Origin of the sequence: Ruegeria conchae, assembly GCF_000192475.1 — a bacterium.
GTDB classification, from domain to species: domain Bacteria; phylum Pseudomonadota; class Alphaproteobacteria; order Rhodobacterales; family Rhodobacteraceae; genus Ruegeria; species Ruegeria conchae.
Genome location: NZ_AEYW01000006.1, coordinates 226,160 through 283,163, shown reverse-complemented (window position 1 = coordinate 283,163; position 57,004 = coordinate 226,160). Strand labels below are relative to the sequence as shown.

Here is a 57,004-nt window from a genome sequence, read left to right as displayed (position 1 = left end):
CGAGCGGTTTCAGGCCTTTTTTGCCCTGAACCCGCATCCCGCCTTCACTCAGATTGAGGGCGTAACCGAGCCCTTCCCGCCCGAGCGTCCATCGCCGATCCATCCGGTGGAAATAAGTCTGGATGATCTCGAAGCCATTTTGGCCTTTGTCGCCGCCATCAGCGCCGCCGATCTGGGCGCACCGCTGCAACTTCAGTGATCCTTACGCTTTGAAAAATAATCGTCCGTTGTCACGACACGGGGTCTGGGAGATGATTGGAAAGGATTATCAGCGCTGTGAAACTGAGCATTTACCCTACAATCATCACACATCTGAATCAGCCTTGCCTGATCCGAAGTTGCAAACATCGGATGTGTTCCCGACAGTTTGTCCATTATGCGCTCGATCGTCGACCTGACGCCAAAGGCCGCACCACATTCGATGCATTCGAACGGCTCTTCCTCGTTAAGAACCTGCTGCGACAGGGCCTTGTCGCTGAGGTCAAGCTGCGGCACCAGATTAATGGCTTGCTCAGGACAGATCGTGCGACAGATACCGCATTGCAGGCAGGCATCCTGCTGAAAGTTCAACTGCGGCTTGTCTGGATTGTCGATCAGCGCACCTGAGGGGCACAAAGATACACAACTGAGACACAAGGTGCAGGTGCCAGTGTTTACTACGACGGCGCCATATGACGCGCCATCGGGCAATGCCAACGGTGATTCGGTCTTGGCATTCAGCGCTTGTGCCGCCAGTCGGGTGATCTGTCGCCGGTTCCCCAATGGAAGAACCGGATCGGTCAATGGTAGCGGCACCTCTTGCGCGTAAAGCAGATCAGCAAACGCATCCGGGTCAACCTCGTCAATCAGGCTCAGGGCACCCTGCCCCGCGATGGCCTGCGCCAAAACCAGTTCCCGATCCAGCGCGTCCCGTTCGACTTTGGGCCCCAACAGGACGTCGACGCGGGCGAAGCCATGTGCCAACCCGGCCAGCATCTCGGCATGACCAAAGCCTGAAACCACGTTCAATTCTAGTGGAATGACATCCGCTGGAAGACCTCGGCCAAACCGGGCAACCATTCGGATCATCTGCGCCCCGTGGGCATCGTGCACCAGCAAACGCGGCGCTGTACCCCCTGCCCGACGAAAAGTTCGCGCCAGTATGTGCATCCTAGAGAGAATGGCAGATACCGGCGGATCCTCGTAAGTAATGGCTGTAGACGGGCATAGGGCAGAACACTCACCACACCCGGCGCAAATCATGGGGTCGATTGCCACATGATCTGTCGCTGATGTGATGGCACCGGTCGGGCATATGTCCAAACAGTTCGAACACCCGGTCTGTCCTGCGCGCGAATGGGCACAAAGCGCTTCATCCAGTCGCACATAAAGCGGCTTTTCAAAGGTACCGACCAGTTGCACCGCATCGAAGGCTAGACGCGCAACCGCAACCGCATCACGAGGATCGGCGCGCAGGTAGCCTTCGCGCTTATCCGGGGCTGCAACCAAAGCCGTACCTCCGGTCAAATCAACAACAATATCACTGCGCGATTTGGCCCGATCCCTCGGCGCGCTCCACGCGAAATCACCACGCCCGCCGGGTTCTAACTGTTGCACTTGATCCAGATGCCACGTGAACCCACCCAGTGCGCCCGACAAGTTCCGCACCTTGGCACGAATAACATCAAAAGCACGGCTCAGCGGTTGAACCTCATCTGTGACCAAAACCGTTACGGCCAAGCTGTCCGATAATTGTTCAGCCAGATCATAAGCGATCTCGCCCGACCCGATGATACAACAAGTGCCTTCGCTGATCACATCAACTGCAGAAGTGATCGGCTGCGGCAACATCGCTTCAGCTGCCAACGCTGCCATTTTAGGCGCTGCATTTTGGCCCTGATCCGACCAGCCAGCACGGTCTCTGAGGTCAACGCATCCCGGCTGATCCACACCCAGATCATCTGCAAGGTCAGAAAACACGACAGTCTCTTGCCCGCAGGCAATCACCACCTGATCGTCGGTCTGAAGCATTTCAGCCACCACGCCAAGTTCTCGGGTACAAAGCGCAGTATGTACCTTTGAACAGCTCAGTTCACAGGCCGAAGATATGCGATCTGCGTCAATTGATTGCGTCCCCTCGCAATCACACAACAAAAGCTTGCTGGTCATGTCTTCTCCCGGACTGTTTGCTGCCCCAATTCACACTAGACCTAATCCGCACCGTGGCAATGCGGTACCGGGCAGAATGGCAGATTTGTGCACTATTTTTCATCGACCCCCAAGCCATCCACGAGCCATTGAGGTCAATAACGAATAAATTATCGAAGAAAACGACCTGATCAATGCAAGTGGACTTGGCACAGCGCCAATTTATGTACCATAGTACATCATAGGGAAGGCAGGGGAGAGCCTTCCGGGGAGGAGCCAGTGGCCAAGGCCGCAAGCCAGATTAAAATGCCGGTTGGCGTCATCGTGCGCAAAACACCCGGGGTCACTCGTTGGGCCCGCTGGAGCTGGCGCGCAGTCGCTTTGTTGCCTGGTGCCGGACCTGCGGATTGGCAAGAGCTGCGCCGCGAAGGTGAAACCGTCGAATATCACGCTGCCACACTGCCTCTATCACTCTGGGCTGACGAGACAGAGGCCTATATGGTGAACCTGTCGGACGGACAGCCCTCGCTTTACCTGGTGCTTCGGGATGAGTTGAAAGGTGAAACTCCCTTGAATGCAGTGCTGATCACGGCCTCTCCGTTTGAAGGTCAGGACTACGCTGATACCGGCGAGGAGATTGTCGAGAAGATCCCGATGACAGAAGGTCTAATCGCTTGGGTGCGCGATTTCACGCTGCAGCATCATCGGGACGAAGTGTTCGTAAAGCGCCGTCGGGATAAGAAGCGCATAGATTTGGTTGAGGACGGAAAAGGCGACGCTCGCATCCGTCAGGACACAGATGTCTACCGCGCACCGCGTCGGGTGCTGCAATGACCCAAGCGCGCGATTTCTGGTCCCGCCGCAAGGCCGCCGTTCAGGCCGAGACCGAAGCAGAAGCTTTGGCCGCAAAGGAACAGATCATCACAACGCGGCAAGCTGAGCTGGAAGAAAAAAGCGACGCCGAAATTCTGTCCGAGTTTGATCTGCCCGATCCCGATACGCTGCAAGCAGGTGATGATGTCTCGGGCTTCATGGCCAAAGCCGTGCCTGACCGCCTGCGCCGCCGCGCCTTGCGGCGCCTATGGCGGCTGAACCCTGTTCTGGCCAATGTCGACGGGCTGGTCGACTACGGCGAGGACTACACCGACGCAGCCTGCGTGCTTGAGAACCTTCAGACCGCGTATCAGGTAGGCAAGGGCATGTTGGCTCATGTCGAAGCGCTCGCTGCCGAGGCTGAAGAGCAAGAATGCGATCCAGAGACAGATACGCTTGATGTGATCGAGGCGCGTGAAGAACCGGCCAAGGCAGAAGAACCTGCGCCGGAACCCATGATCGTGGCTAATGTGGAAGAACCAGAGGAGCTTGAAGTCCCCCCTGCTCCGCGCCGCATGAAATTTGAATTCGAAGGATAACTCTATGACCGCAGACAACGCGCAAACCATTGATATCTCGGCCGAGGATCGTCTGCGCGCGGATTTCTACAATTTTCTGGGTTTGCTTCTGGCTGGTCCGCCCGATCAGTTGCTGCTGGACCAGATGGCAGGGCTGAGCGGTGACGCCTCTGATCTGGGTCAGGCCATAGAGGCGATGGCGCGCGTGGCAAAGGTCACTAAGCCCGCCGCTGCCGAGCGTGAGTTCAATGCGCTTTTCATCGGATTGGGGCGTGGTGAATTGTTGCCGTATGCCAGCTTTTATCTGACCGGTTTTCTGAACGAAAAACCGCTGGCCCAGCTTCGCAATGATATGGCAGCACGCGGTATCACGAGGGCGCAAAATGTTTACGAACCCGAAGACAACATTGCCTCTCTGATGGAGATGATGGCGGGCATGATCGTCGGGCGTTTCGGCGCGCCTGCCTCGCTGGAAGACCAGAAGGCGTTCTGGAGTAAACACATCGGCCCCTGGGCCACACATTTCTATTCAGATTTGGAAGGCGCTGAGAACTCGGTTCTCTATGCCTCGGCCGGCACCGCCGGTCGGGTGTTCATGGAGATCGAGCGCGAAGCCTTCCGAATGACGGCGGATTAATCCGCCACTCGCCGGTGCTTTGCAGCGCCAAACCGCAATTGGGACAGGAGGAGCCCATGAGCAAGACAAAGGAAGAAGGCGCAACCCGCCGCGACTTCCTGAAACTGGCCGGAACCGCAGCCCCTGCTGCTGTTGCCGCAGCCAGCCTGACCGGACAGGCCGAAGCAGCCGAGCTGCCAACGGACGACACCCGGATGCAGGATACCGCGCATACGCGCGCATACATCGAAAGCACCCGGTTCTAGGACTGGACGTTTTCATACCTGACAGACGGTTGCGATTGGCCCTGACGTCAGGATCAGCAGTACCAAGCCAGCCGTGGCTTACACGGCGCGCAAGGGAGGAAAGAAATGCTTAGGAAAAAGACCAACGGGGTTGCGAGACGCCCCCAGCGGACAAGTATCCTGTCCCAGGTCGGCGAGAAAACCGTCGATCGCCGCGCATTCCTGCGTGGCTCGGGCCTGACGATCGGCGGCCTTGCCGCAATCAGCGCCACGGGTGGAACCGTGACGCCTGCCAGCGCCCAGACAGCGGCAAACACCGCCGTTGAGAATATCAAATCCGTCTGCACTCACTGCTCGGTGGGCTGCACGGTCGTAGCCGAGGTACAGAACGGCGTCTGGATCGGGCAGGAACCCGGCTGGGACAGCCCGTTCAATCTGGGTGCACACTGCGCCAAGGGGGCCTCGGTCCGCGAGCACGCCCATGGCGAGCGCCGCCTCAAGTATCCGATGAAAAAGGAAGGCGGCGAGTGGAAGCGCATCAGCTGGGAAGAGGCGATCAATGAGATCGGCGACGGCATGATGAGCATCCGCGAGGAATCCGGGCCAGACAGCGTGTATTGGCTGGGTTCTGCGAAGCATAACAACGAACAGGCCTATCTGTTCCGCAAGTTCGCTGCCTACTGGGGCACGAACAACGTGGATCACCAAGCCCGTATCTGCCACTCAACCACTGTTGCGGGTGTTGCGAATACATGGGGCTATGGCGCCATGACCAATTCGTACAATGACATGCACAACAGCAAGGCGATCTTCATCATCGGCGGCAACCCGGCCGAGGCACACCCTGTCTCGCTGCTGCATATTCTGCGCGCGAAAGAGCAGAATAACGCCCCTCTGATCGTTTGCGATCCGCGCTTTACGCGCACGGCAGCGCATGCGGATGAGTATGTCCGCTTCCGCCCCGGCACAGACGTGGCGCTGATCTGGGGTATCCTGTGGCACATCTTCGACAACGGTTGGGAAGACAAAGAGTTCATCCGCACCCGTGTCTGGGGCATGGACCAGATCCGCGAAGAGGTTGCTAATTGGAACCCGGATGAGGTTGAACGCGTTACTGGAACTCCGGGATCGCAATTGAAGCGCGTTGCTCGCACAATGGCGAACAACCGTCCAGGTACGGTCGTCTGGTGCATGGGTGGTACTCAGCACACCAACGGCAACAACAACACCCGCGCCTACTGTGTGCTTCAGCTGGCACTTGGAAACATGGGCACGACGGGTGGTGGCACCAACATCTTCCGTGGCCATGACAACGTGCAAGGCGCGACGGACCTTGGTGTTCTGTCCCACACCCTGCCCGGCTACTATGGTCTGTCGAAAGGCGCATGGGGTCACTGGGCGCGCGTTTGGGGTGAAGAGCCCGAATGGCTGGCTGGTCAGTTCGCCACGATCAAAGACAAGGAAGGCAAGGATAAGCCGCTCCAGAATGAGCGCGGAATCCCCGTCTCTCGTTGGATCGACGGTGTTCTGGAAGACCCGGCCAACATGGACCAGGACAACAATGTCCGCGCCATGGTTCTGTGGGGCCACGCGCCCAACTCGCAGACCCGGATGACGGAAATGAAGACGGCGATGGAGAAGCTGGACATGCTGGTCGTGATCGATCCGTATCCAACAGTTTCGGCCGTTCTGCATGACCGTACCGACGGCGTTTACCTGTTGCCTGCTTGTACGCAGTTCGAAACCCGTGGCTCGGTCACAGCATCGAACCGGTCGTTGCAGTGGCGCGACAAGGTGGTTGATCCGTTGTTCGAAAGCCTGCCGGACGAGGTCATCATGGCCAAGTTCGCCAATAAGTTTGGCTGGGCGGATCGGTTCTTCCGCAATATCGAGATGGAAGATCCCGAAACCCCGAATGTTGAAAGCATCACGCGTGAGTTCAACAGCGGCCTTTGGACAATTGGCTATACCGGTCAGTCGCCGGAACGTCTGAAAAGCCATATGACCAACCAGCATACGTTCGACAGGACCACGCTGCAAGCCATTGGTGGACCAAACGACGGCGAGTATTACGGTCTACCGTGGCCCTGCTGGGGAACCGCCGAGATGGGTCATACGGGGACACCAAACCTCTATGACATGTCCAAACCGGTGGCCGAAGGTGGCCTGACCTTCCGCGCCAGATTCGGCGTGGAACGTGACGGCGACAACCTGCTGGCCGAAGGGGTCTATAGCGTTGGATCGGAAATTCAGGATGGCTATCCCGAATTTACGATGCAGATGCTGATGGACCTTGGCTGGGACGGCGATCTGACCGCAGAAGAACGCGCGGCCATCGACGCAGTTGCTGGCGAGAAAACCAACTGGAAGACCGACCTTAGCGGCGGTATCCAGCGGGTTGCAATCGCCCATGGCTGTGCGCCCTTCGGGAATGCCAAAGCCCGCGCGGTTGTCTGGACCTTCCCGGATCCGATCCCACTGCATCGCGAGCCGCTTTACACGCCACGTCGCGATCTGGTGGCGGATTATCCGACCTACGAGGACCGGCATGCATATCGGCTGCCCACCCTTTATGCTTCGATCCAAAAGAACGACTTTTCAAAGGATTATCCGATAATCCTAACGTCAGGTCGTCTGGTCGAGTATGAAGGCGGCGGGGATGAGACGCGGTCGAACCCGTGGCTGGCCGAGCTTCAGCAGGATATGTTCGTCGAGATCAATCCTCGCGATGCCAACAACCTTGGCATTCGTGACGGATCGCAGGTCTGGGTCGAAGGTCCTGAGGGTGGCAAGGTCAAGGTGATGGCGATGCTGACCAACAGGGTTGGTGCCGGTGTCGCCTTCATGCCCTTCCACTTTGGCGGCCATTTCCAGGGCGAAGACCAGCGGCACAAATATCCCGCCGGTGCAGACCCCTATGTGCTGGGTGAAAGTACCAACACCGCCCAAACCTATGGCTATGATTCAGTGACCCAGATGCAAGAGACCAAGTGTACTCTCTGCAAAATCTGGGCAGCGTAAGGAGGACGATAATGGCTAGAGCAAAGTTTCTCTGCGACGCTGAACGCTGCATCGAGTGCAACGCTTGCGTAACCGCGTGTAAGAACGAGCACGAAGTGCCATGGGGCATCAACCGCCGCAGGGTGGTAACGATCAATGATGGCAACCCTGGCGAACGCTCGATCTCGGTGGCCTGTATGCATTGTTCGGATGCGCCTTGCATGGCGGTGTGCCCGGTCGACTGCTTCTATCAGAACGAAGAAGGCGTCGTCCTGCACTCCAAGGACCTGTGCATTGGTTGCGGCTATTGCTTCTACGCGTGCCCCTTCGGCGCGCCGCAATATCCGCAGGCGGGCAACTTCGGATCGCGCGGCAAGATGGACAAATGTACCTTCTGTGCTGGCGGCCCCGAGGAAACGCACTCGACCGCGGAGTTCGCCAAATACGGTCGCAACCGGATCGCCGAAGGCAAACTGCCGATCTGCGCCGAAATGTGTTCCACCAAAGCCCTGCTTGCCGGTGACGGCGACGTGGTGTCTGCTGTTTACCGCGAACGCGTAGTGGCGCGCGGCTTCGGCTCGGGCGCTTGGGGTTGGGGTACAGCCTACGACCAGAAAGACGGATAACTCCGCTTTCATGAACCAAACAGGCGACCCGCATCCGTGGGTCGCCTGATCAGGGATTTTGACCGAGGTTCAGATGTTCCGCTTACTCTTCGCATTGCTGTTCACCATCGGGCTGGTCCACGCTTCCGTTGCCCAAACCAACGACGCTGAGGCACCCGCAACCACGAATGAACGCGCTTCGACCGGCGGAGCGACAACGCTTGAGGACATTCTGGCCCGTCAGCGCGGTGAGAAGGTCGATAACAGCTATCGGTCGGAAAATACCGGACAGGGCAATGTGGAAGGCCTGCTCGGGCAAATCGGCACGCGCGGCGTCGCCTCAGACAGCGATGTCTATCGCGCGCTGCGCTATGGATCGGCAGATGTCACCGTTTCATCCCATGGACCAGCAGACAGTGTTTTGATTCAAGATGGCGGTATGTGGTGGCTGAATTTCCGTACCGGGCCACTGCGCGAATACGGTACGTACATCATCGCGGGAATGCTTGCGGTCATCGTTCTATTCTTCCTGATCCGCGGAAAAATCCGCATTGATGGCGAAAAGACCGGGCGCAAGGTCCTGCGGTTCAATAGTTTCGAACGGTTCGGACATTGGTTATTTGCCGGTTCATTCCTGATCCTTGGCATCACCGGCCTGCTGGCGCTTTATGGCCGTGACTTCCTGATCCCGATCTTCGGCAAGGAAAGGTTCGCAACCATCGCTCAGGGGGGTAAATGGCTACATAACAACCTCGCCTGGGCCTTCATGCTTGGTCTGATCATCGTCACCGTGAACTGGATTTCACACAACATACCCAACAAGACCGACCTGAAGTGGCTCGCAGCCGGAGGTGGTTTGTTCACCAAGAACAGCCACCCGCCCGCAAAGAAGTTCAACGCAGGTCAAAAGGTGATTTTCTGGGCCTGCATACTACTCGGCGCCTCGATCAGCTTGTCGGGCCTTTCGTTGCTGTTCCCGTTTGAGCTGCCGATGTTCGCAAAGACATTCCAAATCGCCAACGCAACCGGCATTCCACAGATGCTGGGCCTGAACCTACCCGTGCAGATGTCGCCACAAGAAGAGATGCAATATGCTCAGGTTTGGCACGTCATGGTGGCCTATGTGTTCATTGCAATCATCATAGCCCATATCTACCTCGGCTCAGTCGGCATGGAAGGTGCTTTTGACGCCATGGGCACTGGTGAAGTCGAAGAACAATGGGCCCGCGAGCATCACTCGCTGTGGCTGGAAGAGGTGCAGGAAAAAGAGGCCAGCAAAGCGGCGGCCTCACCCGCTGAATAAATGCGCTGGCTGGTTCTGACGCTTGGCTTGATCCCCCTGCCCGCTTGGTCCGAGTTCTTCACGCTCAAAGGCCATGGCGGGCCGATCATGGGGATCGCAATCGCACAAGACGGGCGCATCGCAACGGCGAGTTTCGACAATTCGGTTGGCCTGTGGACCGGACAGACCCCGGAATGGCTGGAAGGCCATGAAGCTGCCGTCAACACTGTCGTGTTCAACGGCACCGCAATCTATTCTGCTGGTGATGATTTCACGCTACGCCGTTGGCCCGGAGGCGAAATCGTTGGACAACACAAAGGAAAGATCGTCGGGCTCGCTGCATCAAAAACTCATGTCGCCACGGCAAGCTGGGACGGAATGATCGGGCTTTGGCCGGTCGATGGGTCAGAACCTATGTTGCTCGGGCCAACGGGCAGCGGGGTAAACGCCGTGGAATTCACTGCTGATGGATCACAGCTTTATTCGGCGGGTGTCGATGGTTCGGTCCGCCTCTGGGATGTCGCGAGCGGTCAGGAGGTGGATCGCCTTATCGAGCACGGGTTCGGCGTGAACAGGTTGGTCTTGAATTCTATCGACAACTGGATCGCCTACGGTGCCGTCGATGGCGTCACCCGCATCCTTGACCTGGCAACTGGCGACGAACGCGATTTCACCCTGGACCGAAGGCCGATACTGGCGCTTGCCCTCAGCCCTGATCGAAGCCTTCTCGCCGTCGGTGATGGTGAAGGTTTTATCATGGTCATCGACACCCTGAACTGGCGTATCTCGCAAGATTTCAGGGCTACGCTACGCGGGCCTGTCTGGGCTCTGGCTTTTTCGAACGATGGGCAAAATATTCATGCTGGCGGAATTGACGAAGCGATGTATAGCTGGCCGATCGCGGCCTCGGAAGACCGCGAGCAGATGGCGGCGGCCGAACCCAGTTTCCTGAAGAACCCGAACGAGATGGGAAATGGGGAACGCCAATTTGCCCGCAAATGCTCAATCTGTCATAGCCTTTCACCGGATGACCAGCGGCGCGCGGGTCCAACCCTGTATGGGGTGTTTGGACGCAAAGCAGGGACAGTACCGGACTATCTTTATTCAGATACACTGCAAACTTCTGATATCATTTGGGATGAAGAGACAATAAACGCTCTTTTCGACAAGGGCCCGGATCATTACATTCCGGGATCAAATATGCCAATGCAGCGGATTAGCGGATCGCAAGACCGCATTGATCTGGTCACCTTTTTACGACACGCCACGGCACCCGAAAACTGAGCCGGAGGAAATAATGAAAGCCTTCCTTTCCGCCGTCGCTGCGATGGTCGTCATTACCGCTGCCGCGCCGATCGTTCTGGACAAGATCGGATTCAGCGCTGCAGCGTCGGGTTCCGGCTCTTCGGTGCGTCTAGACTGAATGTCGCAATACCTGACAACACGCGAATTGGCGGATCTGCTGCGCATTGGTGAGCGGAAAGCCTATGATCTGGCGTCCTCTGGTGAAATCCCTTGCGTGCGGGCAATGGGAAAACTGCTGTTCCCGAAGGCAGAGATCATCGCATGGCTCAATGCCTCGCGCTCTGGTCCGCAGGTGGCTGAACCGCCCCTGCCCCCCATTGTCGCCGGCAGCCATGATCCGCTGCTGGATTGGGCGCTGAGGGAAAGTGGCTCGGGGCTGGCCACCTATTATGACGGTTCATTCGACGGGCTGAACCGCCTATCTGACCGCACAGCACAAGCGGCTGCGTTGCATATCCATGAACCCGAAGGCTTTAACACCCAGTCTTTGCGCGACAAAATGGGCAACGCCCCGGTGATCCTCTACCAAATCGCGCATCGGCAGCGCGGCCTGTTGCTTGCGACTGGCACACCTGAAATCTCTGGTATTCAGGACTTGAAAGGCCGTCGCGTCATCCTGCGACAGGACAGTGCCGCCAGTCAGCACCTTTTCGATGCAGAGCTTGGCAAGCATGGGCTCGGCCGAGAGGACCTGAATGCCCTCCCGATCTGCGCCCGCACTGAAGAAGAACTGGCGATTGCCGTACGGGATGGCAAAGCAGAAGCCGGGTTCGGCCTCGGTGCACTTGCGAGCCCTTATGGGCTGAGCTTTGTGCCCACTCACTCTGAACGGTTAGATCTTGCCATCTGGCGACGCGCTTTCTTTGAGCCGCCGATGCAGACTTTAATCCAGTTCCTGCAATCCGAGCGTTTCTCTGAACGCGCTACCGACCTGGGCGGATATGACCTCAGGTATCTGGGCCAGATTCACCACAACGGCGCAAGTGGCTGATCTTTCTGTCTTTCCAATGACAATTGCCAAAGATGAAATTCATCTTGCGTTCGGAAAGAACATCTGCTGCCCATCCAACTCATAGGATTCAATCGCCGCCTGACCATCAGCACCAATCAACCAATCAATGAACCTCTGCCCCGAAGTTGCACGAACTTTTGAGTGCTTCTCTGGGTTCACCAGAATCACACCATATTGGTTGAACATTCGAGGATCGCCTTCAACCAGGATTTCCAAATCACCTCGATTTCCAAACGAAAGCCATGTTGCGCGATCCGTCAGGATATAAGCGCCCATTCCGCTAGCGATATTCAGCGATGCGCCCATGCCCGCTCCAGCCTCGCGATACCATGTTCCCGACGCAACTGTCGGGTCGACATCTGTCACCTGCCAATAACGCATCTCGGCCTTGTGGGTTCCGCTGTCGTCGCCGCGCGAAACGAAGGGCGCTTTGGAGCTGGCCACTGCCGCAAGGGCTGCGATGATATCGGTATCGCCCTTGACCTCGGCCGGGTCAGATTTCGGGCCGACGAGAACAAAGTCATTATACATGACATCGAACCTCTCAACCCCCCAACCATCAGCAACGAACTGCTCTTCGGCTGATTTGGAATGAACCAACAGGACATCACCATCCCCGTTGATTGCATTTCGGATCGCCTGACCAGTTCCAACAGCCACAACCCGCACATCAATACCGGTTTCGGCCTCAAACCCGGGCAAGATATAATCAAGCAAACCCGAGTTTTGAGTAGAGGTCGTGGACTGCACGATAATAAAGGGTTCTTCCGCCAAACTTGCGCCAGCGGTTAGCCCAAGCGCAACAATTGATGCCCGAATGAAATCAGGGATCATCCCATTTCTCCATCTGTATAAATCAGGTAACGAGGCCACCGGCCAGATACCGGCGCGACTCGTCGCTTTCTGGTGCTTCCAGAACCTGCATTGCTTTACCGTGTTCAACAACTCGCCCTGCTTGCATCATCACTATGTCAGATGCCAACCGGCGTGCTTGTCCAATGTCATGCGTCACCATAACGATGCGTACGCCCCGCTCAGAGGCGCGCAGGATCATCCGTTCGATCATCTGCGTTGCGCTGGGATCCAGTGCGCTGGTGGGTTCATCCAAAAACAACGTCTCGGGGTCCAAGGCCAATGCGCGCAATATTGCGAGCCTTTGCGCCTCACCACCGGAAAGCGAACGCGCGGGTTGACGCGCCTTGCCACCTAGCCCGCCCTCATCCAGCAAGGATTCGATACGATGCTTCCTTTCCGCGCGCGGCATGGATCGCCGTTTCAGAACAAAGTCCAGATTGGCAGCAACAGAACGGCGCAGCAAAACAGGGCTTTGAAATACCATCGCCTGTCGTGCCTTGTGGCGGGCATTCAACACAGCACCGTTCTGACAAACCCGTCCCCGATCTGGTTGTATCAGTCCGTGCAGGCAACGCAGCAGCAGACTTTTACCCGCCCCATTCGGTCCAAGAATAAGGGTCGGGCCCGGACCATCCAGACAAAGGTGCGGGACGTCCAGCAATGCCTTGCCATTACGTGCAATACTCAGGCCGCTCACGTCCAGAATACCCGGCGCCCCGGTCACGACATCACGCATGGCGCAGCCCTTCCCGCTCGGCACGAAGTGTCAGCGCACTGACCATCGCGTTTACCGCCACGGCCAAGCCGATCAGGATCACCCCCAAGGCCAGCGCCATCGCAAGGTTACCTTTGGAGGTTTCAAGAGCGATCGTGGTCGTCATCACGCGTGTGACGTGATTGATGTTTCCACCCACTATGATCACCGCACCAACCTCGGCAATCGCCCGACCAAACCCAGCCAACAAGGCGGTAACCAGCGCCAACCGCGCGTCCCACAACAGCACCGGTACCGACGCCAACCGCGATACCCCAAGCGAGCGGAGCTGTTCGGAATATTCCTCGGCCAGCATTTCAACCACCTGGCGGGTAAGCGCGGCCATGATCGGCGTCACCAGAACCACTTGCGCTATGATCATGGCGGTAGGTGTGTAGAGCAGTTCCAACACACCCAATGGGCCAGATCGGGACAACATCAGGTAAACCAGCAATCCGACGACAACCGGTGGCAATCCCATCAGAGCGTTCATCAAAATGATAAGCGCGCGCCGCCCTGGAAATCGGGCGACCGCCAATGCGGCTCCGACAGGCATACCAATGACTGCCGAAATCAGCACCGCAAACACCGAAACACGCAGCGACAACAGAACAATCGCCCACAACTCGGCATCCCCATTCAGGATCAACGAGATCGCTTGATTGAATTCTGATGCAAAACTCTGCATTCTCTACCCAGTAGATGCCATAACATCACTAAATGCCGCTAATTTCAGTGAAATACTATACCTTTCAACCAGCAAGTACAGGCACGAATCCGGCATCCACAACAGAAAACGCGGCCCCAATGGGACCGCGTTTAGAGTTGCGCGTTTTGCTGAACTTAGTTCAGCGCAGCATCCGTGATTTGGTGTGTCCAAGCACCATCCGGCTGCTTGGTGATAACTGGATCGGAACCACCGGCCAGCAGAGTCTCAACCGTACGATTGAAATCAGCCGGGTCCAGAGCACCATTCGACCCTGCGGTTAGCTTGGCAATCTCACCCATCATGCGTTTCTGATGCTCTTCGGTCTGGGCACCGGTTGCATCATTTTCAAGCACAATCTCAGCGGCCTCATCCGGATTCTCTTCGGCGTATTTCCAGCCTTTCATCGAGGCACGGACAAAACGCTCCATCTTGTCGGCAAAGGCCGCATCGCTCAGATTTTCCTCAAGCACATAGAGGCCATCCTCAAGCGTAGCGACGCCTTGATCTTCGTATTTGAAGGTCACCAGTTCCTCGGGCGTGACACCGGCATCGATGACCTGCCAGTACTCATTGTAGGTCATAGTGCTAATGCAATCGGCCTGGCGCTGCAGCAACGGATCGACGTTAAAGCCTTGCTTAAGAACCTCGACACCGCTGTCGCTTTTGCCATCGGTGCTGATACCCAGCTGGCTCATCCAGCTCATGAACGGGAATTCGTTGCCAAAGAACCAAACACCCAAAGTACGGTTCTTCAGGTCCTCGGGTGCAGCAATTCCAGCATCCTTCCAACAAGTGAGCATCATGCCTGAGCTTTTGAAGGGCTGTGCGATGTTTACCAGAGGCAGACCCTTTTCACGCGCGGCCAGCGCGGCTGGCATCCATTCGACCGTCACGTCTGCACCACCGCCTGCAATCACCTGAGTGGGTGCAATGTCGGGGCCACCGGGTAGAATTGTAACGTCCAGCCCCTCTTCTTCGTAGAACCCCTTGTCCTTCGCCACATAGTAGCCTGCAAACTGGGCCTGCGTGACCCACTTCAATTGCAGCGTCACCTCATCGGCAGCAAGTGCCGCGCTGGCTGCCAGGCTAAAGGCGGCAACCGCCCCGCTGAGTAGCTTCTTCATCATCATATCTCCTAGTTGCTTATGTTTGCCCCGTTTGTGGGGTCTGTTGAATTATTACATTTATCCTCGCTGAGACGGATGCCAGAAGGTCACCGCCTTTTCGATCATCGCCACAAGGCCGTAAAAGGCCGTCCCTGCCAGCGCTGCGACCACGATCTCGGCCCACACCATATCCAGCGACAATTGCCCGACGCTGGTGGATATCCGAAAGCCCATGCCCAGGGTGGGTGAGCCAAAGAACTCGGCCACGATAGCGCCGATCAGGGCGAGTGTGGTAGAAATCTTTAATCCGTTGAATATGAATGGCATCGCGGCAGGCAGGCGCAGTTTAAGAAAGCTTTGCCAATAGGTGGCCGCATAGGTCTCCATCAAATCCCTCTGCATCGCAGTGGCTTCGCGCAGCCCCGCCACCGTGTTCACCAGCATTGGGAAGAACACCATCACTACGACAACGGCCGCCTTCGAATGCCAGTCGAAGCCGAACCACATTACCAGAATAGGCGCTGTGCCCACGATCGGCAGCGCTGCGACGAAGTTGCCGACAGGAAGAAGCCCGAGCCGCAGGAAATCCCATCGATCCACGGCAATCGCCATCAGGAAGGCCGAACCGCAGCCGATGAGATAGCCACTCAAAGCGCCCTTGATGATCGTTTGTACAAAGTCCGCCCAAAGAGTTGGCAAGCTGTCCCAGAAACGAACCCAGATGACAGATGGTGCCGGCAGGATGACCAATGGCACCTCGAGGCCGCGCACGACCAACTCCCAGATGCCAATGACGGTTAAACCGAAGATCAAAGGCGCAAGAAACCGCACCATCCGTGTGTCGGAATAGGGTCCGCTGGCCAGACGGCTGTTCAACCACCAGCCCAATAACCAGACAGCTATTGCACCAAGAATAGGTATCATTGTGCCATCCCCATCCGTTTCAGAACCGTCCGCTCAATCAGCCCCAACAACCCTACAAGACAAGCGGCAAGAATGGCCGCTGCAAACAGCGCTGACCAGATTTGCACGGTCTGGCCGTAATAGCTGCCTGCGAGCAATCGCGCGCCCAACCCCGCCACAGCACCTGTAGGCAGTTCCCCAACGATGGCCCCTACCAAAGACGCAGCGACGCCAATTTTCAGCGATGTAAACAGATAGGGCATCGAGGCCGGCAGACGCAGTTTCCAGAACCCCTGCGAGCGGCTGGCATTATACGTCCGCAACAGATCAAGCTGCATGGCATCCGGACTGCGCAGCCCTTTCACCATACCAACAACGACGGGGAAGAAACTCAGATACGCCGAAATGATCGCCTTCGGAATGATCCCCTGCACGCCGACCGAATACAGAACTACGATGATCATCGGCGCCAGCGCGATGATTGGGATGGTCTGGCTAACAATCGCCCAGGGCATCACCGACAAGTCCATCACCCGGCTATGCACAATTCCAACGGCCAGCAGAATGCCCAGCCCGGTCCCGATAACGAAACCCAGCATTGTTGCACTTAACGTGACCCAACCATGATAGATCAGCGAGCGTTTTGAGGTGATTTTCTTCTGAACCGTGGTCTCCCACATTTCAATCGCAACCTGATGGGGCGCTGGAAGGCGCGGACGCTCTTGCTCCCATGTTGCAGGTATGGCGAAAGCGTTATTCAGGGCCAAACCGATCTCATCCATGTCTCGGCGATCTTTGGCTGAGGGCGGCTGGACTTCGGCCCCCGCACGCTCCTGTTCAGTCAGAACCCCTTTGATATTCATCGGGATACAGGCCGCGTACCACACGATAACAATCGCGGCGAGGACAGTGAGGACTGCAACAATTTGCTTCATGCCTGCCACTCCATCCGAATGACAGGTACCGTGTCAGGCGGCACCGGTGGCTCCCGTCCCGTCTCGATAAACCCTTCGCGACGATAGAACCGCTGCGCGTCCACATTGGGCTCATGCGTCGTTAGCCAAAGATGGTCGCGCCCTTCCTTCGCCTTATCCAACAACCGTTTGCCGACACCCCGTCCCGTCCGCAGACAATAAAGCGCGCCCACTTTGTTCTCGACCGGATCAACCGACATGTAACAATCAGGCGGATCTCCGGCGACCCAGACGTCCCGGTTGGGAAACGCCTCACGGATCAGGCCCGCCAGTTCCTCTTGCGGCAGTTCATCGGGCATCCAGCCCGTCTGCTTCGCCCAGGTCCAAATGATCCGCGCGCAATCTTTCACATCATCCAAAGATGCCCGTCTGATGCCGTCACCCGCCATCAAACATCATCCCCATGACCGGCCCTCAACCCCTCGCGCACGCGATGAGCAACTTCGATAAACTCGGGCGTATCGCGAATATCCAATGGCCGCTCTTTCGGCAGAGGACTATCGATCACATCCGTGATCCGACCAGGCCGTGGGCTCATAACCACGATCTTGGTGCTGAGATACACCGCCTCGGGGATCGAGTGGGTAACGAAGCCGATAGTCTTCTCGGTCCGAGCCCACAGCGCTAAGAGCTGTTCGTTCAGATGGTCGCGCACAATCTCATCCAAGGCACCGAACGGTTCATCCATCAGCAAGATGTCTGCATCAAAGGCCAGGGCTCGCGCAATGCTGGCCCGCTGCTGCATGCCTCCTGATAGCTGCCAGGGGAATTTGCCCTCAAACCCTTCAAGATCAACAAGTTCCAAGACCTTTTTAACCCGTTCATCCTGCTCAGCAGACGAATAACCCATAATCTCAAGCGGCAGCTTGATATTCTTCGCAATCGTTCGCCATGGATACAGCCCCGCCGCCTGAAACACATACCCGTAAGCCCGGTTTCTCCGCGCCTCATCCGGGGTCATTCCATTGACGGTTAAGGACCCACCCGTCGGCGTCTCCAGCGCCGCGATACAGCGCAGGAAAGTGGTTTTGCCACAGCCAGATGGACCGATGAAACTGACAAACTCCCCCTTGCCAACCGACAAGTTCACATCTTTCAGCGCATGAATAGGCCCATCATTCGTCTGAAATGTAAGATCCAGCTGCCTTGCCTCAATAACGGGCTGAGTAGTATTTTCTGTATTCATTCCATTGCCTTGAAGAAGCTCAGACCCGGGTCGCCGGAAAGGCGACCCAAGGGGTTTACACACCCGTTGCCGGTATACCTGTCCGCTCAACAGGCCGGGGCGCTGTCAACTCTTTCCAGGTGCTCAGCGCCTTGTTCACATGGGTATTGGCCTCACGCGCCACGAACTTCCCGTGCCCTTCCTGAGTCTGAATCTCACCATCATGCACGGCCACCGCACCGCGGGTCAGCGTGAATCGAGGCAACCCGCGCACCTCTTTGCCCTCGAAGACGTTGTAGTCGATGGAGGATTGCTGTGTCTCGGCCGAGATCACCTTGGCCTTGTCCGGATCCCAAACAACCAGATCAGCATCCGCGCCCACAAGGATTGCGCCTTTTTTCGGATAGCAATTCAATATCTTGGCGATGTTAGTTGAAGTAACAGCCACGAACTCATTCGGCGTCAGACGCCCGGTATTCACCCCATGGGTCCATAGCATCGGCATCCGATCTTCCAACCCTCCGGTCCCGTTCGGGATTTTGGTGAAATCGCCCACGCCATATCGTTTCTGCTCAGTCGTAAACGCACAATGGTCCGTGGCCACAACGCTCAACGTTCCAGACTGTAGACCATTCCAAAGGCTGTCCTGATGCTGCTTGTTCCGGAACGGAGGGCTCATAACCCGACGTGCCGCGTGTTCCCAATCGTGGTGGAAGTACTCGCTTTCATCCAAGGTCAGGTGTTGGATCAATGGCTCGCCCCATACACGCTTGCCCTGCATCTTGGCGCGCCGAATGGCCTCATGCGCCTCTTCGCAGGAGGTATGCACCACATAGAGCGGCACACCTGCCATATCTGCGATCATGATCGCCCGGTTGGTTGCCTCGCCTTCCACCTGCGGTGGACGGGAATAGGCATGCGCTTCTGGCCCTGTATTTCCTTCTGCCAACAACTTCGCACTCAGCTCAGCAACCACATCTCCATTCTCGGCATGGACCATCGCAGTGCCACCTAGCTCCGCAAGACGTTTGAACGAGGCAAAAAGCTCATCGTCGTTCACCATCAGCGCGCCTTTATAGGCCATGAAATGCTTGAAGGTGTTGATGCCGCGCGTCTCGATGACGGTTTTGATGTCATCAAACACCTGCTCACCCCACCAGGTCACCGCCATGTGGAACGAATAATCACAGTTTGCCCGCGTTGACTTGTTGTCCCAGCGTTTCAGCGCGTCCAACAAGCTTTCACCCGGATTGGGCAGCGCAAAATCCACCACCATCGTGGTCCCGCCAGCCAGCGCCGCGCGCGTCCCGCTTTCAAAATCGTCACTGGAATAGGTGCCCATAAACGGCATTTCCAAATGCGTATGCGGGTCGATCCCACCGGGCATGACATAACAGCCCGACGCATCAAGTTCCTTGTCACCACGCAGGTCCGGCCCAATTTCGGTAATCACGCCACCTTCAACCTTCACGTCCGCCTTGTAGGTCAGATCAGCGGTCACAACGGTTCCGTTCTTGATCACAGTGCTCATGTTAAACTCCCTGATGCGGTCTGCGCCGCTTGCTTCATCTGGCTAAAAATATCCCCCCGGGGGGGGGGCCATCGGGCGACGGGGTAAAGCCCCCTATTCCACGATCTCGGCCGTTTCAACGACGGCGTGCAGCAAAACATCCGCCCCGGCTGCAGCCCAATCCTTGCTGATTTCTTCAGCCTCATTGTGGCTGAGCCCATCCACGCAGGGGCACATCACCATCGCTGTCGGGGCAACTCGATTGATCCAGCAGGCATCATGTCCCGCGCCTGAAATGATATCTGTATGTGAATAACCCAACCGTTCAGCCGCGTCGCGCACCGCAGCCACGCAACCTTCATCGAATTTTACTGGATCAAAGCCGCCAACCTTCTCGAATTCGATCTGCAGTCCCATCTCATTGACGATATCCTCTGCCGCGACGCGCAGCCGGTTCTCCATATCGGTGATCACATCCAACTCGGGTGATCTGAAATCGACCGTAAACACCGCCTTTCCCGGGATCACATTGCGCGAGTTCGGGTACACGTCGATATGACCCGCCGCACCAACGGCATGAGGCGCATGTGACCACGCAATCTCATCCACTTTCTCAAGAATACGTGCCATTGCCAGCCCGGCATTCTTACGCATCGGCATCGGAGTAGACCCGGTATGCGCATCCTTGCCAGTCACTGTGACTTGGGTCCAGCTTAGCCCCTGGCCATGCGTGACAACGCCGATATCCTTGCCCTCGGCTTCCAGTATGGGGCCCTGTTCGATGTGCAGTTCGAAGAACGCGTGCATCTTGCGCGCACCCACCTCTTCATCACCGCGCCAGCCGATACGGTTCAACTCATCCCCGAATTTTTTGCCCTCGGCATCCTCACGATCATAGGCCCAATCCTGCGTGTGCATTCCGGCGAATACGCCCGAAGACAACATCGCAGGCGCGTATCGCGTCCCCTCTTCGTTGGTCCAGTTGGTCGCGACGATGGGGTGCTTGGTTTTGATCCCAAGATCATTCAACGTGCGAATGATCTCCAACCCACCCAACACGCCAAGCACACCGTCGTATTTGCCGCCAGTCGGCTGAGTATCCAGATGCGACCCAACATATACCGGCAACGCTTCAGCATCAGCGCCTTCTCGACGGGCGAACATGTTACCCATCTGGTCCAATCCCATGGAGCAACCCGCGTCCTCGCACCACTTTTGAAACAATGCGCGCCCTTCGGCATCCTCATCAGTCAACGTCTGGCGATTATTGCCACCCGCCACACCGGGCCCGATCTTGGCCATCTCCATCAGGCTGTCCCATAACCTGTCGCCATTGATCCTGAGATTCTGCGCCGGAGCTGCCATCTTTTTCTTCCCTGTTGCTTGCGATTTAGCTCGCTTTTGGTGTCTTGATTTGACCATCTGGTCAAACTCACGCTATCACGGGTTCGACATCAGTCAAGAAAATGCATGGTATTGCCGAAATTTTCGACATATCCGCCACGCAGAAAACCAAAAATAGGCACAGGGAAACATGCCCAAGGACCGCGCGCCAACACGGATTCAGCAAAAAAACCGAGCAGCGATTCTAGACGCTGCCCTGAATGTGTTCTCTGCACATGGATATCGCGGGGCCACCGTTGACCAAATCGCCACCGAGGCGGGATTGAGCAAACCCAATCTGCTCTATTACTTCCCGTCAAAAGAGGCGATTCACACTGCCCTTCTAACTGGCTTACTTGAGGTATGGTTGGCACCTTTGCACGAGCTTGACGAAAACGGAGAGCCGCTGGAAGAGATCTTATCTTACGTCCGCCGAAAGCTTGAGATGAGCCGCGACCTCCCCCGCGAAAGCCGCCTGTTTGCAAATGAACTGGTTCAGGGAGCGCCTCGCATTCACGATGCTTTATCCAGCGATCTCAAGAAGCTGGTCGATGAAAAAACAGCCATCCTTACCCGTTGGATGGATCAGGGAAAGATTGCGCGCCTGCATCCCTATCATTTGATTTTCTCAATCTGGGCTCTGACCCAGCATTATGCAGATTTTGACGTGCAGGTTCGCGCAATCTTGGGCGATGAAGATCCTTTTGAAGGCGCCGAGACTTTCGTTGACACACTCTATCGCAAACTTCTAACGCCGTAGACGTTACTTCGCCGGTTTCAGGGCTAGAATACGCTTCAAAATCACGATGGTCATGGCCAGAATTATGGTCAAGTCGCCCATTGTATTGACTGTGTTGATTTTGGGTACTTTTCCGGCATCCCGTACAATTGCGGTGTACATCTTGGGCTGCTGAACACCTACTGAATGCTCACGTTCGGATGCTTTAATGAAAGTGCTAAAGTCCTTAAGAGATTTAACCTTTTTCGTAACTTGGTTCAGAAATCTCTGATCCAGTTGCCGGTCCTCTTTCAGCTTCTTAAGCATCTCTTCGATCGAGCGTCGAAGTTTGATCAATTGTTCCAGATCCTTTTTGACCTGCTTTTGATGTTTCACAAAATTTTTTGCAGCAAGCGCGTCGCGCTGTTTCGCTTTGGAAAGGGCGACATTCTTCTTGGATGTATCCCGATCAAGCTTTGTGACCCGGTTGCCACCTTTGTTCCGACCCATTGGTGCCGCTGACATGACATGCTCCTTTGATCCTGTCCGTCAGCGGCAGTGTATCACCGAACCGGTTGTAGCGGGATTCCGGAATCTCTTACTCGGCGGCCTTGGCCATCGGATTGTTCGGATGCGTTGTCCAGTTGGCATATTCGGGATTAACCACTTTGCCCGTGCGCGGATCAACCTCTCCGGCCGCCATTGGCTCCATCGAGATACAGCCTTCGACCGGGCAGACATCGACACACAGGTTGCAGGCAACGCATTCTTCATCGATGACTTCGAATACCCGATCTGCCGACATCGAAATCGCCTGATGGCTGGTGTCCTCGCAGGCGGCATAGCAGCGGCCACACTTGATACACTGGTCCTGATCAATTTTCGCTTTTGCGATGTAGTTGAGATTCAAATATTGCCAGTCAGTGACATTGGGCACCGCGCGGCCGATCACCTGATCGATGCTGGTATAGCCTTTCTCGTCCATCCATTCTGACAAGCCTGCAGTCAGTTCGTCGATGATCTTAAAGCCATAGGTCATTGCTGCGGTGCAGACCTGAACATTACCACAACCAAGCGAGATAAACTCTGCAGCGTCGCGCCAAGTGGTCACGCCGCCGATGCCCGAGATCGGCAGGCCACGCGTGGCTTCAGCCCGCGCAATCTCTGACACCATGGACAAAGCAATCGGCTTCACCGCCGGACCACAATAGCCACCATGGCTGCCTTTGCCGTCAATCGATGGTTCGGGGCTGAACGTATCCAGATTTACACTGGTGATCGAGTTGATCGTATTTATCAGCGACACCGCATCCGCACCGCCGTTCTTAGCTGCCGCTGCGGGTTTGCGGATATCGGTTATGTTCGGCGTCAGTTTCACGATAACCGGGCGGTCGTAGTACTGTTTGCACCACCGGGTCACCATTTCGATGTATTCCGGCACCTGCCCAACAGCCGAGCCCATGCCGCGCTCGCTCATCCCATGCGGGCAACCGAAATTCAGCTCGATCCCATCCGCGCCAGTTTCAGCCACGCGTGGCAGAATGGCCTTCCACGCGGCTTCTTCACAGGGCACCATGATCGAGGCGATCAGCGCGCGATCTGGGTAGTCGGCCTTAACACGGGCCATTTCCTCAAGGTTCACCTCAAGTGGCCGGTCGGTAATCAGTTCGATGTTGTTGAGCCCCAGCAGCCGGCGGTCCGCCCCGTAGATCGCGCCATAACGCGGCCCATTTACGTTTACGACCGGAGGGCCTTCGGACCCCAAAGTCTTCCATACCACGCCGCCCCAACCGGCCTCAAAGGCGCGGCGGACATTGTATTCCTTGTCAGTCGGCGGCGCCGAGGCCAGCCAATAAGGGTTTGGACTTGAAATTCCCAGAAAGTTTGATTTTAAATCAGCCATTTATCCGGCCTCCCTGATGCAGGTTTGCATCTTTGCCTTTGAGTTTCACGCGCTCAGAGCAGCATGGATATCCATCGCTGCATCGCGGCCCTCGGCCACTGCGGTAACGGTCAGGTCTTCACCACCTGCTGCACAGTCTCCGCCAGCCCACACGCCGGTCATCGAGGTGCGTCCTGCCCCAGTCACAGCAATCTTATTGCCATCCAGCGTTAGCCCTTCCGGCGCACCGTCAAGCGCCTGACCGATGGCCTTGAAAACCTGATCGGCAGGCACACGAACGGTTTCTCCTGTACCGGTCAGTCGACCATCATGACTAGCAGTATACTCCAATTCGATTTCAGCCGCGGCTCCATTTCCGTGAATGGCCACAGGTTGAACGTTGCACAGAATTCGAACACCGTGCGACGCCGCCAAATCCTGCTCGTACCGGCTGGCCCCCATTGCGTCGCGACCTCGGCGATAGGCGATGGTGACGTGCTCTGCCCCCAGCAGCTTCGATTTCACTGCCGCGTCTACCGCTGTCATGCCGCCGCCAATCACAACGACATTCCGACCGACCGGGAGATCAGCCAGGTCGCTGGCCTGCCGCACATCCGAGATAAAGTCGACCGCCGGGCGCACCCCGTCTTTATCGACCCCATCTGCACGTAGCGCATTCACCCCTGCCAGTCCGATCGACAGGAACACAGCGTCATAGTTCTGTTGCAGCCCTTCCAGTGAAATCGTCTCACCCAGAACCGAGTCGGTCTCAATCGCAATTCCACCGATTTTTAGCAGCCAATCGACTTCGGCCTGCGCAAAATCATTGGTCGATTTATACGCTGCAATGCCGTATTCGTTCAGCCCGCCCGGCTTGGGTTTGCCTTCGTGGATCACCACATCATGCCCCAGCATCGCAAGACGGTGGGCGCAGGCCAGACCAGCGGGCCCTGCCCCTACCACGGCGACCGTCTTGCCCGTTGACGTGGCGCGCTCGAACGGATGCGCGCCCGAGGCCATCACGTCATCAGTTGCATATCGCTGCAGGCGTCCAATCTCGACCGGCTTGCCTTCGGCCGTCTCACGCACGCAAGCCTCTTCACAAAGAGTCTCCGTCGGACAGACCCGGGCGCACATGCCGCCTAGGATATTTTGTTCCAGAATCGTCTGCCCTGCTGCCTGCGGTTGCCCGGCCTGAATCTGACGAATGAACAACGGAATATCGATATCCGTCGGACAGGCCGTTACACATGGTGCGTCATAGCAGAAATAGCAACGATCTGCTGCCACGGCTGCCTCATGCGGAGCCAGAGGCGGATGCAGATCGGTGAAATTCGAGGTCAGCTCATCGCTGGAAAGCCGCCCGGAGACGATCCCGGGTGCCATCTGGCCCTGTGCCATCACTCTACTCCCTGTAGATATGTTTGTTATGAGCTTCAGCTTGCCACATTCTGATTTTTTATCAATTGGTAAATTTACCAAATGGTCAAAAAAATAGAAATCCGGGAAAAATGGCCCGGATTTCCTTAATAATTGCCCACATTGTTAGCACGTTTGGTGTCAGATCATCCCGCTTAGGTGGCCGGATTTGATCCAAACGCGGGCTCCACCCTCTCCTGCGATGGCTGTCGAGCGTGATCCAGGTGGTAGTCGCAGCCAATCCCAAACACCAAATTCTTCGCCTGTCTCGATAAAGCTGCCTTCGAGAACGAAGACCTCAAGCCCCTTGCCAGCGTCCAGTTCAATTTGCTCACCAGCAGCCCAGCATTGCACCTGAACATCCTCATGCGCATCCTTGAACAAATCGATATCTCCGCCCCCGTTGATGGAACGACGCACTTCGGTGCGGTCTTTGGGGTCGAACTGGTGAAGCTTGACGAGGATCGTCGCGCCTTTGCTGGCCGAGGGAGTGTGGGATGAAGTCGGAGGATTACGCACATAGCTGCCGACCGGAAAATCTCCGGTTTCATCCTGAAACACACCATCCAGCACCAGATATTCCTCGCCTCCGTCATGGGTGTGCGCTGAAAATGCGCTGCCAGGGGCAAAACGCACGATGGTTGTGGCCCGCGCCACTTCCTCGCCAATGCGGTCCAGCATCTTGCGTTCAACGCCGGCGGCCGGTGACGCGACCCATGCGGTTTGATCAAAGTGAACGGCGACCCGCTGGGTGAAATCTGCATTGACGCGCATCTGCAATCCTCCTGCGTTGCTGTCACATTAGATGGGAGCACGAGCCGGATTTGCAAACCGGTCATGTTTGGGGTTTTGACGCCCTTCACAGCTTGTTGTACTTCCGGTTGAGACCGGTGCCCAATTCCGGCCCGTTTAGAAAGCGCAAAAAGATGCAGGCAAGCCCAACGACGTTCAACATCCTCATCATCGGGCAAAACAACCGTCTGCAATACGAGGCACTCTTGTTCGCGGCATCGCTGCGCCACAGCTCACCCGGGTTTAGCGGACGTTTATTCGTTGGCGTTCCTCAAAAAGGCCCCTTGTGGCCCCAAGACCCGAGCATTCAGGATGAGGATGTGTTGCAAGCCTTGCGGCAATTGGGTGCTGAGATCCTTCCCTTCGAATCGCAAACCTTTGGAGCAAGCTATCCCCACGGCAACAAGATCGAAGCGCTGTTGGCTATGCCCGAAGGCGAGCCATTTGTCTTCTTCGACACCGATACATTGATCACCGGTGAAATTGCCGATGTGCCATTTGATTTCAACCGGCCCGGCGCCTCGCTCCGTGTCGAAGGCACATGGCCGAAGCCCACACTTTATGGCCCCGGTTATGACGGCATCTGGCGCGCGCTTTATGACCGATTCGGGCTGGATTTCGAAAGCTCGCTCGATTCCAGACAGCCACCGGGATATTGGCGACACTACCTGTATTTCAATGCGGGATACTTCTTCTACAAATGCCCTCACCAGTTTGGTCGGCGGTATCTTGATTACGCCCGTACCATTCGGGACGAAGGTATCCCGGAACTCACCGGGCAGGTCCTAGACCCCTGGCTGGATCAGGTGGCATTGCCGCTGGTCATCCACTCGTTCGGCGGTGGTCGGGATGCGCTGCCAAAAGGTCTGCTGGATGGGTCAGTCAGCTGCCATTATCACCTGTTTCCGATGCTCTATGCGCGAGAAAGCGATCATGTGGTCGAGGTGCTAGAGACCGTCGTGGCTCCCAACAAGATCAAGAAGGTGCTCAAAGGCTATGATCCGATGAAGAAATTGGTGATCCAGCGCAAAGGTGCAAAAATCCGGGCAATGTTCGACAGGAACAACCTGCCAGCACGCGAACAGGTCATACGCAAGACCATCAAGGCCAAGGGACTTTGGCTGCGGTGACGTGGACATTGTGTGGTGTAAAGCAATGTCCTAGAGATTTACTAACGCACATTCCAACAGGAGATTTCGAAGATGTCTGATGGCCCCACCTATGGTTTCGACACGCTGCAGATTCACGCCGGGGCGCGCCCCGACCCCGCTACCGGCGCGCGTCAGACTCCGATCTACCAGACTACGGCCTATGTGTTTCGCGATGCCGACCATGCTGCTGCGTTGTTCAACTTGCAGGAAGTTGGGTTCATCTATTCGCGTCTGACCAACCCGACCGTCGCCGTTTTGCAGGAACGCGTGGCAACGCTTGAGGGCGGTGTCGGCGCTGTTTGCTGTTCCTCGGGTCACGCGGCACAGATCATGGCGCTATTCCCACTGATGGGTCCGGGCTGCAACGTGGTCGCCTCAACCCGCTTGTACGGGGGCACGGTCACGCAGTTTAGCCAGACCATCAAACGTTTCGGATGGTCGGCCAAATTTGTCGACACCGACGATCTGGACGCCGTAAAAGCCGCCATCGACGAAAACACCCGCGCGGTGTTCTGCGAATCCATCGCCAACCCTGGCGGTTATGTCACTGACATCCGCGCGCTTGCGGACGTCGCAGACGCGGCTGGCATCCCGCTGATCGTCGACAACACCTCGGCCACGCCCTACCTGTGCCGTCCGATCGAGCATGGCGCGACTCTGGTCGTGCATTCAACCACCAAGTACCTGACCGGTAACGGCACTGTCACCGGCGGCTGTATCGTGGATTCGGGTAAGTTTGACTGGTCTGCGAATGACAAATTCCCCTCGCTCAGCGAGCCCGAGACTGCGTATCACGGCCTGAAATTCCACGAGACTTTCGGCCCGCTGGCCTTCACTTTCCACGGCATTGCCATCGGTCTGCGCGATCTGGGTATGACCATGAACCCGCAGGCAGCACATTATACCCTTATGGGGATCGAGACACTCTCACTGCGGATGGAGCGACATGTCGAAAACGCCCAAAAGATCGCCGCCTGGCTGGAAGCGGATGATCGCGTGGACTACGTGACCTATGCAGGCCTTCCCTCGTCGCCTTATCATGATCGGGTCAAAGCGCATTACCCGCGCGGGGCCGGTGCGCTATTCACATTTGCGGTCAAGGGCGGATATGACGCCTGCATCAAGCTGGTCAACGCGTTGGAAATCTTCAGCCATGTGGCCAACTTGGGCGATGCGCGCTCGCTGATCATCCACTCTGCCTCGACGACCCATCGTCAGTTGACGCCTGAGCAGCAGGAAGCTGCAGGCGCGGGCCCGGGAGTCGTGCGCGTCTCCATCGGCATCGAAGACGCAGACGATCTGATCGCCGATCTGGATCAAGCGCTATCCAAGGCGAGCGCCTAATCCAATGACCAAGCACGACACAAACGAACTGGGCCAGCCCATTGGCTTGCCGGTCACGGGCGAGTTTCCTCGCCCCACCCCGCCTTACACACCGATGCAGGGCCGGTTCTGTTCCGTTGTGCCGCTAGATGTGAACCGGCATGCGCCCGGATTGTACCGGGCGTTTGCCAGTGACACGGATGGCCATGACTGGACCTATCTGCCTTATGGCCCCTTCGCCTCTGAGGCTGATTTCACCACATGGGCGCAGAACAACTGCATGGACGCCGATCCCATGTTCCATACGGTGTTGGATGCCGACGAAACGCCGGTGGGTATGGCCTCGTATTTGCGTGTCGAACCAGCAGCGGGTGCAATCGAGGTGGGCCATATCCATTTCTCACCCCTGCTCCAACGCAAACCGCAATCAACCGAAGTAATGTATCTGATGATGCGACGGGTGTTCGATGAGCTTGGCTATCGCCGTTACGAATGGAAATGCGACGCTTTGAACGCACCCTCAAAGCGCGCGGCCGAACGCTTGGGATTTACGTTCGAAGGTATTTTCCGACAAGCGACCCATTACAAAGGGCGTAACCGGGATACCGCTTGGTTCTCTATTATCGACAGCGAATGGCCGCGCATTCGCGCAGCATTCGAGAATTGGCTTGCACCGGGGAATTTCGATGCGGCGGGCCAGCAGCGACAACCGCTGCAAGCCCACGTTGGAGCGTAGCTTAGTCCGCGATTTCGAACTCCATAGCGATATTGACTGATACGGAGATCTCTCCACCCGCTACCGGAACGCCACCGGCGTCAGACATCGCCATTTCGCGCATCTGGGCCATCGGGCGAACGCCCCCACCGTGATCGTTTATCGAAATCACAGGACCCAAAGTCACGCCTGAGGCCTCGGCCAATTGTTGCGCCTTATCGGTTGCGTCTACGACCGCTTTCGCGCGCGCTTCGGCCTCAAGCGGCTTAGGCTCCTGTACACTGAAGCTCAAGCCGCCAAAATCATTGGCCCCGTCCTTGATGACGGCATCCATAATCTGACCCAGTTTATCCAAATCCCGAACCCGAACAGAAACACGGTTTGAGGCTGTAAATCCGGTGATCCTGGGTGCTTCGTCGTTTGAGTTCCTGTGCCCAGACCAGACTGGTGACAACGACAGATCGCGGGTCTGAACATCCCGTGATTCCAAGCCCATCTCATCCAACCGTTTTAGAATCTGTGTCACAGCGTCAGAGGTCGCCTGCATCGCAACCGATGCCTGGGCGTCCTGGTTCGTCACGCCAAGCGTTATGGTTGCCATATCTGGCGCAGCCAGGGCCGTTCCGGTTCCACTGACGGTGATGCGACGTTCTTCCGCATGGGCAGGCAACGCCGCGACGGCTGCGGTCATGGCAGCCAGAAAAGCAAGTGTCTTCAAGGTGATCTCTCCTTATGACTTGTCGCTAAGATGGGTGTCATACTCCGTACACGGCAAGGGGGAAACGCGCCTTTTTCTTTCCCTCGGCGAGTTCCTGCTCTAATCTCGTCGGGCAGACATCCAAGCGTTTGCATTGAAGCTGACAATTATGGTTCATCGCGATCATGAAACCCGCCTTTGTGCTGTCATTTTCTGAAAACGGTATTTCCTTGCATCACCAGTCGGATGGAGACTGGTACTGCATTGGCACTATCCCGTTGGATGCACCGGATTTCACTGATCAGATCCGGACCCTTCGTGATCAGGGATTCGCACTAGAAAACAACCTAAGCTGCAAGCTCGTGATTCCTTCGGATCAGATACGCCTTTTGACGGTCGATACCGATGGAATGGATAGCGAAGCGGCAACGCAGAAAGTTGAAGAAACTTTAGCCTCAGCAACGCCATACCAGTTGTCCGAGCTGACCTTTGTCGCAACTCCGAACGGTTCGGACATTCACGTCGCGGCAGTCGCGCAGCAAACTTTGAAAGAAGCGCACTCGTTTGCGGTGGAACATGGATTTATCCCAGAAGGGTTCTGGCTTAGTGCCAATGGTGAAGACGCTCTATCAGGGTCCGTTTACGAAGTGCCTGCGTCTGAGGTGGACTCCCAGTCAAATGAAGTCAGCACTGCGCCCGTGGCCAAATCGCCGGAATCCACGCCTGATGAGGCATCGGGTATTCCCATTCATCCCATCGCGGATACCGCTGATCCGACCGCTTTCCGTTCCGCTCAAAGCGCTGAATCGCCCACGATCTCTTCGTCGGTAGAGGTGAAAAAATATTTCATTCCGGCGGTTGCTTCATCCGTTCTATTGGGCATGGTGCTTGGTCTCTGGTCACTGAACAACGATGAACCGACGGTCGATGCCCCAGAACCAGTCGTGGCAGAGGCGCCCGTTTTAGTTCCAGAGCCACAGCAAGATGTCCGGACAACCGTTGAACCCAGCGCACCAGATGTTGCGGAGCTCGCAATTGAACCTGAACCCGTTGAGCCGAACACCGGTGACGAAATTGATCTGTCTGCAACTGATGAGGCCATTCTCGAAGCTTTGAAGGTTGCTCCTGAACCGGTTGAAGAAATTGCTGGCCTGCCAGATTTCGGGGCAGAGTTTCATGACTTCACCGGGACCGCGCCTGTTGAACCGAACCCGTTGGCCGAACCGCCGCTGGAACAGCTTGCTGATGTCTATCTAACTTCGGTTGATCGCGCAGATCTGTCGACCGACACCGTTGCCCTGCCACCGCATGAAAGCCTCGAAACTGACGAAGCCTTTGAGTTCACCGCCCTGCCCGGCGCCGCTGGTCAGAGGTTTGAGTTGGACGAACGTGGTCTTGTAACGCCGACCGCAGAGGGCACTCTGAATCCAGCCGGTGTGATGGTCTACCTGGGCCGCCCTTCATCTGTGCCTCCGGAATCCCCTACACGGTTTGAGACAGAGCCCGTTGTTGTTGAAGAGGTTGACGAAAGGCTCGCAGCAATCCGACCCCGCCCAAGGCCCAACAACCTTGTTGATCAATTCGAAAGACAACAATTGGGTGGCCGGTCTCGCCAGGAATTGGCCTCGGTGCGACCAAAACTGCGCCCGGAAAGCCTGCAATCCAAGCCCGAGGTTGACGAAACACCAACCGCTCTGGCGGTGGTTCGTGTTCCACGCCCCAAGCCACGCCCTGCGAATATCGCCGCATTGGTTGCCAAGAAACCCAGCACCCAAAGTGCTTCGCTGGGATCGACCGCGAATGTGGCAACCAGCAGTGATGAGGCCGGTTCATTCCAGCCCAGGGCTGTAAAACCCAAGATACCGACAACCGCCTCGGTTGCGCGACAGGCGACCATCGATAATGCCATCAACCTACGCAAGCTCAACCTGATCGGTGTATATGGCACCCCGGCCAATCGGCGTGCCTTGGTACGCCTGCCCAGCGGGCGCTACAAGAAGCTGAAAGTGGGTGATCGTATCGATGGTGGGAATGTCGTGGCCATCGGAGATAGCGAATTGCGCTATCAGAAACGCGGTAAGAACATCACCCTCAAGATGCCACGCGGATAAAAGAAGAGCGCCCTGTTTGGTAAACGGAGCGCTCAGTTATTTTCATAGACCTCAGATCAGGCGGCCGAAATCTCACCCGACTCAATCTGTTCGCGTTCGATCGATTCAAACAGGGCTTTGAAATTGCCCTCGCCGAACCCGTCATCGCCTTTGCGCTGAATGAACTCAAAGAAGATCGGGCCGATGACGGTTTTCGAGAAGATCTGAAGCAGGATCTTGGTCTCACCCCCATCAACAACGCCTTCGCCGTCGATCAGAATACCGTGCTTCATCATTCGATGCTTGGGCTCATCATGGCCAGACACACGGTCGTAAGACATGTCATAATATGTCTCGTTCGGGCCAGGCATGAACTTCAACCCCTTTTCGGCAATCGCATCGGTCGAGCCATAGATATCATCGCTACCCACCGCAATATGCTGGATACCCTCGCCATTGTATTTCTTTAGGTAAGAGACGATCTGCCCGGTTTCACCCCGGTCCTCATTGATCGGTATGCGGATGCGACCGCAAGGAGAAGTCAGCGCTCGGCTGAAAAGACCTGTATGTTTGCCCTGAATGTCAAAGAAGCGAATTTCGCGGAAGTTGAACAGGTCGCCGTAGAATTTGAACCACTTGTCCATGTTACCCTTGAACACGTTGTGGGTCAGGTGATCGAGGTAATAGAACCCATCACCGCGCGGTTTCGATTGCTCCAGCCACTCAAACTCCTCGTTATAGGGCGAGGTGTCATAATACTGATCGATGAAATAGATCAGCGAGCCACCGATACCCTTGATCGCCGGGACATTCATGGTCTTGTCGGCACCGTCATAGGGCTCGGCCCCTTTGGCAATCGCGTGCTCATAAGCCTTCTGCGCATCCACGACACGCCAGCCCATCGCAGGGGCGCAAGGACCATGCTCGGCGACGAATTTCGCGGCAAAGCTGTCCGGATCAGCATTCAGGATGTAGGTCACATCACCCTGTTGCCACAGCTCAACCTTGGGGGTGTCGCGGTGGTAGCCGACATATTCGAACCCCATCCGCGCAAACAGATCGCGCAGTTCCTGCGGTTCGGGGTGGGCAAATTCAACGAACTCGAACCCGTCGGTGCCGGCTGGGTTTTCTTCGCTGATGACAGATTTCGGGGCATTATGCGGGAAAGGACCCATGGCGCGTCTCCTTGGAAAACAGGAATTTCTTTGCTGATTCAAAAATACGCCTTATTCGGTGCTGTTTCTGCGCATTGTTTTCATGTAGACTGAATTTGAGCGCGGAACATCCGCACGAAACACGCAAAAACCGGAGATTCACCGCACATGCTGGATGCAACAGACACACGACTGTTGTCAGCTTTGCAGAAAGATGCGCACCTGACGGCACATCAATTGGGTGAGATGTTAAACCTGTCGGCCAGTCAGGCGGGCCGCCGCCGACAGCGCCTTGAGGCTGAGGGCTATATCACCGGATATACGGCCCGGCTGGACCCGCTGATGCTGGGGTTGCAGGTTCAAGGGTTCATTCAGGTGCATCTGGGCACACATGGCCCCGAACAATCCGCCAGCTTCTCCCGCATGGTCAACACGCGCCCCGAGATCACGAGTGCCTGGACGATGACGGGTGAGGCAGATTACCTGCTTCATGTCTATTGTGACGACTTATCCGCACTCAACAGCTTGCTTCACGAAGTCATCCTGCCGCATCCTGCAGTAGCACGTGTGCAAAGCCAGATCGTGATGGACCAATTGAAACGTGACGCGCCGCTCCCGACCTGAGCGGATATAAGAGGACAATAATGGACGAGTTCCTTTATCAGGCATCGATCTATTTGGCAGCAGCGGTGATCGCCGTTCCGTTATCCGCGCGTCTGGGCCTGGGTTCGGTGCTGGGATATCTGGCCGCCGGAATTGCAATCGGACCGATTCTGGGCCTTGTAGGCGCAGAAACAGAGAGCCTTCAACACGTCGCCGAGTTTGGCGTTGTCATGATGCTGTTCCTGATCGGGCTGGAACTTGAGCCCCGCGCCCTTTGGGACATGCGCGACAAGTTGTTGGGGCTGGGCGGGCTGCAGGTTGGCCTGTCAACTGCCGCGATCGCAGCTGTGGCGTTCTACGCGGGCCATCAATGGTCGGTGGCGCTGGCTGTCGGCCTTACGTTGTCACTATCTTCCACCGCTATCGTTCTGCAAACCTTGTCCGAAAAGGGGTTGATGCAGACCAATGGCGGGCGAGCCACATTTTCGGTTCTGTTGACGCAAGATATCGCCGTCATACCTATTCTGGCCTTTCTGCCCCTTCTTGCACTGCCTGCCAGCGTCCACATAGAAGACGATGGCTCGATCAATCGAGGTGTGGATTCCGCCCACGGAGCCGATCACCACGCCACATTGTCGCTGGTCGAAGGACTGCCGGGCTGGGCCGTTACTCTCGTCACGATCGGAGTGGTCGTCTTTGTCGTACTGGCGGGCGTCTATCTGACCCGCCCCTTGTTCCGGTTTATCCACGCCACGCGATTGCGTGAGATGTATACCGCGCTTGCACTGATGATCGTGGTTGGTATCTCGTTTCTGATGACGCTGGTGGGCCTCTCCCCCGCCCTTGGTGCATTTTTGGCGGGCGTCGTTCTGGCTAGCTCGGAATTCCGACATGAAATGGAAAGCGACCTTGAGCCGTTCAAAGGGCTGCTGTTGGGCCTGTTTTTCATCACAGTCGGCGCTGGGATCGATATTGGGTACTTCTTCGCCGATCCATTTGATCTGATCGGGTTGGCGCTACTTGTGATCTTGGCCAAAGGTATCATCCTGTTCATCGTTGGGCGTGCTTTCAAACTACGTGGACGTGATCACTGGCTGTTTACTTTGGGATTGGCCCAGGCTGGCGAGTTTGGGTTTGTATTGCTGGCATTCTCGACACAGCAAAACGTGATCCCTCCGGGCTTGTCGCAAAAACTGCTTATGATCATCGCCCTGACCATGCTGATCGCACCTCTCCTGTTTATCCTCTACGATCTGCTTTCTCGCTATATCGGCGAGAGCAAGCCAAAGGTCGAACCAGATGAGATTGATGAGAGAGGGCCTGTCATAATTGCAGGGATCGGTCGCTTTGGTCAGATCGTGAATCGCCTGGTGCAGGCAAGCGGATTCAAGACCGTGGTTCTGGATCACGACATTGAAACCATCCAGCTTATGCGCCGGTTTGGCGTCAAAGGATTCTTGGGCGATCCGACGCGTCCCGAACTGCTGCGCGCCGCCGGGATTGAAAAAGCCTCGGTTTTGGTCGCGGCCATGGATGATTACAAACAGGTCACTCGTCTGGTCGGATATGCGCGCCGCCAGCGACCTGACCTGCACATCATCGCTCGGGCGCGAGATCGCACTCATGTTTATGAACTCTATCAGGCCGGGGCCAATGACATCGTGCGCGAAATGTTCGATGGGTCACTACGTGCCGGTCGCTATGTTCTCGAGAATATCGGCCTTAGTGAATATGAGGCCGCGCAAGCAGAGCAAACGTTCTATCACCACGACCGAGGATCGGTGCGCGAGTTGGCCGAGCTGTGGATACCCGGCATGCCCACGGCAGAAAACAAAAATATATCGAGCGTGCGCGGCAACTTGAAAAAGATCTGGAAACCGCGCTGCTGGAACTGGCTGAGGAACACGCCAAGAAGTCGGCTTAACCGTCTGTAACTCCGGCCTCGGCAAACGTTGCCATGCCGGAATGACAGGCCACGGCGCTTTTAAGAATGTTGATCGCCAGCGCCCCGCCCGAACCTTCGCCCAAGCGCAAGCCAAGGCTTAGCAACGGTTCCTTACCTAGCTTGTTCAGCATTGCGGAATGTGCACCTTCGGCACTTTGATGGCCCGCAACAGTGTGATCCAGCGCAGTGTCCGAAAGTTGCGCCAAACAGGCCGCTGCTGCCGTACAGATGAATCCGTCCAGAATGACTGGAATGCGCAATACACGTGCAGCGGCAATCGCCCCTGCCATGGCCGCAATCTCGCGCCCGCCTAGGCATTGAAGGATACGCAGACCGTCGCCTTGACCGTGCAGGGCAACGCCTTCGGCAACAACGCGTGTTTTGTTCGCCAACCCTGCATCATCTACGCCTGTGCCGCGCCCGGTCCAGTCAGATGCATCTCCTCCAAACAGCGCACAGGCGATGGCGGCTGCAGGGGTGGTGTTGCCGATACCCATCTCTCCCACAACCAGCAGATCAGCCTGCGGATCGACGGCTTCCCAGCCTGTGCGCAGCGCGCGCAGCAATTCATCTTCGCTCATCGCGGCGGCTTGGGTGAAATCTGCGGTCGGACAGTCCAGATCCAACGCATGCACATCCATCTTGGCACCCGCAGCCTTGGCCAGTTGATTAATCGCAGCACCGCCGTGTTCGAAATTCATGACCATCTGAACAGTGACCTCAGGCGGAAATGCTGAAACACCCTGCGCGGTCACGCCGTGGTTGCCAGCAAACACAATGACCTGAGGCGCACTGATCTGTGGCCGCGCATCACCACGCCAACCCGCATACCATATCGCCAAATCCTCAAGCCGCCCCAAGGCTCCGGGTGGTTTGGTTAGTTGGCCGTTGCGCTCTTGCGCGCCCTGCACGGCAGAAGTATCCGGACCGGCCGCACCGGTCAGCGCGTCGCGGAAACTGTTCAGATCGTCGAGTTCAGGCAGCATTGAAAGCCTCGTTGCGTCAGAGTGGTCCTGTGTGTTTAACCAAACCTGACAAAGCAACAAGACCCTGAAAGGCCTGGGAGTGACCAAAAACGACACTGCCCCATTTTCCATGTGGGATATTCCGCTTGCGCTGGTCTTGCTGACACGCTTGCCCCTGCCACGCTTGCCGAAAGAGGCGTTTACTCGCCAGTCGCGCGCCGTCTGGGCATTTCCGCTTGCAGGGCTGATCGTTGGTGCCCTGGCGTGTGGTATCGGTTGGATCGCAATCTGGGCGCAGTTGCCCGTTTTCGCAGTCGCAGGCCTGATCGTTGCCGCGCTGATCGCAACCACAGGTGCAATGCATGAAGACGGGTTGGCTGATACGTTCGATGGCCTTTGGGGAGGGTTCACGCCCGAGCGGCGGCTCGAGATAATGAAGGACAGCCATATCGGCACCTATGGTGTGCTGGCACTGCTGCTATTTCAGATTCTACGTATCACAGCCATTGCAGCTCTTGTTGGTGCCGAGGTGATGACAGGTGTGCTGGCTGCATGTGTGTATTCCCGATCTCTTATGCCCGCCTTGATGACTTTTCTAAAAAATGCCCGGCACTCAGGGCTAAGCCATTCGGTCGGCGCACCGCCGATATCTGCGGTATTAGCCGGGTTGGTAGTGGCCGCAGTGTTGGCATTGGGCTTATTGGGGGCTCTGGCGTTGATCCCAATGCTTTTTGCGATGATCGCCAGCCTGATTGTTGCGAAGTTCGCCAAGGCAAAGATCGGAGGTCAAACCGGCGACATTCTGGGGGCAACGCAGCAGATAACCGAGATCACATTCCTGCTGACGCTGATCGCTTTGATCTAACTGGCACCCCCCGTCGCAATCCGCAGCGTCGCGCCGCAGTGCTTGCAATGCACAGCGTCCGGGTCGTGGCGAAACAGACCACAGCTGGGGCATTTGTAACGCACTTTCTGCGGCATGAAGATCGCCTGCGCCAGACGCACGAACAGGGCCACACCAACAACCATGATGAAAACCGAAAACAGCTTACCACCCGGCGTCGACAACGTGATGTCACCAAACCCAGTTGTCGTCAGTGTGGCCATCGTGAAATACAGCGCGTCGATATAGGGCGTCTGGGTGTCTTCCGGCACAAAAAAGACCAATACAGCGGTCGAAGTCGCAAAGACAAAGACCAGCAAATTGATTGCAGCGATCACCGCGTCTTCATGCGTTCGGAAAAAGCTGCTGTCACGCCGCAAATCCCTGAGCAAATGGTATGAATGAATCAAACGCAAGGCGCGCAAAATACGCAGAAACGCCAAGTTGCCGGTCAGAAACGGATCAAGGAAAAGCGAAACGATAACAACAATGTCCGCCAACGTGTAAATCTGACGCAGTAGCTTCCAACGATCTTTCGATATCCAAAGCCGGGCAGAAAAATCCATGAGAATGAGCACACCGACCCCAATACTGGTTGCGGTAATACCCGGACCGTGCGGAATATGCGCGGTCGCAACAAAGAACACGATCGTCGCGATGTCGAACAGGATCAGACCATACCGAAACCAGACCGAAATCGGGTCGTGGCTGATGTATAGAAACTTCACAGCCTGCTTCATCTTGACCCCGTATCCGCCTAATATTCAGAGAAAAATACCCTGAAACGACTACAGCACCAAGCGACGGTTCATAAAAAAAGCCGCCCCCGATACCGGAGCGGCTTTGAAATGGGTGGTGCATTTGATCAGGCAGCGCGTGAGGTCAGCACCTCATCCACCTGCTTGGCGGCCGAGATTTCATCTGCACCAGACACTGCAGCAACTTCGCGGGTCAGACGCTCAAGCGCCGCCTCATATAGCTGACGTTCGGAATAGCTCTGCTCGCGCTGGTCGTCGGTGCGGTGCAGGTCGCGGACCACTTCAGCGATCGAGATCAGATCACCCGAGTTGATCTTTTGCTCATACTCCTGCGCCCGACGCGACCACATGGCGCGCTTGACCTTGGCTTTGCCTTTTAGCGTTTTCATGGCCTGACTGATCACATCAGGAGAGCTGAGTGAGCGCAGGCCGGATTCGGTGACCTTGTTGGTCGGCACGCGCAGCGTCATCTTGTCTTTTTCAAAGGAGATTACGAACAGTTCAAGCGAGAAGCCTGCAACTTCCTGCTCTTCGATCGATACGATCTGTCCCACGCCATGAGCCGGGTAGACGACATAATCGTTCGGGCGGAACTCAAGCTTTTTCGATTTCGACATTCACATTCATCCTTCATTACAGATCGGGATATGAGACGACAAAAAGACCACAGCCGAGGCCCTAAACGGCCCCGCCAGGCGGCTTATTTGTCATAAAATCAGAACTCCAAAGCGAGCATACTTACGGAGCACATCCCAATCACAGTCATCATTCGACCCCAAGTATATCACAAAATTGCGACACTCAAAAGACCGACCTAAGGCAAATGGGAGATTCCCTTTTTACCTCAATGTATTATGGCGCAGATTGTTGTCTAACGTACGGTTAGGGGCCACCGAATCGGTTAACCACCTTCGCCGGGTGCTTCCGAGAAATATTTCTCCATCTTGCCTTCTTCGCCGTCGCGTTCCTCGGCCTCGGGCAAGGGGTCTTTCTTAGTCACAATCACCGGCCACATTTCCGAGTATTTCCGGTTGAACTCGACCCACTGCTCCATACCCGGCTCGGTATCGGGGCGAATTGCGTCGGCGGGGCATTCGGGTTCACACACACCACAGTCGATGCATTCATCGGGGTGAATGACCAGTGTATTCTCACCTTCGTAGAAACAATCCACCGGACATACCTCGACACAATCGGTGTATTTGCAGCCAATGCAGTTTTCGGTGACAACGTAGGTCATTTTGGAATTCCCGTTTGCGCTTTGGCGACTAGCTAATCCAGTCTGACCGCCTCTTCAAGGTCAGATCACCCCTTTGGGGTGCGAGAAAGATCAAGCGCGCGCCTTTCCTTCTTGGTTGGACGACCTTTTCCTTCAAATCCGGGATTCTTGGGCGGTACATCCTGCTTTTCAGTCATATCAAAGTACAAACCTTGCGCCTCGGGGGCCGGGCCACGGCGCTCTCCGAGCGCTTCGATACGCACAACGCGGACGATCCGCCCCTGGGGAAAGGTCAGGACGTCTCCGGGTGCCACAGCTTGCGCCGGTTTCAGCACCCGGTTTCCGTTTAGCCTGACATGGCCGCCGCTGACCTGTTTAGCGGCCAGGCTACGGGTCTTGAAGAACCGCGCCTGCCACAACCATTTGTCGATCCGCAGCTTGGCCTCGGCCATCGCGGATCAGTTACCGTCCTTCAGACCCATCAGCGCTGCTGCGAACGGGTTGTCGGGATCGATGGCCTTTTCCTTCTTGGGCGGCCGAGACGAGAAGGACTTGGCACCCTGAGGTTTGCCACCTTTCTTACCATGCGGCTTGCGACCATCTTGCGGCTTACCACGCGGCTTGCCTTTGCCCTGCCCCTGCTCGCGACGTGGGCCACGGTTTTGCTGGCGCTGGCGACCCCAGGTGAAGGTATAGAACACCTCGACCTCGGGTTCGTCCGCAGCAGGTGCCTCGTCTGCCGTCTCGGTGCTGTCGGTGGCCTCGGCTGACGCCTCGGCGGATGTCGCGACGTCTTCGGTCGGCGCATCTGGCGCAGAGTTATCTTCAGCGACAGGTTGCTCGGGCGCGTCTGTCGTAGTTTCGGGTGCGGTTTCGACCGGTACTGGCTTCACTTTCTCACGTTCGCCACGTTCAGCCTTGTAGCCCAGCCCCTGCATCAGGTCGGCAAACTGATCCAACGTCATACCAGTGATCGACAGCATATCAGGCTTGGCTTCGAAACCACCCCGGCTGTCCTCGGACCGCAACATGTCGGCCAAACGTTCTAGCATGTCGATCCGGATCGAGCGTTCGCCGGCATCACGATAACCGCACATGGTGTCATAGCCCTGCGGCGCATCCTTTGCGACGGGCACGGTGACCAACCCCGGAGGCGGCGCTTCGGGGAACTCCTGCAGACCGCTCGACAGCGCCCAAAGCACCAGACGCAGACGCGTCGGCGCAGGTTTCAACAGCAGTGGCATGAAGATGGTGAACTGACCAAAACGGATGCCGTGCTTGCGCAGCGCGCCGCGCGCGTCCTGATCCAGATCCTTGACCTCTTGCGCGACCTGCGCACGGGGCAGCACGCCAAGCGCCTCAACCATGCGGAATGCAAAGCCTTTGGCAAGACCGGTCAGCTCTTCGTCGCGCGACAGATTCAGCAGCGGCTCAAACAGCGCCGCCACTTTGCGGTCGATGAAATGCTGCAGCCGGCGCTGCACTTTCTGTTCGACGTCCGGGCCTGCGGCCTCATCGACAAAAACCTCGACAATTGGCTTGAGAGGCTCGGCCCCGGCAACCAGCTTGCCGACAGCATATTCGCCCCACATCAGTCCGCCCTGATCGGTGAAATCTATTTCGGTATCGGGCGCGTTGTAGAAGCGATCGGCACGCAGATGGAATTGCGGCGCGAGTGCTTGCAAAGAGGCCGATTTCAAAGCTTTCGCCTCGGTTCCTTGCGCGCTTTTGTCCGGCGAAAACCGGAACCCTTCCAGACGGCCGACGAATTCGCCTTCGACGGTCACTTCACCCTTGTCATTTACTTCGGCCAAAAGGGCCTCCTTCTGCTTGAGCCGGCGCAGCAAAACAGATGTACGCCGGTCCACAAATCGTTGGGTCAGACGGTCATGCAGAGCGTCCGACAGCCTGTCTTCTACAGTGCGCGTCTCATCACGCCAATGGGATTCGTCACGCACCCATCCGTTTCGTTGCGCAACATATGTCCAAGTGCGAATATATGCCAACCTTTTGGACAGCGCATCAATATCCCCATCCGTACGGTCGATCCGGCGGATTTGCCGCGCCATGAAATCGTCAGGGATAGATCCGCGCTCATGCAGGTGGCCATAGATCACCTCGAGCAGGCTGGCATGTTCGGCGTGGCTTATTCCGCGAAAATCAGGGATTCGGCATACATCCCACAGCAAGCGTACCGATGGTCCATCGCTGGCACGGGCGACAACTTCGGTGACTTGGGACAAAGATTTCAGAACGTTCAGGTCGTCGGCGGGCCGCGCCTTGATCAGGTGCTCATTGTCGGGGCTGATCTCAAGCGAGTCGATCAATGCCTCGATCGTGCCAAACCGCAAGGCGGCATTCCGCCAGTTCAGCTTCTTCATCGGTGTGAACCGGCTGTCCATAATGGCTTGGGCCACGCCCTCATCCAGCGGCGGAGCCTCACCAGTAACGCCAAAAGTGCCATCCGACATGCCACGCCCGGCCCGTCCTGCGATCTGGGCCAGTTCATTGGGCGCCAAAGGCCGCATTCGGCGGCCATCGAACTTGGTCAGGGATGAGAACGCCACATGGTTTACGTCCAGGTTCAAACCCATGCCGATGGCATCGGTAGCCACCAGATAATCAACCTCGCCGTTCTGGTAGAGGTCAACCTGCGCATTCCGCGTTCGAGGGCTGAGCGCCCCCATGACCACCGCCGCCCCGCCCTTCTGACGACGCAGCAATTCCGCGATGGCGTAGACATTGTCGACCGAGAACCCGACAATCGCGCTGCGCGAGGGCATTCGGCTGATCTTTTTGCTTCCAGAATAGACCAGTTGAGACATCCGCTCGCGCCGGACAAACTGCGCCTCGGGAACAAGCGCGGCAATCGCACCCCGCATAGTGTCAGAGCCGAGGAACAACGTCTCATTCGTTCCACGCGAGCGCAGTAGACGGTCGGTAAAAACATGGCCGCGTTCAGGGTCGGCACAGAGCTGGATTTCGTCGATAGCAACGAAATCGGCGCCCATTCCTTCGGGCATCGCCTCGACCGTGCAGACCCAATATTGCGCCCGCGGCGGCACGATACGTTCCTCGCCCGTCACCAGCGCCACGACCGAATGACCGCGAATGGCTACGATCTTGTCATAAACCTCGCGCGCAAGCAGCCGCAGTGGCAGGCCGATCAAACCTGTCCGGTACCCCAGCATACGTTCGATCGCGTAATGGGTTTTACCTGTGTTCGTTGGGCCAAGTACGGCCACGATTCGGGATGACCCGCTCACCTTTGCCCCCTGCGCCCTGAGACTTACAGCGCCTTGCCTTCAACCTGAGGCTTCAGCCGATTCACGGCATTGGTTACTTCTTCATGATGGGGATGTATAGCCAATGCGCGCGAATAGGCTTCGAACGCCTGCTCGGGCTCACCTACAATCTCGAAGATCAGCCCAAGGCCATAGATAGCCTCATAATTGTTTGGGTTAAGGGTCAAAGCGTGTTCAAGATCAGCAGCTGCCATACCAAACCGCTCCATGCCGAAAAAAGCCGATGCACGCACGTGCCAGCCTTCGGCGAATTCAGGTGCGTGATCAGTGAGCGCTGTCAGATGGTCCAGAGCAGCCTCGACATCGCCATCATCCAACGCCTCTCGCCCGCGCTCAAGCAGCAAATCAGCCGAGGCCGAACCGGATTGTGACCACAGCGCCTGCAATTGCCGATCCAAACCGATGGCCTGCTCGGGCGTCGATTGCGCCAGTTGCTCTAACAACGCCGCCTCGTCGCGCGAATCCGCCTCTTGCGCAGTGCAAGTGGTGGAAAACGTGACTATGACGGCAAGTGCCGCGACGGTACGTTTGAGATTGGTGATTGCAATACCCATAACAATGGCCAGTGTAGCGTTGCGACCGGGGATGTCCATTCACGGCGCATGAACAATATGAGGAAGACCATGAGCGATATTCTGGAAAAAGCCGCGGCGGCATTGAATGAGAAACTGTCGGGCGGCGATTTCGACGCATCAGCAAAGTTCGCCATCGCCGATCTGGGATCTATCATCCTGGATGCAAGCGGTGCGCGCGTCAGCGATGATGAGGCTGATGTGACCCTCAGCGCCGATGCGGATACCTTTGAACAAATCCTCAGCGGCGACCTGAACCCAACCGGTGCATTCATGTCCGGCAAGCTGAGCGTTGACGGAGACATGGGAATCGCCATGAAACTCGCCTCGGTGCTGGCCTGATGGAGTTTTCGCCGGCCCCCTTATTCGAAGACGTGGCCGGCGGCCCTGCTGGTGGAGTGGCCCATTGGCTGACTACCGAAGACGGCATACGCATCCGCGTGGCACATTGGCTGCCCGAAGGTGATGCGCGCGGCACGGTGATGCTGTTCCCCGGTCGTACGGAATATATCGAAAAATACGGTGATACCGCCAAAGAATTCGTGAGCCGGAGATTTGCCTGCCTTTCTGTTGACTGGCGCGGACAAGGTCTGGCGGATCGTTTGCTGGATGATCCGAGAATCGGTCATGTCGAACAATTCACTGATTATCAGCATGACGTTCGATCCACCTTGGCACTCGCCACGCAACTGGAATTGCCCAAACCCTGGTTTGTGATCGGTCACTCGATGGGTGGTGCCATTGGGTTGCGCGCGGTTCTGGAAGGAGATGACTTCGCTGCTTGTGCCTTCACAGGGCCGATGTGGGGTATTTTCTTTACACCGATCATGAAGCCTCTCAGCCAGTTGACCGCCTATTGGGGGCCGCGTCTGGGATTGGGAGAGAAAAAGCCGCCCACAACTTCGCTTGAAAGCTATGTGGTGTCGCAACCTTTCGAAGGAAACGTGCTGACGCGCGATCCAGCGATGTACCGAATGATGCAGGACCAGTTGGCCGCGCATCCCGAGCTGGCTTTGGGTGCCCCGTCCACCATCTGGCTGCGCGAGGCGCTGGATGAATGCACCTGGCTGATGGAACAGACCGCGCCCGACATCCCTGCCCTGACCTTCTTGGGTAGTCACGAACAGATTGTGGATCGCAAAGCGATCCGAGCCCGGATGGCCGACTGGCCCAGTGGTACTCTGGTCGAGATCCCCGACGGCGAACACGAAGTTCTGATGGAGGCACCCGAGGTGCGCGAGCCGGTCTTTGATCAACTGGCTGCACATTTCGCGGCAGCCGCGGCGAAACCAAAACCCGAGCCCTGTCATTAAGGCCCAAGCCGACAGCTTGCTTGTGATCCGGACGTGCCGCGCCTAAATGTTTGCCAACGCAGTTTATTCGAGGTGTTCCATGCGCGACCTTCCCTTTCCCGTCCGTGACGCAAATGCAGGCGGCGGTGCCGATGATCTGGGCGATTTGCCGGAATGGGATCTGACGGACCTCTACGCCTCGGAAGATGCACCTGAACTGTCCCGCGATCTGGACTGGCTGGAAGGCGAATGTGCGTCCTTTGCCGCAGATTATGAGGGCAAGCTGGCCGATCTGGACGCCGCTGGCCTTCTGACCTGCGTGCTGCGCAACGAAAAGATCAACGCCATCGCCGGGCGCATCATGTCCTTTGCCGGTCTGCGCTATTATCAACTGACCACCGACGCGGATCGCGCCAAGTTCCTTTCGGACATGCAGGAGAAGATCACCGTATTCACCACTCCGCTGGTGTTTTTCACGTTGGAACTGAACCGCATCGACGATGACGTGCTGGCCGCGCATTTCGCCGCCAATTCTGATCTGGCGCGATACGAACCTGTGTTCCGTCGCATCCGTGCGATGAAACCGTATCAGCTGTCCGACGAGCTTGAGAAATTTCTGCACGACCTCGGCGTTGTCGGTGACGCGTGGGAACGCCTGTTCGACGAAACAATCGCGGGCCTGACCTTCACCGTCGATGGTGAAGAGCTGAATATCGAAGGTACGCTGAACCTGCTGACCGAGCAGGATCGCGCCAAGCGTGAAGCCGCAGCGCGCGAACTCGCCAACGTTTTCCAAAGCAACATTAAAACCTTCGCGCGCGTTCATAACACGCAGGCCAAGGAAAAAGAGATCGTCGATCGCTGGCGCAAAATGCCAACCGCCCAGACCGGTCGTCACCTGTCGAACGATGTAGAACCCGAAGTGGTCGAAGCCCTGCGCGAGGCCGTTGTGGCCGCCTACCCCAAGCTGAGCCATCGTTACTACGAACTGAAACGCAAATGGCTTGGTCTGGACGTGATGCAAGTCTGGGATCGTAACGCGCCGCTGCCGATGGAAGACACCCGGATTGTTGACTGGGCCGAGGCCGAGGCGACCGTGATGGACGCCTATAACGCCTTCGATCCCCGCATGGGCGAAATCGCGGCCCCCTTCTTCTCGAAGGGTTGGATCGACGCGGCAGTGAAGCCCGGCAAAGCGCCCGGCGCTTTTGCGCATCCCACCGTGACCGAGGTTCATCCCTACGTGATGCTCAACTATCTGGGCAAACCGCGCGATGTAATGACTCTGGCACATGAATTGGGCCACGGCGTACATCAGGTATTGGCCGCCGATCAGGGCGAGATGCTGTCATCGACCCCGTTGACCTTGGCTGAAACCGCCAGCGTGTTTGGCGAAATGCTCACCTTCCGCAAAATGCTTGATCAGGCCGAAACCCCGGAACAGCGCAAGGTGCTGCTGGCCGGCAAGGTCGAGGACATGATCAACACGGTTGTCCGCCAAATCGCGTTCTACGACTTCGAATGCAAACTGCACGCCGCCCGTCGTGAGGGCGAACTGACCCCGGACGACATCAACGCCCTTTGGATGAGCGTTCAGGCCGAAAGTCTTGGCCCCGCATTCGAATTCATGGACGGGTACGAGACCTTCTGGGCCTATATCCCGCACTTTGTCCACTCTCCGTTCTATGTCTACGCCTACGCCTTCGGCGACGGCCTCGTGAACGCGCTCTATTCGGTCTACGAAAGCGGTGCGGACGGGTTCGAAGATAAATATTTCGAGATGCTACGAGCCGGTGGCTCGAAGCACCATAAAGAGCTTCTTGCCCCGTTCGGACTGGACGCCAGCGATCCCGAGTTCTGGGACAAAGGCCTGTCGATGATCTCAAGCTTTATTGACGAACTGGAAGCGATGGAACGCCAAATCTAAGGGGCAGCCTGCAAGGGCTGCCTCATTTCTCTTTGGTTGATTTCATCGTCGTCACGAAAATGGCCGTCACGATCAAAACCGCGCCGACAATCGCAAGCGGTGTGATCGTTGCACCCAGAAACAGCGCCGAATTGACAAAGGTAAACACAACCGACGCGGCGAATAGCAGCGTCGCCGTCAATGTCGACACGCGCGCGGCGGCTTCGTACCAAAGATAATAGGCAAGCGCGGTGGGCAAAACGCCCAGAAGGATCAAGAAGATCACATCATTTGCGGTTGGCATCTGGAACGAGAAAGCCGCCAGTGGCATCAACAAGACGCCCGAACACAAAAAGATGCCAAACAGGAAGTTCAACCTTTCGGCGGTAGTTTCCGAGGTCTGCATCGCGCGGCTGCTGGAAATCAGGAACACCGCCCAGCTGAGCCCCGCCCCGATTTCCATCAGATCGCCCAACAGGGGCTCTCCCCCGCCTTGAAAATCCCGATAAACGGTCAGAAACACACCGAGGATCGCCAGCAGAGTCGCCAATACATCAGTCCGGCCAACGGCGGTATCCGCGAAAAAATACAGGAAAATCAACACGAAGAACGGCGCTGTATTCTCAAGCACCATCGCATTAGCAGCACCTGTATGTTCCAAGCCTATGTGGAACAGAATGTAGTTCACCACCGTCGACAACACCGCCAGCCGGAAGTTCCAATCCCTGTACTGGACCGAGACCCGCGCGCTCATCACCCGCAACATGCAGTAGATCGCAAATGCGGCTATGAACAGGCGTGATACGGCAATCTGTAACCCGCCGAGATCACTGGTCAGGTACCGCACGATAACGCTGTGCGTGCCCCATAGAAACGCGGCGAGGAACCCAAGAACCAACCCGTTTTGCAGTAATGATCTCTGCGGCTGATCCTTCAAAGGACGCTCCTAGCGTTACTTCAGCTGACTGTCTTTCGAACCCCGCCGATTGATCCCGCCGCGGGTCTTGAAGCTGCTGTCACGCTCTTGCTGGCAGTCCAGGCACAGCTTTACGCCTGGCAAAGCAAGGCGGCGTTTTTCAGGGATCGGTTCCTCGCATTCGGCGCAATGGGTCAGGCTTTCGCCCACAGGTCGCTTTTGCGCCTGCATCCGCGCCAGCTCATCCGAAATCGACGCTTCGATCTGTTCACTCACCGCGCCATCGCGCGCCCAACCGCCCGCCATTTGACCCTCCTGATCCGGTCGGGACAGGATACGCGAGACACCAAGGGCGTGGCAAGCTAGAGCGATACAGCTGTATCAAAGACCTGATCGATAACCTCTTGCGTGCCCCGCACGAATTCCAACGGACAGGGGTAGTCAGCCCGATCGCGGACTGAGCGGCAGAATGCCTCGACCTGCAGCTTATAGTGATCGTCCCCTGGAAAGCGCGTCACCTGTACCTCAAGCCCAGGGCGGTGCAACTCGACCCTTGCTTCGCCAAATACACGCGCATTGAAAGGCGCGGTCAGACGGATCAAACCACCTTCGCCGTGAAACACCATCTCCTGATGCGGATGCATTCGGGTCGAGACGTAGGCGGAGTAGGTAAAGTCGGGAAACTGCGCACGAATTTCGGTGAAGACGTCCACGTCATTCTCCCATCTGATCGCACCGCTGACCGAGATCGGCTCTTGCCCCGTCGCATAGCGTGCGCCGCCGATCACATACACCCCGATATCGCGCAGCCCACCCCCGCCGGTTTCTGCGCGGTTGCGAATGTTGGCAGTATCCGCCCGGTTGTCATAGCTGAACGCGCCGCTGACATGGACCAGCTTCCCGATTGCTCCGTCGGCGATCATATTGCGGGTCAATTGCCACTGCGGATGATGTACGATCATGTAAGCTTCGGCGGCCAGCAATCCGGTCTGATCCCGCTTGGCAATCAGAGTTTCAAACTCATCAGCCCGCATGGTCATCGGCTTTTCACATAAAACATGCTTGCCCGCATCCAGCGCCTTCAGGCTCCATTCGACATGCAAATGATTAGGTAATGGGATGTAGACAGCTTCGATCCCCGGATCAGCCAACAGCGCGTCATAGCTATGGAAAACGCTGATATCGGGGCAAAACTGTTGAAATGGCGCTGCTTTGGTCGGATCGGACGTGGCCAGCCCAGCAAGGCGAGCACCATCAGCGGCGTGGATAGCTGGCCCCATGTGCTGAAGCGCAAATTTCGAAGCCCCTAATATGCCCCATTGAACCGGCTTTTGCATGATCACCATCTCCTCGCGATGTTAGCGCCACCAATCATTAGCAGCGAAGGACAGGACTGTCATACCCCTTGGGCAAGAAAAAACCGGCCTGACGTGGATCAGACCGGTTGGCGCTTCGAATGCGAGCGGCTCAACTTGAACTCAACATGCCCTTCTCGCGCGCAAGCTCTCGCATCTTCTTCTGCAACTTCTCAAATGCACGCACTTCAATCTGACGAATCCGTTCGCGGCTTACATTGTACTGCGTGCTCAATTCTTCGAGCGTGACGGCCTGATCCATCAGACGGCGCTGGGTCAGAATATCTTTTTCACGATCATTCAAGACATCCAACGCAGCGGCAAGCAGCTCGCGCCGGGCTTCCAGTTCATCGCGCGCCTCGTAGTCGCCAGCCTGATCAGCATCTTCATCCTCAAGCCAATCCTGCCATTGCATGGTGCCTTCGCCTTCTGACCCGACAGTCGCGTTCAGCGAGGCATCACCACCGGACATCCGGCGGTTCATGCTGATGACTTCTTCTTCAGTTACGCCGAGGTCTTCCGCGATCTTGGCCACGTTTTCAGGACGCAGATCGCCTTCTTCCAGCGCGCCAATACGCGCCTTCGCCTTACGCAGGTTAAAGAACAGTTTCTTCTGTGCCGAAGTTGTGCCCAGCTTCACCATCGACCAAGATCGCAGAACATACTCCTGAATCGAAGCGCGGATCCACCACATGGCATAGGTCGCCAGACGAAAGCCCTTTTCGGGGTCGAACTTTTTGACCGCCTGCATCAGGCCCACGTTGGCCTCGGAAATCACTTCGGCTTGTGGAAGGCCGTAGCCACGATATCCCATAGCAATCTTGGCCGCCAAACGCAGGTGTGACGTGACCATCTTATGTGCAGCCTCGGTATCCTGCTCCTCGACCCAGCGCTTGGCCAGCATGTACTCTTCCTCTGGCTCAAGCAGAGGAAACTTACGAATCTCCTGCATATAGCGGTTCAGTCCACCTTCAGGTGTAGGTGCTGGAAGATTTGAATAATTTGCCATTTATTTCTGCCCCTTGGACAAATGTTTAAGCCCTTAACATGGGATATGGGTACCAGACCCGGTACATTCAAGAGGAACTAATACAAGTCTGGAATTAACCCTATGTAAAGGAAAGCTGAAATTGCGATTTTCACAAGCCTTTGCAGATTATTTCAGCGGCTTTCTCAGGTTTTCCAACAGCGTTGACATATCCTGCGGCAACGGCGCCTCAAATCGCAGCATTTCGCCGGAAACGGGATGTTCGAACCCAAGCACCGCTGCGTGCAATGCTTGGCGTGGGAATGCACGCACAGCTTCAATCGCCTCAGGTGTGAACGCGCGCGCTGCCAGCTTGCGTTTGCCACCATAAACCGGGTCACCGACAAGGCCATGGCCAGCGTGTGCCATGTGGACACGGATTTGATGTGTCCGGCCCGTCTCGAGCCAACATTCGACTAACGATAGGCTACCGGGCGATCCGAACACCTCGACAATCCGCGCTCGTGTCACCGCATGCCGACCACCGTGAAACAGCACGGCCTGCTTTTGCCGATCCGTTTTGTGCCGCGCCAGCTGAGTCGTCAGACGCATAATATTGCCGGGCTCAAAACTAACGCCCTTTATCCCGCGCAATCGGGGATCATTGGCATCGGGCACACCATAACATATGGCGCGGTAGTAGCGCTCGACGCTATGCGCCTCGAACTGAGCCGCCAACCCATGATGCGCTGCATCCGATTTGGCCACGACCAGCAGGCCACTGGTTTCCTTGTCGATCCGATGTACGATTCCCGGGCGCTTGACACCTCCGACTCCTGATAGATCTTCGCCGCAATGATGAAGCAGCGCATTGACGAGCGTACCGTTCGGAGAGCCCGGAGCCGGATGCACCACCATCCCGGCAGGCTTGTTGATCACGATCAGATCGTCATCCTCATAGACAACTTCCAGAGGGATATCCTCGGGGCCGATATGGCTGTCTTCGGCCTCAGCCACTGTAATCCCGATCTGTGCATCTTCGGAAATTTTGGCCTTGGGGTCTTTAATGACCGCCCCATCGACGGTGACTGCCCCCTCGCTGATCAATCGTGTCAGTCGGGTACGCGACAGGTTCTCTTCCGCTGGCACATCCCGCGCAAGCGCCTTATCAAGGCGGGGCGGCGGAGCGGCCGCGATTTGAAACTCTATCAGGCGGGTGCCCATGACTGTCCCTTCCGAACCTCAGGAACCGCAGGAAACACCGCAGCTTCGACTGCTCCGGCGCATGGTCATGCTGCTGACCGCGGTTATGATTGGCGGGGTTCTAGTGACATTCGCCCTGATTGTCATCCGCCTATCCGATCGCACACCGAAGCTACCCGATCAGATCGAGTTACCTGACGGAGCAAAGGCCCAAGCATTGACGATCGGCAACAACTGGTATGCGGTCGTGACCGAGGACAACCGTATTATGATCTTTGACAAGACAACCGGAAAACTGCGGCAAGAGATTGCGCTGGACTAGGGCCGCGTCTACCCCGAAATCCTGTTCAACTGATTGGTAAACCGCTTGTAGGGCGGATAAAGATCGCGCGCTTTCTCTAGATACGGCCGCGCCTTTTTCTTGTTTCCACGTCGCATGTGGATCTGACCCGCCATACCCTGTATGGCGACGCTGACTTCATCCTGATCAGCGGCTTGCAAGATCAGCTTCTCGCCCTGCCCGATCTGGCCCGTCCGCTCCAGCAAACGGCCCATTGCGTACAGAAGAAATGGGCTTTCGGGGTCGCAGGCCAGCGCCTCGGCCATTGTTTTTTGGGCGGCGTCGGCATCGCCCTCCGCTTCATAAAGCTCGGCCAGTCGTTTCTGATACAGTGTATTTTCCGGCACTTCGGCTACTATCCGACGTGTTCTGTCGATGGCCTGCGCGTCAGAGACCTCGCCCAGATGCTTTTGCAGTACCACCTGCGCGCTCTGCAATCGCGGGTCGTCTGCGGGTACGTCAGGCAGATCGTCCAAGGCTGAACTCAATGCTTCCAGCCTCTTACGCTGATCAAACAGACGTCTTGCGCGTTGATCCAGCGCCAGTTCCGCCCAATCCAGCAGAACGAAATCAAAGTTGCACGGCCGCCATGATACCACCTTGTGCTGAACAAGATAAAGATTGTTGAACGGTGGAAAACGGCGCTGACGCACCATGCGCTGCAACGACCAGTCGACCGGCGGCAGCAGTCGATGTGCCAGATGTGACCGGTACAACATTCTGGACCCCAGCACTACAACATCCGGCCGTAATGGCTTGGCCCAGAACGCTTTTGCGAAATGCCGTGTCGCCGCCCAGCGTTTGCCCTGCACACCCAGAATGGCGCCACGCAAAGCGCACATAACTGCATAATCTTCGGGCCAGAGATGCGGATTCTCCAACCCCTCACGGGCAAGCGTCTCGCTTTCCTGCCACTTGGACAGGTAAAAACAATTCAGTGATTGCAGCAACGGCATAAAGGCGTTGTCGGCCCCAGTGTCTAGGATGGGTTTGGCACTTTCATACGCCTCTTCACAGCGATCCTGAGCCGATAGATATTGCGCCGCTTTTGCATAGATATGCGCAGCCTCCGATGGGTTCAGAAACTCTGCCGGTCCTTGCGCGACCCGCTCGATGACGCGCTCATTCGCCCCTTGCAATTCCTCCTCAGTCAATACATCGCGAAACACCTTGCGCTGCTGCCCCGATATCCGCGCCGCTGCCATCGAAAAGGCCGAAATATAAGGTGCAATCACCTGATCCGCCCGCGACATTGCGTAGAGTTCCAGAAAGTCTCGTTGCGCTCGTGTCAGACCCGACAAATCAGCAATGTCCGACATTTGCATAAGCTGCGGAAACCGCTGCTTAAACCGTACGATCAACTCGGGCTGATCTGAGAACATGATCGCCGTCTGGCCCCTGGATTTTTCCAGATGGGCCTCATAAAACTCTTCGGGCTCGATCTTGGCGGGCCAGGTTGAGTGTTTCCACGGCAATCCATTCAAGATATCGCCACGACGAATGTGATAGGCAGAAACCCCCTGCCCTGAAAGTTTTTCATCCGCCCGATCCATGATCTGACGAACCTTATCGACGAACCCAACACCGCGGATGAAATCGCGATAACGGGGGCGGATGGCTTCGATATCCTCCCAAGGGAACGCCAGCACCTCAAACCCTTCTTCGACCAGTACCGAACGGCCCGAGGCTAAATGGTCCATCAACCGCTCTGGCGATGGGTCGTTCTGGAAAGCCCAAATCGGCTGAGCGGTCTCATTCAGTGCGTCGAACTCTGGCTGATTAAGAAAATGCGCATCCATCCAATCAGAAGTGAACAGCTCCTCGGGCTGATCCAGTTCCGGTGCGTCCGCGCCCTGTGGGAACCAGTTCACGCGGTAGTCGGTCTCAAAATCTTCAGCCAGACGAATACAGGTCAGGATCATTAACAGGCGCGCGCCCATACGATCCTTGCGCTGCCCAATGAAAACGCCTCGCTTCTGGGTCATGGCAAAGTCCGGGCGGCCGCCCTCATGTCGATTTTGCCAATATCTTGAAACATTAGGACATTCCCAAACCGCGTTTGCCTAACGTCTTACACAACCGCAGCGGCTGCGGCGAGATGCGAAATCTGTGGTGTCATGAGTTTCGCCAAAAATGGCGTTCAACCTGCAACAACCGGTCGGGCCTGTGACAGATCCGGGGAAATTCGAATGGCCTGCGTGATCGTGCTCAGATCAGAGATGGCTCTTTGCGAGATGATATCTCCGGGAATGCGCGTTGCCGCTGCCAAGGCATCGGGCAGAGATATGCCAACTTTTGTCGTCAACACACGCAAGGCAGTGGTCAGATCAAGATCAGCCCCAGCCAGTGTTCCGTCCTGCAAGGTTAGCCTGCCGTTTTCTCGTTGGATGATGCGTCCTTCCAACTTGAACGCGGTCAAGTCTGTCCCGGCGACGGCCATCGCGTCACTGACCAGAAACAGGCGGCCCGGCCCCTGCTTGGCGGCGAAGGCCGCGCGCATTGTCTCTGAGTGAACATGAATCGCGTCTGCGATCAGACCTGCGGACATTGCACCTTGGGAAAGGACGGCGCCAACGAGGCCGGGCTCGCGGTTGCCCAATTGGCTCATGGCGTTGAACAGATGCGTCGCACAATGCGCGCCTGCCTTAACGTACGTCACACAGGTTTCAAACGCAGCATCACTGTGCCCCATTGAGACGATGACTCCCGCTTTGGTAAGCGTTTCGACCTGAGCCGTCGTGACACTCTCGGGTGCAATCGTGACCATGAGCGCAGGCAGCACCTTTGCTGCATCTAACAGTTGCTGAAGATCGGCACCTTCCATGGGCCTGATCAGTGCAGCGTCATGCGCGCCTTTGCGACGCACGGACAGGTGCGGGCCCTCAAGGTGCAGCCCTGCAATCCCTCGCACCCCCTGTTTGATGGCCTGCGTTGCGGCCGCAATGGCGGCTCTGGTCTTTTCAGGTGTATCCGTAATCAACGTCGGCAAGATCGATGTCGCCCCAAGTTGGCGATGTGCCCCTGCGATATGCCGCAGTGTTTCGACTGACGGATCATCATTGAACATGACACCTCCGCCTCCATTGACCTGCAAATCTACGTAACCGGGGCTGAGAATGTCACCCGACAGGTTCTCGATCACTTCACCCGCAGACAGTTGAGATTCGGGCAATATGCAATCCAACCTCCCGTCGACGAAGCGGGCCGCGTGCCCTTCTACCAGCATTTCGCCGTCGAAAATCGGCCCTCCGGCGAAGGTGATCGTCGCAGCGGTCATACCGTTTCCGTCACTTTCCGCAGGTGGCGTGGTGCATCAGGGTTGATACCGCGCCGCGTGGCTACTGCCTCGACCATACCGTAGAAAGACGCAATCGAGGCGACCGGGTCCGTCATCCAGTGCGATGTGCGCACATGCGGCAGCGACGCAGCATCAGCCACCTTGTTGGTTGTCGCAAAGACCTTTGCCCCTTTGCCCGCAAGCGCATCTGCAACCTCGGCAATATTGGCCTCGGCCGCATCACCTGAGGCGAAGGCAATCACTGGAAACCCCTGATCGACAATCGAAACCGGACCATGCAATACCTCGGCCGAGGAATAGCTTTCCGCGTGGATTTGGCAGGTTTCCTTGAATTTCAGAGCCGCCTCATTCGAAATTGCCCAGGACATGCCACGCCCAAGCGTGAAAAGTGATTGGCCATCAACGGCGTCTACGACAGCACCCCAATCGCATGTGATCGCGCGCGACAAAACATCCGGCAGTTTGTGGATCGAAGACAGCAATTCCTCATCGCCCTTGACCTCGGCCAACAACCAAAGCCCGGCAACCAGAGAGGTGACGAACGTTTTGGTGGCAGCCACGCTCAGTTCAGCGCCCGCGTGGATCGAAAGAGCCGAAGAGGCGACCTTGGCCAAGGCCGATCCCGTATCATTGGTAATTGCAACCGAGTATGATCCGCCTTCAGTCAGGGATTTTGTCAATTGAACGATGTCTGGGCTTTGGCCCGATTGTGACACCGAGATACACAGAGCGCCGGGGCAGCGCATGTCTACCCCGTAAATCGATTTGACGCTCGGCCCGACCGACGCCATGGGCAGGCCCAGCAGCAGTTCAGACGCGTATTTCAGATAGCTGCAGGCATGATCCGATGATCCGCGTGCGACTGAGATCAGGAAATTAGGATCATGCTCGCGGATCGCGCCAGCAGTCGCGGAGATCGCCCTGGCACCTTCGGTTAAAAGTCGATCAACGGCAAAGGGTATCTCGTTGATTTCCCGCCGCATTTGAGTTTTTTCGGTGGACATATGTCCCGCCTTTCAGGTTGATAGACGCAGCTCTGCCACAAAATCGTAGGCATCGCCGTGATAGATGGATCGGGTGAGTTCGGCGACGCGCCCGCTTTCGAGGTATGAGGTACGCTGAATGCGCAGCCCCGCTGTACCCTCTGCAACGTCAAGCAAGCATGCCTCGGTGGCTTCAAGGTTGATGGCCGAGATCTTTTGGATCGCGCGCACCGGACGGTTCCCGGATCTTTCCAGGAACGCATACAAGGACCCAGTGACTTCGGTCGGGTTGGGCAGGATATCCAGTGGCAAAGCTGCACGCTCTAACGCCATTGGCCGTCCTCCGGCAGCGCGCAAACGATGAATTCGGGCGACCTGATCATTGGTCGATAGCCCTAGTGCCAACATCTCGTCCGGAGAAGGCAGAAACACCCCGCGCTCCAACCAGGTTGATGTTGTTTCAAAACCACGTCGCTCCATATCCTCGGTAAACGAGGTCAGGTGAGACAATGATTGCTCAACCCGTGCAACGGGCTGACGCACGAATGAGCCTGAACCCTGCCTCTGTTCAATCGCACCTTTGCGCACCAATTCCTGAATCGCCTTTCGCACCGTGACGCGCGACAGATCCGTGAGCTCAGCGATCTCGCGTTCGGGTGGAAGTGAACTGTTCGGGGCTAGAATGCCCTCTTCTATCCCCTGCTCCAACCGATGGCGCAATTGCACATAACGCGGACCAGCGGTCTGACCCAGCCATCCTTCAGGTTTCAGGAAGTCAGCAACGCTCATGTTCGATCTCCTCATGAAACGCACGGGCCAGCGCGATTGCACCGGCCAATGGATCGCCTAGTGGTTCAGTCAGGTCCTGCTGCATGATCTCTGAAAGGTAAGGCGCGTATTGCGGACCGATCCCCCCGGTCAGACAAATCGATAGACCGGGCTTCCAGCCCATCGCCTCGATCTGATCCGCCAGATATCGTGCACCGGCCTCCATGATAGCGCGCGCAAGCGCATCCCCCTGCTCAGCGCTAAGCGTGACTACAGGGGCCAGCGCACCAAACTCGGTGGGCGTCATCATGGATGCAGCCCCTACAATCCCGGCGGCACCATCAAAGCGTGCCAAAAGACCATTCGCCATGTCGGAGGTCGGCGCGATGCCATCGACACAATCGAGAGTGCGCGCCAAAGCCTGCCGGCCAACCCATTGCGCCGAAGCTTGATCCCCTAATACCGGCCCCCAGCCACCGGCCAAGCGAATCTGACCATCTCTCTGCGACGCGAGAAACGACCCCGTACCACAATGCGCCACGAAACCATCTTTCGACCCAAGCGCACCCCTCAATGCGGAGGGCCTGTCATCTTCAATTCGGGCGCGTTCGAACGGCAGCCTCGCTGCGAGTCGCTCTGCCAGCGTTTTGCCAGTGATCCCAGCCAACCCCAAATAGGCCGACGTCCCTGCAATCTGTGCGCCATTTAATCCGGCTTGCTTGGCCAGATCCGCAATACCGCGATTCAGCTCGGCACAAGCTGCTTCGAAATCGGTCGAGACGTTCGCAGCCCCCACCTCAACTTGGCGAGCAACAGAGCCATCAGAAACAGCGATACGACAAC

56 protein-coding genes and 1 pseudogene (2 of these 57 cut by a window edge) are annotated in these 57,004 nt (G+C 56.8%); 23 read left to right on the top strand and 34 right to left on the bottom strand.

Annotation, left to right across the window (positions count from 1 at the left end; all coding sequences use genetic code 11):
- Positions 1-199: the 3' end of a cytochrome c family protein gene (locus G7G_RS0105895; protein ID WP_010439485.1), read on the top strand. The gene continues 530 nt to the left of window position 1, outside the view; only the last 199 of its 729 coding nucleotides appear in the window; its start codon lies off the left edge, out of view; its stop codon occupies positions 197-199.
- On the opposite strand, the gene G7G_RS0105890 is transcribed toward G7G_RS0105895, so the two are convergent.
- Positions 193-2,148: a 4Fe-4S dicluster domain-containing protein gene (locus G7G_RS0105890; protein WP_010439483.1), complete on the bottom strand. Its 1,956-nt coding sequence runs from the start codon at positions 2,146-2,148 to the stop codon at positions 193-195. The two genes, G7G_RS0105895 and G7G_RS0105890, sit on opposite strands and share 7 nt — an antisense overlap.
- Positions 2,149-2,406: 258 nt before the next feature.
- Here G7G_RS0105890 and G7G_RS0105885 point away from each other — a divergent pair, with 258 nt between their 5' ends.
- The 10 genes from G7G_RS0105885 to G7G_RS0105840 all read left to right on the top strand — a co-directional run bounded on the left by G7G_RS0105885 (position 2,407) and on the right by G7G_RS0105840 (position 11,562).
- Positions 2,407-2,961 carry a DUF3305 domain-containing protein gene (locus G7G_RS0105885; RefSeq protein WP_010439481.1) on the top strand — a complete coding sequence of 185 codons (555 nt, stop codon included), beginning with the start codon at positions 2,407-2,409 and terminating at the stop codon, positions 2,959-2,961.
- Positions 2,958-3,539 carry a DUF3306 domain-containing protein gene (locus G7G_RS0105880; protein WP_010439480.1) on the top strand — a complete coding sequence of 194 codons (582 nt, stop codon included), beginning with the start codon at positions 2,958-2,960 and terminating at the stop codon, positions 3,537-3,539. The genes G7G_RS0105885 and G7G_RS0105880 overlap by 4 nt, the downstream gene beginning before the upstream one ends.
- A 4-nt stretch (positions 3,540-3,543) precedes the next feature.
- Positions 3,544-4,155 (top strand): TorD/DmsD family molecular chaperone, encoded by a 612-nt coding sequence (locus G7G_RS0105875; RefSeq protein WP_010439479.1) that lies wholly within the window; start codon positions 3,544-3,546, stop codon positions 4,153-4,155.
- A gap of 56 nt (positions 4,156-4,211) precedes the next feature.
- Positions 4,212-4,400, top strand: coding sequence for a ubiquinol-cytochrome c reductase iron-sulfur subunit N-terminal domain-containing protein (locus tag G7G_RS0105870; RefSeq protein WP_010439477.1), 189 nt, complete (start codon positions 4,212-4,214; stop codon positions 4,398-4,400).
- Between the two features lie 105 nt (positions 4,401-4,505).
- On the top strand, positions 4,506-7,400 hold the full coding sequence (locus G7G_RS0105865) for a formate dehydrogenase subunit alpha (RefSeq protein WP_010439475.1): 2,895 nt from the start codon (positions 4,506-4,508) through the stop codon (positions 7,398-7,400).
- A gap of 11 nt (positions 7,401-7,411) precedes the next feature.
- Positions 7,412-8,005: a formate dehydrogenase FDH3 subunit beta gene (gene fdh3B / locus G7G_RS0105860; protein WP_010439472.1), complete on the top strand. Its 594-nt coding sequence runs from the start codon at positions 7,412-7,414 to the stop codon at positions 8,003-8,005.
- Between the two features lie 73 nt (positions 8,006-8,078).
- Positions 8,079-9,287 carry a formate dehydrogenase subunit gamma gene (locus G7G_RS24135; RefSeq protein WP_010439470.1) on the top strand — a complete coding sequence of 403 codons (1,209 nt, stop codon included), beginning with the start codon at positions 8,079-8,081 and terminating at the stop codon, positions 9,285-9,287.
- Positions 9,288-10,550 (top strand): c-type cytochrome, encoded by a 1,263-nt coding sequence (locus G7G_RS24130; protein ID WP_010439467.1) that lies wholly within the window; start codon positions 9,288-9,290, stop codon positions 10,548-10,550.
- A gap of 13 nt (positions 10,551-10,563) precedes the next feature.
- Entirely contained in the window at positions 10,564-10,689 is a 126-nt protein-coding gene (locus G7G_RS24825) for a hypothetical protein (RefSeq protein ID WP_010439464.1), read from the top strand.
- Positions 10,690-11,562: a helix-turn-helix transcriptional regulator gene (locus G7G_RS0105840; RefSeq protein ID WP_010439462.1), complete on the top strand. Its 873-nt coding sequence runs from the start codon at positions 10,690-10,692 to the stop codon at positions 11,560-11,562.
- 39 nt (positions 11,563-11,601) lie between these two features.
- Here G7G_RS0105840 and G7G_RS0105835 read toward each other — a convergent pair whose 3' ends face one another.
- From G7G_RS0105835 to G7G_RS0105790, 10 genes are all read right to left on the bottom strand, one after another.
- Positions 11,602-12,417 carry an ABC transporter substrate-binding protein gene (locus tag G7G_RS0105835; RefSeq protein WP_010439461.1) on the bottom strand — a complete coding sequence of 272 codons (816 nt, stop codon included), beginning with the start codon at positions 12,415-12,417 and terminating at the stop codon, positions 11,602-11,604.
- Positions 12,418-12,439: 22 nt separating this feature from the next.
- The gene (locus tag G7G_RS0105830; protein ID WP_010439458.1) at positions 12,440-13,174 is read right to left on the bottom strand and encodes an ATP-binding cassette domain-containing protein; all 735 of its coding nucleotides are present in this window, start codon (positions 13,172-13,174) and stop codon (positions 12,440-12,442) included.
- On the bottom strand, positions 13,167-13,880 hold the full coding sequence (locus G7G_RS0105825; protein WP_010439456.1) for an ABC transporter permease: 714 nt from the start codon (positions 13,878-13,880) through the stop codon (positions 13,167-13,169). The genes G7G_RS0105830 and G7G_RS0105825 overlap by 8 nt, the downstream gene beginning before the upstream one ends.
- Before the next feature lie 155 nt (positions 13,881-14,035).
- Positions 14,036-15,025 carry an ABC transporter substrate-binding protein gene (locus tag G7G_RS0105820; protein ID WP_010439453.1) on the bottom strand — a complete coding sequence of 330 codons (990 nt, stop codon included), beginning with the start codon at positions 15,023-15,025 and terminating at the stop codon, positions 14,036-14,038.
- 60 nt (positions 15,026-15,085) lie between these two features.
- Positions 15,086-15,931, bottom strand: coding sequence for an ABC transporter permease (locus G7G_RS0105815; RefSeq protein ID WP_010439450.1), 846 nt, complete (start codon positions 15,929-15,931; stop codon positions 15,086-15,088).
- Entirely contained in the window at positions 15,928-16,845 is a 918-nt protein-coding gene (locus tag G7G_RS0105810; protein WP_010439448.1) for an ABC transporter permease, read from the bottom strand. Before G7G_RS0105810 ends, G7G_RS0105815 begins: the two co-directional genes overlap by 4 nt.
- A complete protein-coding gene (locus G7G_RS0105805) occupies positions 16,842-17,273 on the bottom strand; it encodes a GNAT family N-acetyltransferase (RefSeq protein WP_010439446.1) in 432 nt (143 codons plus the stop codon). Before G7G_RS0105805 ends, G7G_RS0105810 begins: the two co-directional genes overlap by 4 nt.
- Positions 17,273-18,070 (bottom strand): ABC transporter ATP-binding protein, encoded by a 798-nt coding sequence (locus G7G_RS0105800; protein WP_010439445.1) that lies wholly within the window; start codon positions 18,068-18,070, stop codon positions 17,273-17,275. Before G7G_RS0105800 ends, G7G_RS0105805 begins: the two co-directional genes overlap by 1 nt.
- Before the next feature lie 55 nt (positions 18,071-18,125).
- A complete protein-coding gene (gene hydA / locus G7G_RS0105795) occupies positions 18,126-19,580 on the bottom strand; it encodes a dihydropyrimidinase (protein ID WP_010439443.1) in 1,455 nt (484 codons plus the stop codon).
- Between the two features lie 93 nt (positions 19,581-19,673).
- A complete protein-coding gene (locus tag G7G_RS0105790) occupies positions 19,674-20,924 on the bottom strand; it encodes a Zn-dependent hydrolase (protein ID WP_010439441.1) in 1,251 nt (416 codons plus the stop codon).
- A gap of 169 nt (positions 20,925-21,093) precedes the next feature.
- On the opposite strand from G7G_RS0105790, the gene G7G_RS0105785 reads away from it, so the two are divergent.
- On the top strand, positions 21,094-21,702 hold the full coding sequence (locus G7G_RS0105785) for a TetR family transcriptional regulator C-terminal domain-containing protein (RefSeq protein WP_010439439.1): 609 nt from the start codon (positions 21,094-21,096) through the stop codon (positions 21,700-21,702).
- A 3-nt stretch (positions 21,703-21,705) separates the two neighbouring features.
- Here the strand turns inward: G7G_RS0105785 and G7G_RS0105780 are convergent, their stop codons facing one another.
- From G7G_RS0105780 to G7G_RS0105765, 4 genes are all read right to left on the bottom strand, one after another.
- On the bottom strand, positions 21,706-22,185 hold the full coding sequence (locus tag G7G_RS0105780) for a hypothetical protein (RefSeq protein WP_010439437.1): 480 nt from the start codon (positions 22,183-22,185) through the stop codon (positions 21,706-21,708).
- A gap of 73 nt (positions 22,186-22,258) precedes the next feature.
- Positions 22,259-23,563: an NAD-dependent dihydropyrimidine dehydrogenase subunit PreA gene (gene preA / locus G7G_RS0105775; protein WP_010439434.1), complete on the bottom strand. Its 1,305-nt coding sequence runs from the start codon at positions 23,561-23,563 to the stop codon at positions 22,259-22,261.
- 45 nt (positions 23,564-23,608) lie between these two features.
- Positions 23,609-24,943 (bottom strand): NAD(P)-dependent oxidoreductase, encoded by a 1,335-nt coding sequence (locus tag G7G_RS0105770; protein WP_010439431.1) that lies wholly within the window; start codon positions 24,941-24,943, stop codon positions 23,609-23,611.
- A gap of 159 nt (positions 24,944-25,102) precedes the next feature.
- Positions 25,103-25,735, bottom strand: a complete 633-nt coding sequence (locus G7G_RS0105765; RefSeq protein ID WP_010439429.1) for a cupin domain-containing protein — start codon at positions 25,733-25,735, stop codon at positions 25,103-25,105.
- A gap of 152 nt (positions 25,736-25,887) precedes the next feature.
- On the opposite strand from G7G_RS0105765, the gene G7G_RS0105760 reads away from it, so the two are divergent.
- The 3 genes from G7G_RS0105760 (at position 25,888) to G7G_RS0105750 (ending at position 28,963) form a co-directional block, all read left to right on the top strand.
- Positions 25,888-26,883, top strand: coding sequence for a hypothetical protein (locus G7G_RS0105760; protein ID WP_010439427.1), 996 nt, complete (start codon positions 25,888-25,890; stop codon positions 26,881-26,883).
- A 72-nt stretch (positions 26,884-26,955) separates the two neighbouring features.
- Entirely contained in the window at positions 26,956-28,248 is a 1,293-nt protein-coding gene (locus G7G_RS0105755) for an O-acetylhomoserine aminocarboxypropyltransferase/cysteine synthase family protein (RefSeq protein WP_010439425.1), read from the top strand.
- 4 nt (positions 28,249-28,252) lie between these two features.
- A complete protein-coding gene (locus G7G_RS0105750; protein ID WP_010439424.1) occupies positions 28,253-28,963 on the top strand; it encodes a GNAT family N-acetyltransferase in 711 nt (236 codons plus the stop codon).
- 1 nt (position 28,964) lies between these two features.
- On the opposite strand, the gene G7G_RS0105745 is transcribed toward G7G_RS0105750, so the two are convergent.
- Positions 28,965-29,660: an SIMPL domain-containing protein gene (locus G7G_RS0105745; protein ID WP_010439420.1), complete on the bottom strand. Its 696-nt coding sequence runs from the start codon at positions 29,658-29,660 to the stop codon at positions 28,965-28,967.
- Between the two features lie 164 nt (positions 29,661-29,824).
- Here G7G_RS0105745 and G7G_RS0105735 point away from each other — a divergent pair, with 164 nt between their 5' ends.
- Positions 29,825-31,750, top strand: a complete 1,926-nt coding sequence (locus tag G7G_RS0105735) for a hypothetical protein (protein WP_010439417.1) — start codon at positions 29,825-29,827, stop codon at positions 31,748-31,750.
- 56 nt (positions 31,751-31,806) lie between these two features.
- Here G7G_RS0105735 and hppD read toward each other — a convergent pair whose 3' ends face one another.
- A complete protein-coding gene (gene hppD / locus G7G_RS0105730; RefSeq protein ID WP_010439415.1) occupies positions 31,807-32,904 on the bottom strand; it encodes a 4-hydroxyphenylpyruvate dioxygenase in 1,098 nt (365 codons plus the stop codon).
- A 147-nt stretch (positions 32,905-33,051) separates the two neighbouring features.
- Between hppD and G7G_RS0105725 the strand changes: the two genes are divergently transcribed.
- Positions 33,052-33,507, top strand: coding sequence for an Lrp/AsnC family transcriptional regulator (locus tag G7G_RS0105725; protein ID WP_010439413.1), 456 nt, complete (start codon positions 33,052-33,054; stop codon positions 33,505-33,507).
- A 20-nt stretch (positions 33,508-33,527) separates the two neighbouring features.
- A pseudogene (locus G7G_RS22780) lies at positions 33,528-35,410 on the top strand (monovalent cation:proton antiporter-2 (CPA2) family protein).
- Here G7G_RS22780 and cobT read toward each other — a convergent pair.
- Complete coding sequence (gene cobT, locus G7G_RS0105715; RefSeq protein WP_010439409.1) at positions 35,407-36,417, bottom strand: nicotinate-nucleotide--dimethylbenzimidazole phosphoribosyltransferase; 1,011 nt, start codon at positions 36,415-36,417, stop codon at positions 35,407-35,409. The pseudogene G7G_RS22780 and the gene cobT overlap by 4 nt on opposite strands.
- Before the next feature lie 79 nt (positions 36,418-36,496).
- Between cobT and cobS the strand changes: the two genes are divergently transcribed.
- Positions 36,497-37,261 (top strand): adenosylcobinamide-GDP ribazoletransferase, encoded by a 765-nt coding sequence (cobS, locus tag G7G_RS0105710; RefSeq protein WP_010439407.1) that lies wholly within the window; start codon positions 36,497-36,499, stop codon positions 37,259-37,261.
- Here cobS and G7G_RS0105705 read toward each other — a convergent pair.
- The 6 genes from G7G_RS0105705 to G7G_RS0105680 all read right to left on the bottom strand — a co-directional run bounded on the left by G7G_RS0105705 (position 37,258) and on the right by G7G_RS0105680 (position 43,154).
- Positions 37,258-38,019, bottom strand: coding sequence for an ion channel (locus tag G7G_RS0105705; protein ID WP_010439404.1), 762 nt, complete (start codon positions 38,017-38,019; stop codon positions 37,258-37,260). The genes cobS and G7G_RS0105705 overlap by 4 nt on opposite strands.
- 125 nt (positions 38,020-38,144) lie before the next feature.
- A complete protein-coding gene (locus G7G_RS0105700; protein ID WP_010439402.1) occupies positions 38,145-38,654 on the bottom strand; it encodes a CarD family transcriptional regulator in 510 nt (169 codons plus the stop codon).
- A gap of 284 nt (positions 38,655-38,938) precedes the next feature.
- Positions 38,939-39,277 (bottom strand): ferredoxin FdxA, encoded by a 339-nt coding sequence (gene fdxA, locus G7G_RS0105695; protein ID WP_010439399.1) that lies wholly within the window; start codon positions 39,275-39,277, stop codon positions 38,939-38,941.
- A gap of 65 nt (positions 39,278-39,342) precedes the next feature.
- The gene (locus G7G_RS0105690; protein WP_010439398.1) at positions 39,343-39,708 is read right to left on the bottom strand and encodes an RNA-binding S4 domain-containing protein; all 366 of its coding nucleotides are present in this window, start codon (positions 39,706-39,708) and stop codon (positions 39,343-39,345) included.
- A gap of 6 nt (positions 39,709-39,714) precedes the next feature.
- Positions 39,715-42,522, bottom strand: coding sequence for a helicase-related protein (locus G7G_RS0105685; RefSeq protein ID WP_029621765.1), 2,808 nt, complete (start codon positions 42,520-42,522; stop codon positions 39,715-39,717).
- A 23-nt stretch (positions 42,523-42,545) separates the two neighbouring features.
- On the bottom strand, positions 42,546-43,154 hold the full coding sequence (locus G7G_RS0105680; protein WP_010439392.1) for a tetratricopeptide repeat protein: 609 nt from the start codon (positions 43,152-43,154) through the stop codon (positions 42,546-42,548).
- 30 nt (positions 43,155-43,184) lie between these two features.
- On the opposite strand from G7G_RS0105680, the gene G7G_RS0105675 reads away from it, so the two are divergent.
- The 3 genes from G7G_RS0105675 (at position 43,185) to G7G_RS0105665 (ending at position 46,352) form a co-directional block, all read left to right on the top strand.
- Positions 43,185-43,475: an SCP2 sterol-binding domain-containing protein gene (locus tag G7G_RS0105675; protein ID WP_010439389.1), complete on the top strand. Its 291-nt coding sequence runs from the start codon at positions 43,185-43,187 to the stop codon at positions 43,473-43,475.
- Complete coding sequence (locus G7G_RS0105670) at positions 43,475-44,446, top strand: alpha/beta fold hydrolase (protein WP_010439387.1); 972 nt, start codon at positions 43,475-43,477, stop codon at positions 44,444-44,446. The genes G7G_RS0105675 and G7G_RS0105670 overlap by 1 nt, the downstream gene beginning before the upstream one ends.
- A gap of 79 nt (positions 44,447-44,525) precedes the next feature.
- Positions 44,526-46,352, top strand: a complete 1,827-nt coding sequence (locus G7G_RS0105665) for a M3 family oligoendopeptidase (protein ID WP_010439384.1) — start codon at positions 44,526-44,528, stop codon at positions 46,350-46,352.
- Between the two features lie 22 nt (positions 46,353-46,374).
- Here the strand turns inward: G7G_RS0105665 and G7G_RS0105660 are convergent, their stop codons facing one another.
- The 5 genes from G7G_RS0105660 to G7G_RS0105640 form a co-directional block, all read right to left on the bottom strand.
- Positions 46,375-47,268, bottom strand: a complete 894-nt coding sequence (locus G7G_RS0105660) for a DMT family transporter (RefSeq protein WP_010439381.1) — start codon at positions 47,266-47,268, stop codon at positions 46,375-46,377.
- Between the two features lie 15 nt (positions 47,269-47,283).
- Positions 47,284-47,553: a DksA/TraR family C4-type zinc finger protein gene (locus G7G_RS0105655; protein WP_010439380.1), complete on the bottom strand. Its 270-nt coding sequence runs from the start codon at positions 47,551-47,553 to the stop codon at positions 47,284-47,286.
- A 56-nt stretch (positions 47,554-47,609) separates the two neighbouring features.
- Positions 47,610-48,584 (bottom strand): Gfo/Idh/MocA family protein, encoded by a 975-nt coding sequence (locus tag G7G_RS0105650; protein WP_029621761.1) that lies wholly within the window; start codon positions 48,582-48,584, stop codon positions 47,610-47,612.
- 130 nt (positions 48,585-48,714) lie between these two features.
- Positions 48,715-49,611 (bottom strand): RNA polymerase sigma factor RpoH, encoded by an 897-nt coding sequence (rpoH, locus tag G7G_RS0105645; RefSeq protein WP_010439375.1) that lies wholly within the window; start codon positions 49,609-49,611, stop codon positions 48,715-48,717.
- A 147-nt stretch (positions 49,612-49,758) separates the two neighbouring features.
- Positions 49,759-50,793 (bottom strand): RluA family pseudouridine synthase, encoded by a 1,035-nt coding sequence (locus G7G_RS0105640; protein WP_010439372.1) that lies wholly within the window; start codon positions 50,791-50,793, stop codon positions 49,759-49,761.
- On the opposite strand from G7G_RS0105640, the gene G7G_RS0105635 reads away from it, so the two are divergent.
- Positions 50,792-51,094, top strand: coding sequence for a DUF6476 family protein (locus tag G7G_RS0105635; protein ID WP_010439370.1), 303 nt, complete (start codon positions 50,792-50,794; stop codon positions 51,092-51,094). The genes G7G_RS0105640 and G7G_RS0105635 overlap by 2 nt on opposite strands.
- An 8-nt stretch (positions 51,095-51,102) precedes the next feature.
- Here the strand turns inward: G7G_RS0105635 and G7G_RS0105630 are convergent, their stop codons facing one another.
- From G7G_RS0105630 to G7G_RS0105610, 5 genes are all read right to left on the bottom strand, one after another.
- Complete coding sequence (locus G7G_RS0105630) at positions 51,103-53,097, bottom strand: hypothetical protein (protein WP_010439368.1); 1,995 nt, start codon at positions 53,095-53,097, stop codon at positions 51,103-51,105.
- Positions 53,098-53,252: 155 nt separating this feature from the next.
- Positions 53,253-54,389 carry an N-acetylglucosamine-6-phosphate deacetylase gene (gene nagA / locus G7G_RS0105625; RefSeq protein ID WP_010439366.1) on the bottom strand — a complete coding sequence of 379 codons (1,137 nt, stop codon included), beginning with the start codon at positions 54,387-54,389 and terminating at the stop codon, positions 53,253-53,255.
- Entirely contained in the window at positions 54,386-55,414 is a 1,029-nt protein-coding gene (locus G7G_RS0105620; RefSeq protein WP_010439364.1) for an SIS domain-containing protein, read from the bottom strand. Before G7G_RS0105620 ends, nagA begins: the two co-directional genes overlap by 4 nt.
- A 12-nt stretch (positions 55,415-55,426) precedes the next feature.
- On the bottom strand, positions 55,427-56,182 hold the full coding sequence (locus G7G_RS0105615; protein WP_010439362.1) for a GntR family transcriptional regulator: 756 nt from the start codon (positions 56,180-56,182) through the stop codon (positions 55,427-55,429).
- Positions 56,169-57,004: the 3' portion of a glucosamine kinase nucleotide-binding domain-containing protein gene (locus G7G_RS0105610; RefSeq protein ID WP_010439361.1), read on the bottom strand. It continues 52 nt past the right edge of the window; 836 of the gene's 888 nt are visible here — the last part of the coding sequence; its start codon lies beyond the right edge, outside the window — the gene reads right to left on this strand; its stop codon occupies positions 56,169-56,171. The genes G7G_RS0105615 and G7G_RS0105610 overlap by 14 nt, the downstream gene beginning before the upstream one ends.

Excerpts from the sequence above, each read along its gene's own strand:
- hydA (WP_010439443.1), bottom strand. The coding sequence starts at position 19,580 with ATGAGCACTGTGATCAAGAACGGAACCGTTGTGACCGCTGATCTGACC.
- G7G_RS0105640 (WP_010439372.1), bottom strand. The coding sequence starts at position 50,793 with ATGGGCACCCGCCTGATAGAGTTTCAAATCGCGGCCGCTCCGCCGCCC.
- G7G_RS0105770 (WP_010439431.1), bottom strand. The coding sequence starts at position 24,943 with ATGGCACAGGGCCAGATGGCACCCGGGATCGTCTCCGGGCGGCTTTCC.
- G7G_RS0105615 (WP_010439362.1), bottom strand. The coding sequence starts at position 56,182 with ATGAGCGTTGCTGACTTCCTGAAACCTGAAGGATGGCTGGGTCAGACC.
- G7G_RS0105890 (WP_010439483.1), bottom strand. The coding sequence starts at position 2,148 with ATGACCAGCAAGCTTTTGTTGTGTGATTGCGAGGGGACGCAATCAATT.
- G7G_RS0105635 (WP_010439370.1), top strand. The coding sequence starts at position 50,792 with ATGACTGTCCCTTCCGAACCTCAGGAACCGCAGGAAACACCGCAGCTT.
- cobT (WP_010439409.1), bottom strand. The coding sequence starts at position 36,417 with ATGCTGCCTGAACTCGACGATCTGAACAGTTTCCGCGACGCGCTGACC.
- G7G_RS0105785 (WP_010439439.1), top strand. The coding sequence starts at position 21,094 with ATGCCCAAGGACCGCGCGCCAACACGGATTCAGCAAAAAAACCGAGCA.
- G7G_RS0105880 (WP_010439480.1), top strand. The coding sequence starts at position 2,958 with ATGACCCAAGCGCGCGATTTCTGGTCCCGCCGCAAGGCCGCCGTTCAG.
- preA (WP_010439434.1), bottom strand. The coding sequence starts at position 23,563 with ATGGCTGATTTAAAATCAAACTTTCTGGGAATTTCAAGTCCAAACCCT.
- G7G_RS0105620 (WP_010439364.1), bottom strand. The coding sequence starts at position 55,414 with ATGTCCACCGAAAAAACTCAAATGCGGCGGGAAATCAACGAGATACCC.
- nagA (WP_010439366.1), bottom strand. The coding sequence starts at position 54,389 with ATGACCGCTGCGACGATCACCTTCGCCGGAGGGCCGATTTTCGACGGC.
- G7G_RS0105705 (WP_010439404.1), bottom strand. The coding sequence starts at position 38,019 with ATGAAGCAGGCTGTGAAGTTTCTATACATCAGCCACGACCCGATTTCG.
- G7G_RS0105820 (WP_010439453.1), bottom strand. The coding sequence starts at position 15,025 with ATGAAGAAGCTACTCAGCGGGGCGGTTGCCGCCTTTAGCCTGGCAGCC.
- G7G_RS0105670 (WP_010439387.1), top strand. The coding sequence starts at position 43,475 with ATGGAGTTTTCGCCGGCCCCCTTATTCGAAGACGTGGCCGGCGGCCCT.
- G7G_RS0105650 (WP_029621761.1), bottom strand. The coding sequence starts at position 48,584 with ATGCAAAAGCCGGTTCAATGGGGCATATTAGGGGCTTCGAAATTTGCG.
- G7G_RS0105680 (WP_010439392.1), bottom strand. The coding sequence starts at position 43,154 with ATGGACATCCCCGGTCGCAACGCTACACTGGCCATTGTTATGGGTATT.
- hppD (WP_010439415.1), bottom strand. The coding sequence starts at position 32,904 with ATGGGTCCTTTCCCGCATAATGCCCCGAAATCTGTCATCAGCGAAGAA.
- G7G_RS24135 (WP_010439470.1), top strand. The coding sequence starts at position 8,079 with ATGTTCCGCTTACTCTTCGCATTGCTGTTCACCATCGGGCTGGTCCAC.
- G7G_RS0105790 (WP_010439441.1), bottom strand. The coding sequence starts at position 20,924 with ATGGCAGCTCCGGCGCAGAATCTCAGGATCAATGGCGACAGGTTATGG.
- G7G_RS0105735 (WP_010439417.1), top strand. The coding sequence starts at position 29,825 with ATGAAACCCGCCTTTGTGCTGTCATTTTCTGAAAACGGTATTTCCTTG.
- G7G_RS0105760 (WP_010439427.1), top strand. The coding sequence starts at position 25,888 with ATGCAGGCAAGCCCAACGACGTTCAACATCCTCATCATCGGGCAAAAC.
- G7G_RS0105630 (WP_010439368.1), bottom strand. The coding sequence starts at position 53,097 with ATGACCCAGAAGCGAGGCGTTTTCATTGGGCAGCGCAAGGATCGTATG.
- G7G_RS0105765 (WP_010439429.1), bottom strand. The coding sequence starts at position 25,735 with ATGCGCGTCAATGCAGATTTCACCCAGCGGGTCGCCGTTCACTTTGAT.
- G7G_RS0105655 (WP_010439380.1), bottom strand. The coding sequence starts at position 47,553 with ATGGCGGGCGGTTGGGCGCGCGATGGCGCGGTGAGTGAACAGATCGAA.
- fdh3B (WP_010439472.1), top strand. The coding sequence starts at position 7,412 with ATGGCTAGAGCAAAGTTTCTCTGCGACGCTGAACGCTGCATCGAGTGC.
- G7G_RS0105870 (WP_010439477.1), top strand. The coding sequence starts at position 4,212 with ATGAGCAAGACAAAGGAAGAAGGCGCAACCCGCCGCGACTTCCTGAAA.
- G7G_RS0105825 (WP_010439456.1), bottom strand. The coding sequence starts at position 13,880 with ATGCAGAGTTTTGCATCAGAATTCAATCAAGCGATCTCGTTGATCCTG.
- G7G_RS0105810 (WP_010439448.1), bottom strand. The coding sequence starts at position 16,845 with ATGAAGCAAATTGTTGCAGTCCTCACTGTCCTCGCCGCGATTGTTATC.
- G7G_RS0105675 (WP_010439389.1), top strand. The coding sequence starts at position 43,185 with ATGAGCGATATTCTGGAAAAAGCCGCGGCGGCATTGAATGAGAAACTG.
- G7G_RS0105755 (WP_010439425.1), top strand. The coding sequence starts at position 26,956 with ATGTCTGATGGCCCCACCTATGGTTTCGACACGCTGCAGATTCACGCC.
- G7G_RS0105840 (WP_010439462.1), top strand. The coding sequence starts at position 10,690 with ATGTCGCAATACCTGACAACACGCGAATTGGCGGATCTGCTGCGCATT.
- G7G_RS0105750 (WP_010439424.1), top strand. The coding sequence starts at position 28,253 with ATGACCAAGCACGACACAAACGAACTGGGCCAGCCCATTGGCTTGCCG.
- G7G_RS24130 (WP_010439467.1), top strand. The coding sequence starts at position 9,288 with ATGCGCTGGCTGGTTCTGACGCTTGGCTTGATCCCCCTGCCCGCTTGG.
- G7G_RS0105835 (WP_010439461.1), bottom strand. The coding sequence starts at position 12,417 with ATGATCCCTGATTTCATTCGGGCATCAATTGTTGCGCTTGGGCTAACC.
- G7G_RS0105700 (WP_010439402.1), bottom strand. The coding sequence starts at position 38,654 with ATGTCGAAATCGAAAAAGCTTGAGTTCCGCCCGAACGATTATGTCGTC.
- G7G_RS0105800 (WP_010439445.1), bottom strand. The coding sequence starts at position 18,070 with ATGAATACAGAAAATACTACTCAGCCCGTTATTGAGGCAAGGCAGCTG.
- G7G_RS0105830 (WP_010439458.1), bottom strand. The coding sequence starts at position 13,174 with ATGCGTGATGTCGTGACCGGGGCGCCGGGTATTCTGGACGTGAGCGGC.
- G7G_RS0105780 (WP_010439437.1), bottom strand. The coding sequence starts at position 22,185 with ATGTCAGCGGCACCAATGGGTCGGAACAAAGGTGGCAACCGGGTCACA.
- G7G_RS0105690 (WP_010439398.1), bottom strand. The coding sequence starts at position 39,708 with ATGGCCGAGGCCAAGCTGCGGATCGACAAATGGTTGTGGCAGGCGCGG.
- G7G_RS0105815 (WP_010439450.1), bottom strand. The coding sequence starts at position 15,931 with ATGATACCTATTCTTGGTGCAATAGCTGTCTGGTTATTGGGCTGGTGG.
- G7G_RS0105805 (WP_010439446.1), bottom strand. The coding sequence starts at position 17,273 with ATGGCGGGTGACGGCATCAGACGGGCATCTTTGGATGATGTGAAAGAT.
- G7G_RS24825 (WP_010439464.1), top strand. The coding sequence starts at position 10,564 with ATGAAAGCCTTCCTTTCCGCCGTCGCTGCGATGGTCGTCATTACCGCT.
- fdxA (WP_010439399.1), bottom strand. The coding sequence starts at position 39,277 with ATGACCTACGTTGTCACCGAAAACTGCATTGGCTGCAAATACACCGAT.
- G7G_RS0105865 (WP_010439475.1), top strand. The coding sequence starts at position 4,506 with ATGCTTAGGAAAAAGACCAACGGGGTTGCGAGACGCCCCCAGCGGACA.
- rpoH (WP_010439375.1), bottom strand. The coding sequence starts at position 49,611 with ATGGCAAATTATTCAAATCTTCCAGCACCTACACCTGAAGGTGGACTG.
- G7G_RS0105875 (WP_010439479.1), top strand. The coding sequence starts at position 3,544 with ATGACCGCAGACAACGCGCAAACCATTGATATCTCGGCCGAGGATCGT.
- G7G_RS0105725 (WP_010439413.1), top strand. The coding sequence starts at position 33,052 with ATGCTGGATGCAACAGACACACGACTGTTGTCAGCTTTGCAGAAAGAT.
- G7G_RS0105665 (WP_010439384.1), top strand. The coding sequence starts at position 44,526 with ATGCGCGACCTTCCCTTTCCCGTCCGTGACGCAAATGCAGGCGGCGGT.